The organism is Lentzea albida (genome assembly GCF_900111005.1).
GTDB classification, from domain to species: Bacteria; Actinomycetota; Actinomycetes; order Mycobacteriales; family Pseudonocardiaceae; genus Lentzea; species Lentzea albida.
Genome location: NZ_FOFV01000021.1, coordinates 115,344 through 166,105, shown reverse-complemented (window position 1 = coordinate 166,105; position 50,762 = coordinate 115,344). Strand labels below are relative to the sequence as shown.

At 71.4% G+C, this 50,762-nt stretch carries 52 protein-coding genes and 1 pseudogene (1 of these 53 only partly in view); 29 read left to right on the top strand and 24 right to left on the bottom strand.

Annotation, left to right across the window (positions count from 1 at the left end; translation table 11 throughout):
- The 3 genes from BMY74_RS37700 to BMY74_RS37690 form a co-directional block, all read right to left on the bottom strand.
- On the bottom strand, positions 1-239 hold a 239-nt coding region (locus BMY74_RS37700; RefSeq protein ID WP_143091859.1), incomplete at its 3' end, for a leucine zipper domain-containing protein.
- Between the two features lie 95 nt (positions 240-334).
- A complete protein-coding gene (locus BMY74_RS37695; RefSeq protein WP_218159875.1) occupies positions 335-1,057 on the bottom strand; it encodes a TauD/TfdA family dioxygenase in 723 nt (240 codons plus the stop codon).
- Positions 1,054-2,265: an MFS transporter gene (locus BMY74_RS37690; RefSeq protein WP_425434891.1), complete on the bottom strand. Its 1,212-nt coding sequence runs from the start codon at positions 2,263-2,265 to the stop codon at positions 1,054-1,056. Before BMY74_RS37690 ends, BMY74_RS37695 begins: the two co-directional genes overlap by 4 nt.
- Positions 2,266-2,350: 85 nt before the next feature.
- Here BMY74_RS37690 and BMY74_RS37685 point away from each other — a divergent pair, with 85 nt between their 5' ends.
- From BMY74_RS37685 to BMY74_RS37665, 5 genes are read left to right on the top strand one after another with little or no spacing between them, the layout of a single operon-like run.
- Entirely contained in the window at positions 2,351-3,328 is a 978-nt protein-coding gene (locus BMY74_RS37685; RefSeq protein WP_089924886.1) for an ABC transporter substrate-binding protein, read from the top strand.
- The gene (locus BMY74_RS37680) at positions 3,321-4,382 is read left to right on the top strand and encodes a FecCD family ABC transporter permease (RefSeq protein ID WP_245786585.1); all 1,062 of its coding nucleotides are present in this window, start codon (positions 3,321-3,323) and stop codon (positions 4,380-4,382) included. The genes BMY74_RS37685 and BMY74_RS37680 overlap by 8 nt, the downstream gene beginning before the upstream one ends.
- Positions 4,379-5,149, top strand: coding sequence for an ABC transporter ATP-binding protein (locus BMY74_RS37675; protein ID WP_089924883.1), 771 nt, complete (start codon positions 4,379-4,381; stop codon positions 5,147-5,149). Before BMY74_RS37680 ends, BMY74_RS37675 begins: the two co-directional genes overlap by 4 nt.
- A 27-nt stretch (positions 5,150-5,176) precedes the next feature.
- Complete coding sequence (locus BMY74_RS37670; protein ID WP_089924880.1) at positions 5,177-5,971, top strand: Rossmann-like domain-containing protein; 795 nt, start codon at positions 5,177-5,179, stop codon at positions 5,969-5,971.
- Between the two features lie 8 nt (positions 5,972-5,979).
- Positions 5,980-7,014 carry a pyridoxal-phosphate dependent enzyme gene (locus BMY74_RS37665; RefSeq protein ID WP_089924877.1) on the top strand — a complete coding sequence of 345 codons (1,035 nt, stop codon included), beginning with the start codon at positions 5,980-5,982 and terminating at the stop codon, positions 7,012-7,014.
- Here BMY74_RS37665 and BMY74_RS37660 read toward each other — a convergent pair.
- On the bottom strand, positions 6,986-7,162 hold the full coding sequence (locus BMY74_RS37660) for a DUF3040 domain-containing protein (protein WP_089924875.1): 177 nt from the start codon (positions 7,160-7,162) through the stop codon (positions 6,986-6,988). The genes BMY74_RS37665 and BMY74_RS37660 overlap by 29 nt on opposite strands.
- 459 nt (positions 7,163-7,621) lie before the next feature.
- Between BMY74_RS37660 and BMY74_RS37650 the strand changes: the two genes are divergently transcribed.
- Positions 7,622-10,219, top strand: a complete 2,598-nt coding sequence (locus BMY74_RS37650) for an ABC transporter substrate-binding protein (protein ID WP_089924873.1) — start codon at positions 7,622-7,624, stop codon at positions 10,217-10,219.
- Position 10,220: 1 nt separating this feature from the next.
- Here the strand turns inward: BMY74_RS37650 and tsaA are convergent, their stop codons facing one another.
- Together tsaA and BMY74_RS37640 are read right to left on the bottom strand one after the other, a co-directional pair.
- Positions 10,221-10,616: a tRNA (N6-threonylcarbamoyladenosine(37)-N6)-methyltransferase TrmO gene (tsaA, locus tag BMY74_RS37645; protein WP_089924869.1), complete on the bottom strand. Its 396-nt coding sequence runs from the start codon at positions 10,614-10,616 to the stop codon at positions 10,221-10,223.
- Complete coding sequence (locus BMY74_RS37640; RefSeq protein WP_089924866.1) at positions 10,616-12,019, bottom strand: protein adenylyltransferase SelO; 1,404 nt, start codon at positions 12,017-12,019, stop codon at positions 10,616-10,618. Before BMY74_RS37640 ends, tsaA begins: the two co-directional genes overlap by 1 nt.
- Positions 12,020-12,156: 137 nt before the next feature.
- Here BMY74_RS37640 and BMY74_RS37635 point away from each other — a divergent pair, with 137 nt between their 5' ends.
- Together BMY74_RS37635 and BMY74_RS37630 are read left to right on the top strand one after the other, a co-directional pair.
- Positions 12,157-13,098 (top strand): hypothetical protein, encoded by a 942-nt coding sequence (locus BMY74_RS37635; RefSeq protein WP_089924863.1) that lies wholly within the window; start codon positions 12,157-12,159, stop codon positions 13,096-13,098.
- 77 nt (positions 13,099-13,175) lie between these two features.
- Complete coding sequence (locus BMY74_RS37630) at positions 13,176-13,622, top strand: hypothetical protein (RefSeq protein ID WP_089924860.1); 447 nt, start codon at positions 13,176-13,178, stop codon at positions 13,620-13,622.
- 10 nt (positions 13,623-13,632) lie between these two features.
- Here the strand turns inward: BMY74_RS37630 and BMY74_RS37625 are convergent, their stop codons facing one another.
- Together BMY74_RS37625 and BMY74_RS37620 are read right to left on the bottom strand one after the other, a co-directional pair.
- Positions 13,633-14,013, bottom strand: coding sequence for an HNH endonuclease (locus BMY74_RS37625; RefSeq protein ID WP_218159874.1), 381 nt, complete (start codon positions 14,011-14,013; stop codon positions 13,633-13,635).
- An 11-nt stretch (positions 14,014-14,024) separates the two neighbouring features.
- Positions 14,025-14,804, bottom strand: coding sequence for a crotonase/enoyl-CoA hydratase family protein (locus BMY74_RS37620; protein WP_281245036.1), 780 nt, complete (start codon positions 14,802-14,804; stop codon positions 14,025-14,027).
- Between the two features lie 56 nt (positions 14,805-14,860).
- On the opposite strand from BMY74_RS37620, the gene BMY74_RS37615 reads away from it, so the two are divergent.
- The 6 genes from BMY74_RS37615 to BMY74_RS37590 all read left to right on the top strand — a co-directional run bounded on the left by BMY74_RS37615 (position 14,861) and on the right by BMY74_RS37590 (position 21,555).
- Positions 14,861-15,460: a sulfite oxidase-like oxidoreductase gene (locus tag BMY74_RS37615; protein ID WP_089924857.1), complete on the top strand. Its 600-nt coding sequence runs from the start codon at positions 14,861-14,863 to the stop codon at positions 15,458-15,460.
- Complete coding sequence (locus BMY74_RS37610; RefSeq protein ID WP_089924854.1) at positions 15,430-16,167, top strand: ferredoxin reductase; 738 nt, start codon at positions 15,430-15,432, stop codon at positions 16,165-16,167. Before BMY74_RS37615 ends, BMY74_RS37610 begins: the two co-directional genes overlap by 31 nt.
- 13 nt (positions 16,168-16,180) lie before the next feature.
- Positions 16,181-16,438: a DUF6510 family protein gene (locus BMY74_RS37605; RefSeq protein ID WP_089924851.1), complete on the top strand. Its 258-nt coding sequence runs from the start codon at positions 16,181-16,183 to the stop codon at positions 16,436-16,438.
- Positions 16,439-16,446: 8 nt separating this feature from the next.
- A complete protein-coding gene (locus BMY74_RS37600) occupies positions 16,447-17,091 on the top strand; it encodes an HAD-IA family hydrolase (RefSeq protein WP_089924848.1) in 645 nt (214 codons plus the stop codon).
- Positions 17,092-17,410: 319 nt separating this feature from the next.
- On the top strand, positions 17,411-20,503 hold the full coding sequence (locus tag BMY74_RS37595) for a PA14 domain-containing protein (protein ID WP_089924846.1): 3,093 nt from the start codon (positions 17,411-17,413) through the stop codon (positions 20,501-20,503).
- Between the two features lie 38 nt (positions 20,504-20,541).
- Entirely contained in the window at positions 20,542-21,555 is a 1,014-nt protein-coding gene (locus BMY74_RS37590) for a LacI family DNA-binding transcriptional regulator (protein WP_089924842.1), read from the top strand.
- A 76-nt stretch (positions 21,556-21,631) separates the two neighbouring features.
- On the opposite strand, the gene BMY74_RS37585 is transcribed toward BMY74_RS37590, so the two are convergent.
- Positions 21,632-22,120 carry a DUF305 domain-containing protein gene (locus tag BMY74_RS37585; protein WP_089924839.1) on the bottom strand — a complete coding sequence of 163 codons (489 nt, stop codon included), beginning with the start codon at positions 22,118-22,120 and terminating at the stop codon, positions 21,632-21,634.
- 32 nt (positions 22,121-22,152) lie between these two features.
- Positions 22,153-23,061: a DUF1996 domain-containing protein gene (locus tag BMY74_RS37580; protein ID WP_089924836.1), complete on the bottom strand. Its 909-nt coding sequence runs from the start codon at positions 23,059-23,061 to the stop codon at positions 22,153-22,155.
- 263 nt (positions 23,062-23,324) lie between these two features.
- On the opposite strand from BMY74_RS37580, the gene BMY74_RS37575 reads away from it, so the two are divergent.
- Entirely contained in the window at positions 23,325-24,686 is a 1,362-nt protein-coding gene (locus tag BMY74_RS37575) for an oxygenase MpaB family protein (RefSeq protein ID WP_089924832.1), read from the top strand.
- A gap of 113 nt (positions 24,687-24,799) precedes the next feature.
- On the opposite strand, the gene BMY74_RS37570 is transcribed toward BMY74_RS37575, so the two are convergent.
- Genes BMY74_RS37570 through BMY74_RS37560 form a run of 3 tightly spaced genes read right to left on the bottom strand, consistent with a single transcriptional unit; the run spans position 24,800 to position 27,086 of the window.
- Entirely contained in the window at positions 24,800-25,873 is a 1,074-nt protein-coding gene (locus BMY74_RS37570) for a sensor histidine kinase (protein ID WP_089924828.1), read from the bottom strand.
- Positions 25,866-26,525 carry a response regulator transcription factor gene (locus tag BMY74_RS37565; RefSeq protein ID WP_089924825.1) on the bottom strand — a complete coding sequence of 220 codons (660 nt, stop codon included), beginning with the start codon at positions 26,523-26,525 and terminating at the stop codon, positions 25,866-25,868. Before BMY74_RS37565 ends, BMY74_RS37570 begins: the two co-directional genes overlap by 8 nt.
- 9 nt (positions 26,526-26,534) lie before the next feature.
- Entirely contained in the window at positions 26,535-27,086 is a 552-nt protein-coding gene (locus BMY74_RS37560; protein ID WP_089924822.1) for a VanZ family protein, read from the bottom strand.
- A gap of 78 nt (positions 27,087-27,164) precedes the next feature.
- On the opposite strand from BMY74_RS37560, the gene BMY74_RS37555 reads away from it, so the two are divergent.
- The 5 genes and pseudogenes from BMY74_RS37555 to BMY74_RS37535 all read left to right on the top strand — a co-directional run.
- On the top strand, positions 27,165-28,181 hold the full coding sequence (locus tag BMY74_RS37555; RefSeq protein ID WP_177230117.1) for a sensor histidine kinase: 1,017 nt from the start codon (positions 27,165-27,167) through the stop codon (positions 28,179-28,181).
- Entirely contained in the window at positions 28,174-29,226 is a 1,053-nt protein-coding gene (locus BMY74_RS37550; RefSeq protein WP_089924818.1) for a hypothetical protein, read from the top strand. The genes BMY74_RS37555 and BMY74_RS37550 overlap by 8 nt, the downstream gene beginning before the upstream one ends.
- Positions 29,211-29,855 carry a response regulator gene (locus BMY74_RS37545; protein ID WP_089924815.1) on the top strand — a complete coding sequence of 215 codons (645 nt, stop codon included), beginning with the start codon at positions 29,211-29,213 and terminating at the stop codon, positions 29,853-29,855. Before BMY74_RS37550 ends, BMY74_RS37545 begins: the two co-directional genes overlap by 16 nt.
- 94 nt (positions 29,856-29,949) lie before the next feature.
- Positions 29,950-30,588, top strand: coding sequence for a hypothetical protein (locus tag BMY74_RS37540; RefSeq protein ID WP_089924810.1), 639 nt, complete (start codon positions 29,950-29,952; stop codon positions 30,586-30,588).
- 63 nt (positions 30,589-30,651) lie between these two features.
- Positions 30,652-30,840: pseudogene (locus BMY74_RS37535) on the top strand (EthD domain-containing protein); the annotation flags it as partial.
- Here BMY74_RS37535 and BMY74_RS37530 read toward each other — a convergent pair.
- Together BMY74_RS37530 and BMY74_RS37525 are read right to left on the bottom strand one after the other, a co-directional pair.
- Entirely contained in the window at positions 30,812-31,471 is a 660-nt protein-coding gene (locus BMY74_RS37530) for a response regulator (RefSeq protein ID WP_089924807.1), read from the bottom strand. The pseudogene BMY74_RS37535 and the gene BMY74_RS37530 overlap by 29 nt on opposite strands.
- Positions 31,468-32,601 (bottom strand): sensor histidine kinase, encoded by a 1,134-nt coding sequence (locus BMY74_RS37525; protein ID WP_089924804.1) that lies wholly within the window; start codon positions 32,599-32,601, stop codon positions 31,468-31,470. Before BMY74_RS37525 ends, BMY74_RS37530 begins: the two co-directional genes overlap by 4 nt.
- 136 nt (positions 32,602-32,737) lie before the next feature.
- Here BMY74_RS37525 and BMY74_RS37520 point away from each other — a divergent pair, with 136 nt between their 5' ends.
- The 4 genes from BMY74_RS37520 to BMY74_RS37505 are packed head-to-tail and all read left to right on the top strand — an operon-like array spanning position 32,738 to position 36,082.
- Positions 32,738-34,075, top strand: coding sequence for a hypothetical protein (locus BMY74_RS37520; protein WP_177230116.1), 1,338 nt, complete (start codon positions 32,738-32,740; stop codon positions 34,073-34,075).
- Positions 34,072-34,458 carry a FixH family protein gene (locus BMY74_RS37515; protein WP_177230115.1) on the top strand — a complete coding sequence of 129 codons (387 nt, stop codon included), beginning with the start codon at positions 34,072-34,074 and terminating at the stop codon, positions 34,456-34,458. Before BMY74_RS37520 ends, BMY74_RS37515 begins: the two co-directional genes overlap by 4 nt.
- Positions 34,459-34,470: 12 nt before the next feature.
- Complete coding sequence (locus BMY74_RS37510; RefSeq protein ID WP_089924794.1) at positions 34,471-35,571, top strand: hypothetical protein; 1,101 nt, start codon at positions 34,471-34,473, stop codon at positions 35,569-35,571.
- Positions 35,564-36,082 (top strand): hypothetical protein, encoded by a 519-nt coding sequence (locus BMY74_RS37505; RefSeq protein WP_089924791.1) that lies wholly within the window; start codon positions 35,564-35,566, stop codon positions 36,080-36,082. Before BMY74_RS37510 ends, BMY74_RS37505 begins: the two co-directional genes overlap by 8 nt.
- 48 nt (positions 36,083-36,130) lie before the next feature.
- Here BMY74_RS37505 and BMY74_RS37500 read toward each other — a convergent pair whose 3' ends face one another.
- Complete coding sequence (locus BMY74_RS37500) at positions 36,131-37,489, bottom strand: cytochrome P450 (RefSeq protein WP_177230114.1); 1,359 nt, start codon at positions 37,487-37,489, stop codon at positions 36,131-36,133.
- Positions 37,490-37,857: 368 nt separating this feature from the next.
- On the opposite strand from BMY74_RS37500, the gene BMY74_RS37495 reads away from it, so the two are divergent.
- Both BMY74_RS37495 and BMY74_RS37490 read left to right on the top strand, forming a co-directional pair.
- Positions 37,858-38,823, top strand: a complete 966-nt coding sequence (locus BMY74_RS37495) for a hypothetical protein (protein WP_143091857.1) — start codon at positions 37,858-37,860, stop codon at positions 38,821-38,823.
- A 9-nt stretch (positions 38,824-38,832) separates the two neighbouring features.
- Positions 38,833-39,192, top strand: a complete 360-nt coding sequence (locus BMY74_RS37490; protein ID WP_089924782.1) for a sunset domain-containing protein — start codon at positions 38,833-38,835, stop codon at positions 39,190-39,192.
- A 12-nt stretch (positions 39,193-39,204) separates the two neighbouring features.
- Here the strand turns inward: BMY74_RS37490 and BMY74_RS37485 are convergent, their stop codons facing one another.
- Positions 39,205-40,074 carry an alpha/beta fold hydrolase gene (locus BMY74_RS37485; RefSeq protein ID WP_425434889.1) on the bottom strand — a complete coding sequence of 290 codons (870 nt, stop codon included), beginning with the start codon at positions 40,072-40,074 and terminating at the stop codon, positions 39,205-39,207.
- 38 nt (positions 40,075-40,112) lie between these two features.
- On the opposite strand from BMY74_RS37485, the gene BMY74_RS37480 reads away from it, so the two are divergent.
- Positions 40,113-42,926 carry an ATP-binding protein gene (locus BMY74_RS37480; RefSeq protein WP_089924779.1) on the top strand — a complete coding sequence of 938 codons (2,814 nt, stop codon included), beginning with the start codon at positions 40,113-40,115 and terminating at the stop codon, positions 42,924-42,926.
- On the opposite strand, the gene BMY74_RS37475 is transcribed toward BMY74_RS37480, so the two are convergent.
- The gene (locus BMY74_RS37475) at positions 42,915-43,673 is read right to left on the bottom strand and encodes an SDR family NAD(P)-dependent oxidoreductase (RefSeq protein ID WP_089924776.1); all 759 of its coding nucleotides are present in this window, start codon (positions 43,671-43,673) and stop codon (positions 42,915-42,917) included. The two genes, BMY74_RS37480 and BMY74_RS37475, sit on opposite strands and share 12 nt — an antisense overlap.
- A gap of 99 nt (positions 43,674-43,772) precedes the next feature.
- On the opposite strand from BMY74_RS37475, the gene BMY74_RS37470 reads away from it, so the two are divergent.
- On the top strand, positions 43,773-44,405 hold the full coding sequence (locus BMY74_RS37470; RefSeq protein ID WP_089924773.1) for a TetR/AcrR family transcriptional regulator: 633 nt from the start codon (positions 43,773-43,775) through the stop codon (positions 44,403-44,405).
- On the opposite strand, the gene BMY74_RS37465 is transcribed toward BMY74_RS37470, so the two are convergent.
- The 5 genes from BMY74_RS37465 to BMY74_RS37445 are packed head-to-tail and all read right to left on the bottom strand — an operon-like array spanning position 44,374 to position 49,280.
- Positions 44,374-45,810 (bottom strand): acyl-CoA synthetase, encoded by a 1,437-nt coding sequence (locus tag BMY74_RS37465; protein ID WP_089924770.1) that lies wholly within the window; start codon positions 45,808-45,810, stop codon positions 44,374-44,376. The two genes, BMY74_RS37470 and BMY74_RS37465, sit on opposite strands and share 32 nt — an antisense overlap.
- Positions 45,749-47,065 carry an MFS transporter gene (locus BMY74_RS37460; RefSeq protein WP_089924768.1) on the bottom strand — a complete coding sequence of 439 codons (1,317 nt, stop codon included), beginning with the start codon at positions 47,063-47,065 and terminating at the stop codon, positions 45,749-45,751. Before BMY74_RS37460 ends, BMY74_RS37465 begins: the two co-directional genes overlap by 62 nt.
- Before the next feature lie 9 nt (positions 47,066-47,074).
- Positions 47,075-47,533, bottom strand: coding sequence for a MaoC family dehydratase (locus BMY74_RS37455; RefSeq protein WP_089924765.1), 459 nt, complete (start codon positions 47,531-47,533; stop codon positions 47,075-47,077).
- Complete coding sequence (locus BMY74_RS37450) at positions 47,530-48,405, bottom strand: amidohydrolase family protein (protein WP_089924761.1); 876 nt, start codon at positions 48,403-48,405, stop codon at positions 47,530-47,532. The genes BMY74_RS37455 and BMY74_RS37450 overlap by 4 nt, the downstream gene beginning before the upstream one ends.
- Positions 48,402-49,280, bottom strand: coding sequence for an SDR family NAD(P)-dependent oxidoreductase (locus tag BMY74_RS37445; RefSeq protein ID WP_089924757.1), 879 nt, complete (start codon positions 49,278-49,280; stop codon positions 48,402-48,404). The genes BMY74_RS37450 and BMY74_RS37445 overlap by 4 nt, the downstream gene beginning before the upstream one ends.
- 91 nt (positions 49,281-49,371) lie before the next feature.
- Here BMY74_RS37445 and BMY74_RS37440 point away from each other — a divergent pair, with 91 nt between their 5' ends.
- Positions 49,372-50,169: a PaaX family transcriptional regulator gene (locus BMY74_RS37440; RefSeq protein ID WP_245786584.1), complete on the top strand. Its 798-nt coding sequence runs from the start codon at positions 49,372-49,374 to the stop codon at positions 50,167-50,169.
- A gap of 45 nt (positions 50,170-50,214) precedes the next feature.
- On the opposite strand, the gene BMY74_RS37435 is transcribed toward BMY74_RS37440, so the two are convergent.
- On the bottom strand, positions 50,215-50,762 hold the 3' portion of the coding sequence (locus tag BMY74_RS37435; protein ID WP_089924754.1) for a LysR family transcriptional regulator. The gene runs 364 nt beyond the window's last position; the window shows 548 of its 912 coding nt (coding positions 365-912); the start codon falls outside the window, past its right edge — the gene reads right to left on this strand; its stop codon occupies positions 50,215-50,217.

The following is a 50,762-nucleotide window of genomic DNA, read 5'->3' as shown; positions in this document are numbered from 1 at the left end:
AGACTGCACACCTGGGCTTCGAGGTCGGCGGGTGTGCGGTGCGGGGTGGTGAGCGGACGACTGGAGCGGTCGGCCAGGCCGGCCTCGCCTTCGCAGCGCCAGCGACGTATCCACTTGTGGGCCGTTGCCCGGGAGATGCCCATCTCGGCGGCCACGTGGGCGACCGGCCGACCTGTCAGGACGCGAGTGATCAGAAGCCGCCTGCCATGAACGGTCAGGCGGGCGTTACGGTGGGACACGAAGGCCTCCGTGCGGTGCAGATTCGACACCTACACCACACACGGAGGCCTTCCCCATGATCAAGGCCCGTCAACAACGCTCGTGGTCAATACACCTAGGCGTCGTCGGTTCGCACCGTCTGGATGTGCACGGTCCTGGCGCCCTCGTGGGCGTCGCGGCCGTGCCAGCAGCGGTAGTTGTCGAGGACCAGCAGATCGCCCTCGGTCAGCCGGAGCCTCGGCAGGTCCCGCTGCACCCGCTCGACCTCCGCGTCGAAGCGGGACAGCATCGCGGTGACGTGCTCGGTGCGGGGATCGCGGTGCAGGGCCGCGACCCCGTCCGTGCGGCGGGTGATCCGCCTGCCGGTGCGCGTGAACTCGATGTGGCGGCCTACCCGCGGTGTCGCGGGTAGGCCGCGCGTCTGCGCCCAGCGGCCGTACAGGTCGACGTCCGCGCCCCTGAGGAAGTCCCGCAGCTCCGCGTCCAGCGAGTCGGTGAACTCGTGCGCGTCGAGCACGAACGACTCACCTCCCCGCGGGGCCTGCGAAGCCAGCAGCACCAGGACGTGGTCCTCGTCGGGGTGCCTGCGCCGCACGGCCTTCCCGCCGACGTCCACGACGACGTCGAAGCTGTCCGCGTGCAGGCCGACGACCCCGCCGTCGACGGAACGCCTGGTGCGGTGGGGGAACAGCTCCCGCAACGCCGTGCCGAACAGCAGGGACGCGGCGACCGGCAGCGAGTCCGCCGAGTTCGGCAGGCCGGTGAGGACCACGGCCCCGATCTCGGACAGGGCGGTGCGCGCGGCGGGGTCCAGGGCCGGTAGGCGGGGAACGATCACCGGCGCGGCCCGAAGTCGCGGGACGACGGCACGAGCGCGGCCAGGGCCGGTGCGGCGAAGCAGATCACCGCGCACGCGGCCAGCACGGCGGGCGCGCCGAAGGACGAGATCGCCGGGGCGATGAGCGCGAGGCCCACGGGCGCCAGGCCGTACGACATCAGGAAGTCCAAAGAGGACACGCGGGCCAGCTTGGACGGCTCGACCTCGCGCTGGGTCGCGGTGAACCACGGCACGTTGAACAGCTCGATGCCCAGTCCGGCGACGGCGTAGGCCGCGACCACGACGACCGGGTGCACCGGCAGCAGGAGGCTGAGCGGCGCGAACCCGTACAGCGCCAAACCGGCCAGCGCGGTCCAGCCCGCGTACCTCGGCCGCCAGCGTGCGATCAGCAGGGCACCGGCCAGCGCACCGAGCGTGTAGGCGGTGAGCGCTCCCGCCAGCACGGCCTCGGTGTCGTAGCGGTCGCGGCTGACCAGGGGGAGCACCACGCCGGTCGCCGAGTAGCCGGTGGCGATCACCGCGGTCAGCGCGCCGAGCCCGGCCAGGAACCACGGGTGCCTGCGGGCCTCCCGGACGCCCTCCCAGAAGTCCGCGACGAAACCGTTGCCGCCGCCGGGACTCGTGAGTCCGGTACCGGCGGGCGGCACCAGTGCGGCGACCAGCCACAGCGCGCCGATGCCGAGCAGCAGCGCCTCCGTGTTCACCACCAGCGCGAGCAACGCGGTCAGGCCCGGCGCCACCAGCGTCGTCACCCGCACCGACAACGTCATGGCGGCGTTGGCCTGCTGGCGCTGGTCGCCCTCCACCACCTCGGCCGTCAGCGCCTGGAACGCCGGCCGGCACGCACCCTGGCCCGCTCCCATCGCCGCCGCCGCGATCGCCGCGACCACCAGCGAGTCGCCCACGAACGCCGCGAGCACGGGTGCGGCGACGGCGGAGGTGAGGCCCGACCACAGGACCACCTGGCGGCGGGCGTAGCGGTCGGCCAGGACACCGCTGACCGGTACGGCGGCGAGGAAGCCCGCGGTGCGCGCGGCCAGCAGAACACCCAGCTCCACGGCGGTGATCGACCGCGAGAGCACCGCGAGGCCCAGCACGAACGGCAGCGCCCAGGTCGCGATGCCGGACGCCGTGGTGGCGGTCCAGAGACGGAGGAATGAAGTGCTGCGCAGCACCGAGGAGCTGCGGGGTGCTGTGTCGTGGACCACGCGATCGACCTTCCGGCAGGGTTGCATTGAAAATGATTGTCGTTACAGTAGCGCAAGCCGTTCGAGTGAATCTCTGGAGGATCTGATGTCTCACCCCGGCCGGATCGGCCTGGCGTTGGTCGCGGTGCTCGCCGCGGGCTGTGCCGCACCGGGAGGCGCCGAAGCGCCGGCGGCCCAGTCGGTGGTGGTGGACAGCTGCGGCAAGCAGCTCACGTTCACCGGCACGCCGCAGCGGGTGGTGACGCTCGACCAGAACTCCACGGAGACGTTGCTGGCGCTGGGTTTGCAGGACCGCATGGCTGGCACCGCGAACGTCAAGACCAAGGTCGCGCCGAAGTACGCCGAGGCCTACGCGAAGATCCCCGTGCTGTCGCCCAAGGTCCTCACCTCGGAGCCGTTGAGAGCCGCCAACCCCGACGTCGTCGTGGCGTCGTTCCAGGAGCTCTTCACCCCCGACCGCGCCGGCACCCGCGACGAGCTGGAATCCCTGGGCGTGCCCACCTTCGTGAGCGCCGTGAACTGCTCCGACGGCACGACCGCGCCGTTCGAGCGGCTGTTCCGCGACTACGAGAACTTCGGCAGGATCTTCGGCATCCAGGACAAGGCGAACCAGCTCGCCGCCGAGCAGCGCGCCGCGGTCGCCGAGGTGCAGGCCGTGAAGCGGGAGCCCGTCAAGGTCGTCTGGGTCTACTCCGTCTTCAAGGGCGTCCCGTACGTGGCGGGCCGTGACGGCATGCCCAGCCAGATGAGCAAGATCGCCGGTGCGGTGAACGTCTTCGACGACCTGGACCAGGAGTGGCCGGAGGCGTCCTGGGAGGAGGTCGCGCGCCGCGACCCCGACGTGATCGTGATCGGCGACCTGTCCGAGCGCGGCAACCCCGGCGACAAGGCCAGCGAGAAGCTCGCGATGATGAAGGAGCACCCGGCCGTCTCGCAGCTCAGGGCGGTGCGCGAGAACAGGGTGATCGAGCTGCCCGGCATCGAGATGGACCCGTCCGTGCGCACGGTCGACGCCCTGAAGGCGTTCGGCGCCGGTCTCGACGAGATCGCCGGCCGTGGCTGACGCGGCCGTCCTCGACCCCGTCGTCCAGAAGAGCCCGAAACCCGTTCAGCGCAGGAAGAACACGCTCGTCGTCGCCCTGAGCCTCGTCGTGCTCGTGGTGTCGATGGCGCTCGCCGTCCGCATCGGTGTGGGAGCGGGCTGGGCGGAGATCGGCCGTGCCGCGGGCGGACGCCTCGGACTGCCGGTGGTCCCGTTGCCGCGCCTGCTGGACTCGCTGATCTGGGACCTGAGGCTGCCCAGGGTGCTGCTCGCGGCACTCGTCGGCGGCGCGCTCGCGGTGTGCGGCGCGGTGCTGCAGAGCGTCACGCGCAACTCGCTGGCCGACCCGTACCTGCTCGGGGTGTCGTCCGGTGCCTCGACCGGCGCGGTGGTCGTGGTGGTGCTCGGGTTCGCCGGATCGCAGCTCGGCATCACCGGCGGTGCGCTGATCGGCGCGCTGGTGGCGTTCGGGTTGCTGATGGTGTTGTTGCGGCGCACCGGTTTGGACTCCTCGCGGATCGTGTTGACCGGCGTGGTCGTGGGGCAGCTGTTCGCGGCGCTGACGTCGTTGATCCTGCTGTCGTCCGGTGACGCGGACAGCATCCGTGCCGTCACCAACTGGCTGCTGGGGTCGCTGGCCTCGGCCCGGTGGACGTCCGTGGTGGTGTGCGCGGTGGTGCTGGCCGCCGGGCTGCTCGTGGTGTGGCTGTGCTCGGCCGCGCTGGACGGGTTCGCGTTCGGCACCGACACCGCGTCCTCGCTCGGCGTCGACGTTCGCACGACCCGCGCTGTGCTGCTGGTGACGACGTCGGTGCTGACCGCCGTGGCCGTCGCCGCCGTGGGCGCGGTCGGGTTCGTCGGACTGATCATCCCGCACGGTGTGCGGTTCCTCGTGGGTCCGTTGCACCGCAAGCTGTTGCCGATGTCGGCCGTGGTCGGCGCGGTGTTCCTGGTCTGGACGGACGCGCTGACCCGCGTGGTCTTCGCGCCGCTCGAGGTGCCGGTGGGCGTGTTCACCGCGCTGATCGGCGTGCCGCTCTTCCTGCTGGTCCTGCGCAAGCGGGGTGAGCTGTGAGGATCGACGTCGAGGACCTGAGCTGGGGCGTGCCCGGCAAGACGATCGTGCGGAACGTGTCGCTGGCGGTGGAGCCGGGGCAGACCGTCGGGCTGATCGGCCCGAACGGCTCCGGCAAGTCGTCGCTGCTGCGCTGCGTCGCCGGTTTGCGCACCCCGACCGGCGGGCGCGTGCTCTACGACGGCGCCGGGATCGGGTCGTGGTCCGCCCGCGACCGGGCGCGCAAGCTCGCGTTCGTCGAGCAGACCGCCGACACCGAGAGCGACCTGCGGGTGGCCGAGGTGGTCATGCTCGGCCGCACGCCACACCGGTCGCGGTGGCGCGGCCCGGACGCCGCCGACCACGAGATCGTCGCCGCCGCGTTGCGGAGGCTCGACCTCACGGCGCTGGCGGACCGGCCGTGGAAGCAGCTGTCGGGCGGTGAACGCCAGCGCACCCACCTGGCGCGGGCGCTCGCGCAACGCACGGCCGGCCTGCTGCTGGACGAGCCGACGAACCACCTGGACGTGCGCCACCAGCTCGAACTGATGGAACTCGCCGGCAGCACGCCGCAGACCGTCGTGGTGGCGCTGCACGACCTCGCGCTGGCCGCCCGGTACTGCGACCGGCTGGTCCTGATGCACCGCGGTGAGGTCGTCGCCGACGGCCGGGCCGTGGACGTGCTGACGGCGCCGTTGCTGCGCGAGGTGTTCGACGTGGAAGCCGAGATCGGCCGCGACGACCTGGGCCACCTGGCCGTCGGGTACCGCGAGCCGGTCCGCCGATGAACCGATCTGCCGAGTCGAGGGGGAGTCATGTCCACTGTGGATGATCTGATAGCGGAAGTGCTGGAGGGGCGGCACGGTCCCGATCCGCGGGAGATACCGGCCACCAGCGTGTTCTGGGTCCACCACGGCACGCGGCTGGCGGGTGGCGACACCACCTACCGCAACCAGTACGTGCTGGCGCGCATCGGAAGCGCGTTCGGCGCCTGTGCGTTCGCGGAAGGCGACGCCGACCCGGCGGTGTGCGCGAACTACTCCGGCGCTCCCGTCGCGTCACTGCTCACCGAGGCCCCGGCGCCGGTGCGCGTGGCGGCACTGGACGCCTACCTCGGCAGCGTCCGTCCACATCGGACCTCGGACGCCGAGCGGGTCGTGCTCCCGGCCGGCACGCCGGAGGAACGGGCACGCGCCCGCGACGCCGCGGTGGCCGGCCTGCTCGACGTCGAGCCGGGCGCCAAGGTCGCGTTGATCGGCGTGGTGAACCCGCTGGTGGCGGCGATCCGTGAACGCGGGGCCGAGTGCCTGCCGTGTGACCTCTCGTTGCGCACGACCCAGTGGGGCGACCCGGTGACCCCGGACATGCGGGACGTCCTCGGCGTCGCGGACGCCGTCGTGGCGACGGGCATGACGATCGGCAACGGCACGTTCGACGAGATCCTGCGGGTGTGCCGCTCGCGCGAGATCCCGCTGATCGTCTACGCCCAGACCGCGAGCGCCGTCGCCCGCCACTTCCTCGGTTCCGGCGTCACCGCCGTGTCCGCGGAACCGTTCCCTTTCTCGCAGTTCAGCGCCGACGAGACAGCGCTGTACCGCTACCGAGCCTGAGAGAAGACGTGGACCACCACATCGCTGACGCGCTCAGCCGCCCCGCCCTGGTACGCCTCGACTCCCGAACCCTCTGCCTGCGCTTCGAGACCATGAAGGTCGCCTCGGCCCTCGAAGCCGTCCGCCACCTCCTCGAACGCGGCGCCATCGCCGCCGGCGACACGCTGGTCGACAGCTCCAGCGGCATCTACGCGCACGCCCTCGCCCTGGCCTGCCACCGCTACGGCCTGCACTGCCACATCGTCGCCTCCACGACCGTGGACAAGACGTTGCACACCCAGCTCGAGATCCTCGGCGCGACGGTGGAACCCATGCCGCCGTCCGCGAGCCTCAAGCTGGACCAGAGCAGGCGCGTCGCACGGGTGCGGGAGATCCTGCGCGACCACCCGCGCCACCACTGGATGCGCCAGTACCACGACGACGTCCACTACCGCGGCTACCGGCCGATCGCGGACCTCATCCGCGAGCACGCCGACTGCTCCCGGTTGTCCGTGGTCGGCGGCGTGGGCACCGGCGCGTCCACGGGCGCGCTGGCGACGTTCCTGCGCGAGACGTCACCCTCCGTCGAACTCGTGGGCGTGCAGCCGTTCGACAGCGTCACGTTCGGCAGCGAGCACGTGCACGACCCGGAGATCATCATCGCCGGCATCGGCAGCTCGATCCCGTTCGGCAACGTCGACCACACGCTCTACGACACCGTGCACTGGTTCGGCTTCGACGCGGCCCTGTCCGGCAGCGTGGCCCTGCTGCGCGAGCACGCGATCTTCGCGGGCCTGTCGGCGGGCGCCGCGTACCTGGCGGCGAGGTGGGAGCAGCGCCTCGACCCGGACCGGCACGTGGTGGTGCTGGCCCCGGACACCGGCCACCGCTACGTCGACGCGGCGTACTCCCGCCACGCCACGGCGCCGGCACCGGAAGACCTGAGCCCGCGCCAGATCAGCGCGCTGGGCGACATGGACCTGCCGTGGTCGCGGATGCACTGGAACCGCGCGGAGGCACCACCGAACGCGGTGGTCAGCCGCGCGATCCCGGTCGCTTCCTGAAGGCCGCCGCCAGAGCGGCCGCCGCGCGCTGACGCAGGGTCCGTTGTGAGGCCGGGCCCTCGCTGAGCGCGCGGGCCAGGTCGGGGTCGGTGACACGGAGGCGGCCCTCGATGTCGATGAGCCGCTGGTGTTCCTCTCGACTGAGCATCGGCGCTCCAGAGTCGGTCCGGCAGTGGCACGAGGTCTGTACCCAGGGGTTTCGGGGTTCAAACGTGGCACTGCCGGACCGGGTCCGGCTCTGGCCGCGGTGGAGCGGGCGGGGGCGGTGGAGCGGCTCGCGCGGTCCCGCGTCAGAGCGGCCTGGGCTCCGGTGGCAGCGGGTCGGGGTCCGGACCGGGCGGGCGCAGCGGGTCCGGGTCGGGGCCAGGCGGCTGGGGCTGGTCGGGTCCTGTGGGGCGCGGCTGGTCCGGTCCCGGAGTGGTCGGCACGGGCTCCGCCGGCGGTACTGGTTGGCTCATGGTCCCGGGGTACCCGCCGGTCAAACCCTCCCGCCACGTTTCCGGCGCGCATTCTCGGCCGCCGCGAATTAAGTCCGTTCCCGCTAATACGTCGAGCGCCGTACCCGACAATCCGTCCAGATCCTGTTTGGGTCCGGCAGAACGGGGGCGTGATGCGGGGGAGAGCGGCGGCACAGGGGTGGTTCGACGGTTCGGAGCAGACGAGGGGACTCAGGTTCAGCGGTGCGGTCGAGCTGCTCCGGCTACTCGACCACCTGACCACCCGGCCGCGCTGGCCCGCGCGCGACGTGCCGCTGCCGATCGTGCGGTTGCGCAGGCCACCGGGCACGGAACGGCCGCTGGACGCGCTGGTGAACCGGCCTGCCAACGCACGGGGGCGCCGGGTCCCGTACGCGCTCGCCGACGGCGAGGCTCCGTCGCGGCGCAAGCTGCTCGACGACGTGGTGGGGCAGCTCGCGAGTGAGGTGCGAGGCGTGCCGGTGCTGCGGTTCCCGCGGTTCGCGCTCGTCGAGTGGCTGCTCGACCTGACGTTGCCCGAGGACGTCAAGCCGGAGAACGAGGAACGCGAGATCGCCCGCGAGTTCCGCGCGCACCTCAAGGGCCGTTCGCGGGTGACCCGGGACGGTGTGCAGGACCTCGCGCAGGACTTCCCCTGGTGGATCAGGCTGGCCATCGGGCTCGTGCCGCGGATCGGTCTCGCGCTGATGGCCCTGCTGTGGCGCCCGGCCACGTGGGTGGGCGAGCAGCGGCTGGGCGGGCGGTCGCGCGGCGGGTTCTACCGGCTCGCCCGGGCCGTCGTGAAGGAACGCCTGGCGGTGCGGCACCAGGACGAGGTCGACGCCCTGCTCGTCCGTGCGTTGCTGGAGGACCTGCGGCGCTCGCACCGGCGCTGGACGCTGTGGGGGACCGGCCGGCGGCGCACGGGGTGCCCGTGGCTGCTGCTGGACGACCACGGCGCGGACAGCGCGGGGCGGTGGCTGACCGGTGCGATCGGCGACGCCCGCAACGCGGTCCGGAGTGGACGGTCGTGGCGCGGCAACCCGTTGAACCGACCGGATCCGCTGCTCGTGGTCGTCGCCGTGGAGTCCGGCGGACCGCCCGGGACGCACGCGGCGGACGCGCTGGCGGAGTACGGCGACTGGCTCGGCCAGCTGTCGTCGAGCTCGCGGACATGGGTGCTGGAACTCGACACCGATCCGTCGGAACCCGCGCGCGGGATCACCGGCGCGCTGTCGGAGTTCCCGCCCTTGCGCCTGCGCCGGGCCGCGGCGGCGCCGCTCGTGCTCCTGCTGCTGGCCGGGTCGCTGGTCGCCGTGCCGTTCCTCAACCACGCCAGGTGCGACGAGTGGTGGTCGCCGTCCCCGCGCTCTCCGCTGGAACGCGTCGGCGACGAGTGCATCGGGGTGTCGGCGGACCCGTTGCGGCACTTCGTCCCCGACTCGGTGCCCGCCGACATCCGGCCCGCCCTGGAGGACGCCTACAGCAGGATCGTGGCGGAGAACCGCCGGGCGGCGCTGCGGCCGGACGCGATCACCGTCGTGTTCCTCAGCGTGCTGACCCCGAGCACCGCCAACAGCTTCCACGCCCTGGTCGAGGAGCTGCGCGGCGTGTGGGTGGCGCAGAAGAACAGCGACGTGCCGATGAAGGTGCTGCTGGCCAACGGCGGCGAGGGACCCGGTGGGCGCGGGCTCGCCTCCGGTGACGTGGCCGCGGACAAGATCGTCGAACTGGCGGCCCGCGACCGCAGCGTCGTCGCGGTGACCGGGCTGTCGATCAGCACGGACACCGCCAAGTCCGTGGTGAAACGGCTGGGCAGCAACGCCTTGCCCGTCATCGGCACGCTGACCTCGGCCGACGACATGGCGACGATCAACGAGTACTACTACCAGATCGGGCCCAACAACCTGCGCGAGTCGAAGGTCGCCGCCTACTACGCGCAGAGCCGCCTGAACGTCACGGACGTGGCGATCTTCTTCTCCGGTGACCCCGGCGACCGCTACAGCCAGAACCTCGCCGAGGACGCCCGGCTCTCGTTCGCCGAGCGCGGGATCGCGGTCAGCCAGTACAGGTCGTACCGGGTCGCGAACGACGACGAGGGCCTCGCGCCCGCGAGCCTCGGGCAGGGCGCGTGCCCGGCGCAGGCCAAGCCCGGTTACGCGGTCTTCTACGCCGGCCGGGCCCAGTACCTGGCGGAGTTCCTGCGCGGCATGAACAGCAGGTGCCAGGGCACCACACCGCCGGTGCTCGCGAGCGACTCGTCCACGCGGTTCATCCTCGAGGGCACGATGGCCCAGTTCCCCAACGTGCGCCTGGACTACCTGTCGTTCGCGAGCCCCGCCGCGTGGGCCGACTGCGCGAAGGTGCCGTTCTACAAGAACTACCTCGACGTGTTCCGCAGGACCTGCCAGACGCTGGGGGACGGTCGTTCGGCCGCCGCCTACGACGCGATGCAGGTGCTGGCCGAAGGGGTGCGGCAGGTGCGGCGGACCGACCCCGGCGCGCGCGTGCGGGAGGGGCTGCTGGCCGGGATCGGCAGCATCCGGCCGGACAACGCCATCCAGGGCGCCACCGGCAGGATCGGGTTCGGGGCGAGCACGCGGCTGCCGGCGGACAAGGCCGTGCTCGTGTTGCAGGGCAACACGGACACGACCTCGACGCCCAGGTTGTTGTGCGGCGAGCTGCCGTTCGGCGAGGAGCTGGCGCAGGGGCTGGCCCCGGACGCCGGGTGCCCGCGCGATCCGCAGTAGGTCAGCGCTCGGCGCCCAGCACCGGCTTCACGTCGACGATCGGCGTGCCGTCGACGGCCTCCAGGTGCGCGACCCGCAGCTTGAGGCCGTCGACCGCGGTGATCCGCACGTGGTGCAGGCCGATGGGGTTCGGCCGGTCCGGCGACCGGGTGGAGAACACGCCCGTCTCGGGCCTCGCCGGGTCGCTGCGGGGGTGCACCGCCAGCACCGACCTGTCGGCGCGATCGAGCCAGGTGAGGACCAGGACGTCCTGGCCCTCGCGCAGTTCCCTCATCGCCCGCGCGTACTCCGGGGCGAACACGAGCAGGGCCTCCGGGGCGCCCTCGTCGGCCTGCTTGGGCGCGGCGGAGCGGTCGGTGAGAGGCGATTCGACGTGGCCGATCGGCTGCAGCTTCATCAAGTCCCGCAGTAGGTCCGGTAGGTGGCACTGAAGTCCTGCGGCGCAGGAGCCGCGAAGTATTCCAGGCCGGGTCGTTCGCCGAACGGGGAGGTAACCGCTTTCAGAAGTCGCTCGAACGGGCCCATGTCACCGTCGGCCCCCGCGGCCAGCGCCTCCTCTACGAGGTGGTTGCGCGGGACGTAGACGGGATTGACCTTCTCCATCACATCCGCGTCCGGCCCGAGCTCGCGCCACCGCGCGATCCAGGCGTCGATCGCGGCGAGGTCCAGGAACAGGGAACGGGCGGGCTCCGCGTCACCGCGCGCCGCCTTGCCGAGCAGGTGGAAGAACGACGTGAAGTCGACGTGGTTCTCCTGCATCAACGCCAGCAGGTCCTTGAGCAGCGGCTTCACGTCACCCGACACACCGAGCTTCGCCGCCATGCCGCCGATCCACGCCTCCTCGAAGCGGGAGTCGAACGTCCGCAGCGTCGCCAGGGCCAGTCGCACGGCCTCGTCCTGGTCCTCGGCGAACAACGGCAGCAGCGCCTCGGCGAGCCGGGCGAGGTTCCACTCGGCGACGATCGGCTGGTTGCCGTAGGCGTACCGGCCCTGGTGGTCGATGGAGCTGTACTTCGTCGTCGGGTCGTAGGCCTCCATGAACGCGCACGGCCCGTAATCGATCGTCTCGCCGGAGATCGTCATGTTGTCGGTGTTCATCACGCCGTGGATGAAGCCGACGAGCATCCACTGCGCCACGAGCGACGCCTGAGCGGCCACGACGTGCCCGAAGAGCTCCAGCGGGGTGCTGCCCGGGTGATGACGGGCGATCGCGTGGTCGGCGAGGCGGCGCAGCAGGTCCACGTCACCGGTGTTGCGCGCGTACTGGAAGCTGCCGACCCGCAGGTGCGACGCGGCGACCCTGGCCAGCACCGCGCCGGCCAGCGGTTCCTCGCGCTGCACGACGTGCCCGGTGGAGACGACGGCCAGCGCGCGGGTCGTGGGGATGCCGAGCGCGTGCATCGCCTCGCTGACGACGTATTCGCGCAGCATCGGGCCGACCGCGGCGAGCCCGTCGCCCCCGCGGGCGAACGGCGTGCGGCCGGAGCCCTTCAGGTGCAGGTCCCGCAGACGGCCCTCGGCGTCGGTCAGCTCGCCGAGGAGCAACGCGCGGCCGTCGCCCAGCCGGGGGGAGTAGCCGCCGAACTGGTGACCGGCGTACGCCTGGGCGAATCCGGGTGCGGTATTTCCGGTGAGGAAGGGCAGGCCGTCCGCGGCCAGCCAGGCCGGGTCCAGCCCGATTTCCCTCGCCAGGGGCTCGTTGAGGACGAGGAGTTCCGGTTCCTCGACCGGGACGGCCTCCCACGAGACCGCCATCTCGGGGACCGCGGTCGCGAAATCGCTGCTCAGGCTGATGTTCACGCGGTCAACGGTACCCGTTGCTCCCGCGAAGGCGTGTGACCGCGGTCTCAAGTTCGAACCCGTTGAACCGTTCCCAGGGCGTGCACGTGTCAGTGGTGAACAGGTTGATCAGTCCACTCAGGAATGAGAAGAAACCAATGCGTCGCAATCAAGTTGGGCTCGTTGCTGCCCTTTTCACGGTCGGTGCCCTCGCGTTGACGGCCTGCGGCCAGGGTGCCGCCACGTCCGGCTCCGCCGCTCCCTCCCCGGACCAGGCCCAGTCGCAGGACGTGGCGCAGGACGCGTCGGCGAACGAGGTCGAGACCGATGGACTGTCCGGAGTGGACTTGTTGCGCGGCACCGCGAACTCCAACAAGGCGGACCAGAACTCCGGTGACCGCGCCCCGGAGAGCGCGCCCACCGAGGTGAAGCAGAAGTGGGTCGAGCTGCGCGCCGGCAACGCCGGTGGACTCGAACCCGCTGTGGTGAACGGAAAAGGCCTCTCCGTCTACTGGTTCAGCGACGACCCGGTGAACGGCGGTGTGTCCAACTGCAACGGTGACTGCGCCAAGACGTGGCCCGCGATCACGGTGACCAAGGGCACGCGGTTGTTCTTCCCCGGCATCCGCAGGGAGAACATCGGCTTCATCAAGCGGCAGGACGGCCAGCTGCAGGTGACGATCGGCGGTCGCCCGATCTACCTGTTCAGCAAGGACAAGAAGGCCGGTGACATCCTCGGCCAGAACGTCGGCGGCAAGTGGTTCGTGATCAACCCCGAGGGCAAGCGCGCGGTGCCGAAGGCCGAGGCCCCGAACCCGGCGCAGCCGGCCCCCGGCACCAAGCCCGCGAACTCCGTCACCTTCTTCAGCGAGAAGAACCTCAAGGACTTCGGCGACAGCTTCGCGGTCGGCGTCAAGGTCTCCGACAAGTGCGCCGACCTCCGCGGCGGCTTCCAGTCGCTGTCCCCGGACGGCGCCGTGAAGATCTGGTCCGAGCCGGGCTGCAAGGGCAAGTCGGCCGTCGTCAGCGGCCCCGTCAACGACACGTCCGCCGCTCCGATCGGCTTCCCGGCCGGCGTGAAGTCCTACATCCGGGCATGAACCTGATCGGGTGAACGACGAAGGCCGCCGGAGCACCCCAGCTCAGGCGGCCTTTTCGCCTCGCTACGCTGCTGCCCGTGCGCTACTCCGCCATTGCGCTGGCCTTCCTCCTGCTCGGGTGCGGCACCGGGACCTCGTCCCTGCCCACCATCACCCCGGGCGCCCCGTCCGCCACGGGCTCGCCGCTGCCCGACCTGCAGCCCAGGCTGGACGCGATCGGCGTCCTGCTCACGGAGTGCGCCGCCCGCCTGCGCGGCGAACCCGTGGCCCCGGCCGACAACTGCGCGCACGTCATGCCCGACGTGACGGGCGTGATCGACGAGGTCGAGAAGCAGTCCGCGAAGCTGCCGCCGGCCGGTCAGGCGGCGGTCACGGACGTGCGCCGGCAGCTCGCCGAGATCGCGCCCTGCGAGCCGTGGTTCGCGGCGGGCGGGGTGAGCCCGGACGGGCAGCTGGACGCGCGGTGCAAGAAGGCGTGGGACGCGCTCTACAGCGGGTACAGCGCGGTGCGCAACTCGGCTTAGGCGATCACCGTCACGCCACCGGAGTGGCGTCATCGGCCGGTGGGGTGAAGCGGGCGGTCAGCTCGGTGGAGATCTCGTAGAGGCGCACGAGGAACGTGCGTTCGTCGAGCTTCTTGCGACGCAGCCAGCCCGTCACCTCGGCGTTGCACTTGCTGGCGTTGCAGGAACCGCACGCGGGCACGACGTTGGCCAGCGTGTACCGGCCGCCGCGCGAGATCGCCTGCACGCAGTCCTTCTGCAACGAACCGGAAGGCGTTGCGCAGTAGGCACAACCGCCCCACGCGAGCTTGATCGCGTCCCACTGCGCGTCGGTCAGGTCGTTGACGACGCGGGCCATGCGCTTCTTGCGCTTGCGCGCGGCGCGAACCTGTTTGCTACCACCGGTGGGCACGGTCGCTGAGCCTAACGGTCCTCCCCGAACTCGCCGTGCCGACCGGCCCCGCCCGCGAACCGCGCCGCCCCCGCCACCCCTTCGCGGGCCACGATCGGGACGCCCGCCGCCCCCTCGGCCCGCAACGCCTCAGCCACCCCCAGGTCGAGCCCGGCGTACGTCGAAGCCCGGTCCGCCAGCACGCACTCGAACGGGAAACCGGCGATCTGCTCCGCCAGCTCCACGGCCACCGCCAGCGCCCGGCCCGGCTCCACCACCCGGTTCGCCAGCCCGATCGCCAGCGCCTCGTCCGCCGCCACGGGCCGTCCGGTGAGGATCAGGTCGAGCGCCCGCCCGAGCCCCACGACCCGGGGCAGCCGCACGGTCCCACCGTCGATCAACGGCACGCCCCACCGCCGGCAGAACACCCCGAACACCGCGTCGCTCTCCACCACCCGCAGGTCCGCCAGCAGCGCGAGCTCCAGCCCACCGGCGACCGCGTACCCGCTGACGGCGGCGATCAACGGCTTGCTCAGCGCCAGCCGGGTCGGCCCCATCGGCCCGGCACCCCCGCCGGTGGGGTCCAGCGCGTTGCGCCGGGCCGGGTCGCCGACGGAGGTCAGGTCCGCGCCCGCGCAGAACGTCCCGCCCTCGCCCGTGAGCACCGCGACCCGTTGCGCAGGGTCTTCCTCGAACGCCACGAAGGCTTCCAGCAGCTCAGCCGCCATCGGCCCGTCGACCGCGTTGCGCCGGTCCGGGCGGTTCATCCGGATCACCGTCACCACGCCGAGGGTCTCGACAAGCACGTCCACTGTGACCTCCGTGATCACCAGTGGCGTTCGGGCCGCCACTGTCGTCTACTGACACGATGCCAATCGTCTCTCCCGGTTTCACCGGGCGACGCCAGTCACCGGACGTGCAGCTGCCGCCCGGTCAGTACCTGGCAGAGGACTTCCCGGTCCTCACGGCGGGCCCGACGCCGCGCGTGACGACCGACCGGTGGCAGTTCACGATCAACACCGAGGCCGGTCAGCGCTACGACTGGTCGTGGCAGCAGCTGATCGAGCTGCCCGCGGAGAAGATCACGACGGACATCCACTGCGTCACCAAGTGGTCGAAGCTCGGCACGCGCTGGAAGGGCGTCTCGCTGGACGTCCTGCTGGAGGACGTCGAGACCGCGGCCGACTTTGCGCTCGTGCAGTCCTACGGCAGCTACACCACGAACCTGCCGCTCGAGGACCTGGTCGACGGCCAGGCGTGGATCGCGTACCGCTACGACGGCGAGGAGCTCACCCCCGAGCACGGCGGTCCGGCGCGGTTGCTGGTGCCGCACCTGTACTTCTGGAAGTCGGCGAAGTGGGTCCGCGGGATCCAGTTGCTGCTGGAGGACGAACCCGGCTTCTGGGAGAGCGCGGGCTACCACGACTACGGAGACCCATGGCGCGAGCAGCGGTATCAGGGCGACTGACCTGGCGGGTGGCCGAACTGGCCGAGGCCACCGACATCACGTCGAGCGCGCGCAGCCTGGTGTTCGACGTGCCCGGCTGGCCGGGCCACCTGCCCGGCCAGCACGTCGACGTGCGGCTCACCGCCGAGGACGGCTACTCGGTGCAGCGCAGCTACTCGATCTCCTCCGCACCGGACGGGGAGCGGTTCGAGCTGAGCGTGCAGCGGGTCGCCGACGGCGAGGTGTCGCCGTACCTGTGCGACGTCCTCGAACCAGGGCAGCAGGTCGAGCTGCGCGGACCCGTCGGCGGCTGGTTCGTCTGGCGCGCGGCCGATCAGGCGCCGGTGACGCTAGTCGCGGGCGGCTCGGGCATCGCGCCGCTGATGGCGATGATCCGCACGCGCGCCGCCGAGGGCAGCCGCGTGCCGTTCCGGCTGATCTACTCGGTGCGCACGCCCGAGGACGTCTACTACGCCGACGAGCTGCGCCGCCGCGCCCGCGAGGACAACGGGCTCGACGTGCATCTCGTGCACACCCGTGAGGCCCCGGAGGGCGCACCTCCACCGGGACGACTGGGCCTCGCCACCCTCAACACCCACGCGTGGCCAGCCGACTTCGCGCCGAACGTGTTCGTGTGCGGACCGACCGGCTTCGTCGAGACGGTGTCCGACATCCTCGTGGCGCTGGGCCACGACCCCCGCCGCGTCCGCACGGAACGCTTCGGCTGACAGGAGAGCACCGATGAGCCACGTGGACGGCAACGCGCTGGCGGGCGACCTGCGCGAGATCTTCGCGGTCGACCTGACCGCCGCGACCGGGCAGTGCTCGGGCTGCGGGTACAAAGGGTCGGTGGCGAGCCTGCGCGTCTACCAGAACGCCCCGGGGGTCGTCGCGCGCTGCCCGCACTGCGAGGAGGTCGTGCTGCGGCTGGTGCGCGGTCGCGACCGGGCGTGGCTGGACCTGCGCGGCACGGTGAGCCTGGAGATCCCGCTGCCTTGAGGAGAACGATGAACCTGGCCTGCCAGGCGGTGCTGTTCGACATGGACGGCGTGCTGACCGACTCGACCGTCGCCGCCGAACACGCGTGGACGCAGTGGGCGCACGAGTACGACGTCGACCCGGAGCAGGTCCTGCGGGGCCTGCACGGCCGCCGCGCCACGGACACGGTCCGCATGTACGTGCCCGATTCGGTGCACGCCGAGGCGCTGCGCCGGATCAACGCCATCGAGGTCGCCGACGCCGGCTCCACCACCGCGATCCCCGGAGCCCGCGAGCTGGTCGACTCCCTGCCGGGCAACTGGGCCCTGGTCACGTCCGCCCCGCCCGAGCTGCTCACCGTGCGACTGGCCGCGGTGGGGATCCCGTTGCCGGCGGTGGTCATCAACGGCGACGAGGTGACGCGCGGCAAGCCCGACCCCGAGGGCTACCTCCGGGCGGCGGAGAAGCTCGGCGTGCCGATCGGGGAGTGCGTGGTGTTCGAGGACAGCGGCAACGGGGTGGCGGCGGGTCTTGCCGCCGAGGCCGGCACCGTGGTGGGGGTCGGCGAGGGTGCGCTGGAGACGCCTGCGCCGGTTGTCGTGCGGGATCTGCGGTCGGCCCGGTGGACCGGTGGTGGCATCGAGGTGTCCGGGGAGCTCCGCCGGCCTTCCTGAACCGGGGCGTCCTCGAGCGGATCCTGGGCGGCGTTGCGGAGGGGCGCACTTGCCGCACTGTGGACGGTCGTGTCGAGGACGAGAACTGGCGGGCCTCGTCCTCGGTTGACCCCGAACGCCCGCTCCTCCCCAGACCCGTTTGATCCCACCGCTTCTGGACCACCTCCACTTCTCCCGACCCGAGAACGTCATTTCCCGGAAACTTGTCCGGTTTGACATGCCGGATACCTCCGAACGGCCGTAGCCCCGTTGTTGATTCGTGTGCGTTGATGTGGGGGAGCGCACTTACAACGTTGTAAAACGAAGGGGATCTTCGCCGATGAAGAAAACCGCCCCCGTACTCGTCGCGCTGCTGATGGCGTTGGGCATAGCGCCCAGCGCGCCGTCGGCAGTCGCCGCCGAGCCCGTGCACGGCCTGAAGGGCGAGTACTTCAGCATGTCGGCACCGGGCGCGCGGGACTTCGCGAACCTGGGCGGCACCGTGCTCGACGCCGACATCAACCAGGGTGACCTGACCGGTGTCTTCGGCTTCCTGAACGGTCGCACCGAACACACGACCGCGCGGTGGACCGGCCAGATCGCGGTTCCGCAGACCGGCGACTACACGTTCCACGCCATCGGCGACAACGGGTTCCGCCTGCTGATCGACGACAAGTCCGTGATCGACCACTGGGTGCCCGACTGGGACCGCGAGCAGACCAGCGCGCCCGTCACGCTCACCGCCGGCAAGCAGTACGCCTTCAAGCTGGAGATGTTCCAGGACGTCGGCGGCGCCAACATGTTCCTGCGCTGGTCCAGCGCGAACACGCCCAAGCAGCTCGTCCCGAGCTCGGCGTTCACGCCGCCGGCGGACTTCAAGGCCGTGCCGCGCGCGGCGGAGGTCTCCAAGGACGGTCGCACCCTCACCGCGGACTTCGGCGGTCGCATCACCGGTGCGAACGACCTGAAGGACCACCTGCGCGTCGAGGTCGACGCCACCCCGTTCCCGATCTCGTTCATCACCACCAGCCGCAACCGCGCCACGATCGGGCTGGGCGAGCGGGTCCTGAAGGGCCAGCGGGTCCGGATCTACTACGACGGCGCGGGCGCGCTCGCGGTCGACGGCCAGAAGATCGGGAAGACCGCCCGCACGACCGGCAACGTCTCGACCGAACGGCTCCGCACGCCGTGGGGCGAGAAGGTCGACACGCGCAACCCGCTGCCGGAGTACCCGAGGCCGCAGCTGGAACGCGACAAGTGGCTCAACCTGAACGGCCCGTGGGAGTTCGCGGCCGCGAAGGCCGGCGAGCAGCCCGCGTTCGGCAAGAAGCTGCGCGAGAAGGTCATCGTCCCGTACCCGATCGAGTCGCAGCTCTCCGGTCTCGAACGGCACGAGGACCACATGTTCTACCGCAGGACCGTGTCGGTGCCGCACGACTGGAAGATCGGCAACGGCCAGCGGTTGAAGCTCAACTTCGGCGCGGTGGACTACGAGGCCAAGGTCTGGGTGAACGGCAAGCTCGTGGCCGAGCACACCGGCGGCTACACGGCGTTCAGCGCGGACATCACCGACGTGCTCAAGCGCGGTGAGCAGGAGATCGTCGTCGGCGTCACCGACACCACCGGCCCGAACCAGCCCAAGGGCAAGCAGTCGCCCAACCCCAGCGGCATCTTCTACACGCCGTCGTCGGGCATCTGGCAGACGGTGTGGCTGGAGCCGGTGGCGGACAAGGGCATCGACGAGATCAAGACGACCCCGGACCTCGCTTCCAGCTCGCTCACGGTCAACGTCAAGTCCGCCGGGACCGCGAACGTCACCGCGGTCGCCCGCGACGCCAAGGGCAAGCAGGTCGGCACGGTCACCGGACCGGCGAACTCGAACCTCAAGCTGCCGGTGCCGAACGCGCACCTGTGGACGCCGGACGACCCGTACCTCTACAAGCTCGACATCACGCTCGGCAAGGACAAGGTCAAGAGCTACTTCGGCATGCGCTCCACCGGCATCGCGAACGTCGGCGGCACGCCCAAGCTCACGCTCAACGGCCAGCCGATCTTCAACCTGATGCAGCTCGACCAGGGCTTCTACCCCGACGGCCTGAACACGGCGCCGAGCGACGAGGCGCTGGTGTTCGACCTGCAGGCGCAGAAGGACCTCGGCTTCAACGCGGTCCGCAAGCACATCAAGGCCGAACCCGCCCGCTGGTACTACCACGCGGACCGGCTCGGACTGCTGGTGTGGCAGGACTTCGTGGCCCTCGAAGACGGCAACAACCCGCTCTCGCAGGAGCGGTTCGTCAAGGAGGGCAAGGAGCTGATGCACCAGCTCCAGAACTACCCGTCCATCTACGCCTGGATCGTGTTCAACGAGGGCTGGGGCGAGTGGGACCGCACCGTGACCGGTCAGATCACCGACGAGGTCAAGGCGCTCGACCCGACGCGGGTCGTCAGCGCGCACAGCGGTGTGAACTGCTGCGCCTCCAAGGGTGACAGCGGCAAGGGCGACGTCATCGACCACCACGACTACAACAACACCGACCCGGCCCGTCCGGACGGCAAGCGCGTCGTGATGGACGGCGAGCACGGCGGCTTCACGCTGCGCACGCCGGGCCACCAGTGGCCGGGTGCGCCGATCGCGATCTACAGCGGTGTGGCGGACAAGGCGGCGCTGACGGCGAAGTACGTCGACAACACCCGCACGTTCTACCTCGGCCAGGCCCGCGCGGAGATGTCCGCGTCGGTCTACACGCAGGTCACCGACCTGGAAGGCGAGCTGAACGGGCTCTGGACCTACGACCGCAAGCGCATCAAGGTCGATCCGGGTCCCGTCCGCGAGATCAACCGGCGCGTGATCGAGGCCGGGGCGAACGCGGGCAAGCCGTACCCGTACGCGGGCAGCGGCGAGTGGAAGCTCGACGAGACCAAGGGCGCCACGGCGAAGGACTCGACGGGCAAGAACCCGCTGACGCTCAGCCCGACCGGGGCCACCTGGAAGGACGGGGCGCTCGAGTTCCGCAACGGCTCGGCGGAGACCTACGGTCCGGTCGTCGACACGACCAAGGACTACTCCGTGTCCGCGAAGGTGCGCCTGGACGAACTGCCCGGCAACTACGCCACGGCGGTGAGCCAGGACGGCCGCCAGGCGGAGAACCCGTTCTACCTGCAGTACGGCCAGGGCGCGTTCGCGTTCAGCACGCCGGGCGGCAACCGCGCCCGGTTCGAGATCACCCCGGAGATCGGCCGCTGGTACGAGATCAAGGGTGAGCGCAAGGGCGGCGAGATCCGCCTTTACGTCGACGGGGCGCTGGTCGCCACGGCGGCGGCCGGACCGGCCATCGAGAGCACCGGTGCTCTCGCGGTCGGACGTGCCAAGTACAACGGCCAGAACGTCGACTTCTGGCGGGGTGCCGTGAAGGACGTGCGCGTCACCTCCTGATCACGGGAGAACGCTCTCCGGCGTGGTACAACCGTGGCATGAGCAAGGTTGCGCCCACGCTGGAGGACGTCGCGCGAGTCGCGGGAGTGTCTCGCGCGACGGTCTCCCGTGTCGTGAACGGCACGCGGAACGTCGATCCCGACATCCAGGAGACGGTGCGCAACGCGATCGAGCAGACCGGGTACTCGCCCAACCGGGCGGCCCGGTCTCTCGTCACCCGCCGCACCGGCACGGTCGCCCTGGTGATCTCGGGCGCCGGCGGGGGATCGGACGTCTTCACCGACCCGTTCTTCGGGCGCGTCACGGCGGGCGTGGTCGACCACCTGCGCGGCCACAGCGTCCACCCCGTGCTCATGCTCGCCGACTCCGACCCGGCGCGGACCGAGGTCGTCGACTTCCTCAGACAGGGCAGCGCCGACGGCGCGCTGCTGGTCTCCACCCACCCCGACGACCCGCTGCCCGCCAGGCTGGTGGACGCGGGCGTCCCCTCTGTCCTCTACGCGCGGCCCGGCCGGCCGATGCCGATCAGCTACGTCGACATGGACCACCGCGCGGGCGGCAGGATGGCGGCCGACCACCTCGTGGCCTCGGGCCGCTACAACATCACCACGATCTCCGGCCCGATGGACGTCCTCGCGAGCCAGGACAGGCACGCCGGTTTCCGCGACGCCATGGCCCGCCACGGTTTCCCGTACGTGCCGACCGCGGAGGGCGGCTTCACCGCGGAGAGCGGCGCGGCCGCGATGCACCGGCTGCTCACCGAGTGCCCCGACCTCGACGCCGTGTTCGCCGCCAACGACCTGATGGCGCAGGCGGCCGTGGACGTGTTGCTGGAACACGGACTGCGCGTCCCCGACGCCGTGGCCGTGGTCGGGTTCGACGACAGCGCACCCGCCCTGGCCTGCCGCCCGCAGCTCACCACGATCCGGCAGCCCGTCGAGAAGATGGCCGCGCAGATGGCCGACCTGCTGCTCTCCGACCTGGAGAAGCCGGGGCAGCGGCCGAGATCGGTCATCTTCGAACCGGAACTCGTCGTCCGGGCCTCCGCCTGATCGACCTGCCGCCACCGTCGTCAACGGCACGGGCAGGTGTGGCGGACCTGGCGAACCAGGTCCGCCACGCCGTGGACTACCCCTGACCCAGCCTGCCGAGCTGCTCCCTGCGGGACGACTCGACGGACGCCGCGAACTCCTTGGTCGCGGCGTCCGTTCCGTTCTCCAGTTCGCTGCGGGCGAGCTTGGCCGTCTGGTCCAGGTGCTCGTGCAGCTTCCCGGCCAGGGCCGACGGATCCGCGCGGATGACCAGCAGATCGGCCTCGGAGACCAGGCCGGGCATCTGGTGACCCGCGTGCAGGTTGGTTTTCGGCAGCCCCGCCCGGTCCCGCAACTGTCGCAGGTGGACCAGCTCGTTCTCGTGCGAGGCCCTCAGTTCCGCGGCGAACCCGGACAGCGCGGGCGGGGCGACCTCCAGCGCGGGCAGCAGCTGCTCGTTCATCGGGATCATCAGCTGGACCCACGCCGTGTCCGTGGCGTTGAAGGGCGAGACCTGCTGCGGCGGCGGGGGAGCGGGCGCGGCGCACGCCGTCAGCAGCACCAGGGCGGAAACACCCCAGGGCACGCGCCGCCCTGGGGTGCATGAGGCGGGGAACCTCACCGCGGCAACCGGTAGTCCGGTCCGAGTGCGGCGCCCCGGTGGGGCTTGTACAGGTCGTACCCGCGCGGGTCGCACTGCAGCCCGCCGTTGATGCAGTGCCGGACGAGCGCGGCCTGGGTGGGTGCGTCCCAGGCGTTCATGAAGTCGTAGTGCCAGGTGTACCCGCGGCCGCTGGCGAGTCGTACGCGGGACATGTCGCCGGACACCGGGAACGCCATCTTGAACTCGATCATCGGCACCGCCACGGGGTGGCTGGGCGGGCAGACGAGGGTCGCGCGGTCCGGGTAGGCCATGTGCGACTTGTGGTCCGCCGAGTCGAGGTCACGGCCGTTCCAGCAGCTCGGCGCCTGGTACCGGACGTTGAGCTGGCTGCCCGGCACGCAGTACTGGGGGATGTCCCAGTTGTGGAAGCTGTCGCCGCACTCCCAGCCCTCGACCGCGCCCGGAGCCGTGCGGAACTCCTCCTGCGTCGCCGTCGGGCTGCCGACCACGAACCGCATGCCCGGCGGGAACGGCACGACGTCCTGGTACCGCAGGATGCCGGACTTGTAGTAGATGACCTGCGGGAAGTTCGGCGGCACGATCTGGTCGCCGTTGTAGACCGACGGGAACCAGTACGCCGACTTGTCGTCCGGCGTCTTGCAGTTGGTCTCGGCCGCCTTGAGCGAGTCGTTGGTGCTGCGGGCGTTCGTCGACGGGTTGCCGAGGAACGTGTGCATGTGGGACGCGCCCGCGAGCCCCGGGAAGACGATGGGGTCGTCCGGGAGGTGCGTCGTGACCGAGCAGTTGGCCTGGAACTCGTGGTGCGTGACGAGGTCGTCGGCCTGCGCCGACTGCGTCGCCACCACGACCACGGCCGCCACCAGGGCAGCCGTCGATAGCAGTGCGATGAGTTTTCGGGACACCTGTGTCCTCCTGCCGAGTGGGGAAACCGGCTTGGAGAGCGCTCTCCCAATTAGCGTCCCGCCAGTCCGTGCGAGGTGTCAAGCCCGGTTCTTTGACACTTCGGGCGCCGGGTCGTACCGTTCGGCGGCAGGGTTGTGAGAGCGCTCTCCCTCGCGCATCCCGCTGCAACACGTGATCGAGTTCCGGCAAGCGGGTGCATTCCGCCACCGGATGAGGTGAACGACGTTCACGGGAGCCCCGGCCCCTGACTAGCTTCGGCGCCATGACCGTCGACGTGGCGCTGGGACCGGGTTCGAGCACGTGGGAACGCCTGGGCCAGTGGCGTTTCCTGCTGGTGATGCACCGGGCGTTGGTACTGCAGGCCGCACATCCGGCCGTAGGTGCCGCCGTGGCCGAGTTCTCCGTGTACAACGCACGGCCGTGGCGAAGGCTGTTCCGCACGATCGAAAGCCTGCACACCTACGTCTACGGCACCCCGGCCGAACAACGCCGTGAGCTCGCACGGCTGGAACGACTCCACCGCCGCATGCAGGGCAAGGACGGCTACGGCAGGGCGTTCGACGCCGGCGACACCGCGGCCAGGGCCTGGGTGCACCTGACCCTGTTCGAGGCCGTGCTGACCATGCAGAGGCTGGGCGGCGACCCCCTGTCCGCGGAGGAGACCGGTCGCTTCTACGACGAGTGGCGGCGGGTCGGGCACAGGTTCGGCCTCGGGCAGGACGACCTGCCCGCGACACCGGACGAGTTCCGCGGCTACTTCGACCGCGTCGTCGCCGAGGTGCTGGAGGACAACGCGACCGTCAGGGACCTGCTGTCCGGCAGCATCTACCGCATCCCACCGCCGTCCGGCCTGCCCGTTCCGGGCGTGGTGTGGGCCCCGCTGCGCTTCGCGGTGGTCACCGCCGCCGTCCAGGCCACCACCGCCACCCTGCCCGCCGCCTACCGCGAACGCCTGCGGCTCGCCGTGGTCCCGGGCACCGACCTCGTGGTCGGCGGCCTGCACCAGGCCGTCCGGGTGCTCGCCGGCCTGCTGCCGAAACCCTGGCGCTACCTACCGCTCGCCGCCGCGTCGATCAGGGCCGCCGAGACCCCGGCACGGGTGCTGGTCCCCGAGTCGTTCTTCGGCACGGTCCTCGACCAGAGCGGCGACGGCGTGCTGAGGTGGAGCGACTTCCTCGCGATGGCGCGCGAGATCAGCACGCACCTCGACCTCGACGAGAAGGACGAGGACGCCGTCCACGACGCGTTCCACTCCTGGTGGGAGCAGCTCTGCACGGCCACCGGCACACCCGCGGACGGCTCGGTGACGGCCGCCGCGTACGCCGTGGCCCTGGCCGACCGCACCTACCCCGGGCCGGCCGGCCGGGAACGCGGCTACGGCGCTGTCGCCGCGGTGGTGCGGGGCTTGATCGACCGCGACGGCAACGGGGAGGTGCGGCAGGACGAGTACACGCGGCTGCTCGACCACAGTCCGCGGCGCCACGAGCTCATCGCGGCCATGCGGGAGCTCGACCACGACGGGGACGGCACCATTCGGGGGGACGAGTTGGAGTTGGCGCTGCGGGAGTTCCTGGTGGGGGAGCGGGACTTCGAGGCGGCCCGGCACCTGCTGGGGCGGGTGTAGGGGAGCACGGGCGGAGTGGTTGGGTTCGGCCGCCCCACGCCGCAGGCCTGCCTGCCACCGCCCGTCACAGGCCGCTGCCCGCTGCTTGCAGCTGCCCGCTGTCTGCCGCGCCCCTACACCCCAGGCAGCCGGATCGTCACCCGCAGCCCGCCACCCGGACGCGCCGCCACGTCGAGCGCCCCGTCGTGCGCGCGCACGACGCTGTGCACGATCGCCAGCCCGAGCCCGACCCCCGCGTGGTCCTCGGACCGCACGCGGTCCCCACCCCGCTGGAACGGCTCGACGAGCGTCGGCACCAGGTGTGGCGGCAGCGGGCGCCCGGTGTTTTCCACCCGCACCACGCACGCCTGGTGCTGCGGTTCGATGTGGACGGTGACCGTGCCGCCCGGCACGTTGTGCACGACGGCGTTCTGCACGAGGTTCGTGACCATCCGCAGCAGCAGTTCCGGGGAGCCCGTGGTGGTGGCCGGCACGCCGGTGACGTCGAGGGTGATGCCGCGCTTCTCCGCTTGCGGCAGCAGGGTTTCGGCGGCCTCCTCGGCGACCAGCGACAGGTCGACGGGCTCGCGCGTGAACGTGCCGCGCTCGCCCCGGCTCAGGAGCAGCAGGGCCTCGGTCAGGTCGATCGCGCGGCGGCTCGCGGTGTGCAGGCGGTCGATCAGGTCCGCGTTGACGCTAAACGGGTCCTGGCGGGCCACGTCGAGCAGCGACTGGGAGATCGCGAGCGGGGTGCGGAGTTCGTGTGAGGCGTTGGCGGCGAACCGGCGTTGCTCGGCCACGTGGGACTCGAGCTTCTCCAGCATGGTGTCGAAGACGTCGGAGAGTTCGCGGAACTCGTCGGACCTGCCGGGCAGGCGGATCCGGTGCGACAGGGAGCCCTGGGCGGCGAGGCGGGCCGCGTCCGCGATCTTGTCGAGCGGGGCGAGCATCCTGCCCGCCAGCAACCAGCCGCCGAGCAGGCCGAACGCCACCAGGCCCGCCATGGCGACGGCGGCCGCGCGGCCGAAGATGCGGGAGAGCAGGTAGCGGTTGGGGCTGACGAACAACAGGCCCTTGTCGTTGTCGGGCAGGTAGCGCAGCAGGTACCACCACGCCACGGCCAGCAGCACCGCGCCCGCCACCACGACGATGCCCGCGTAGCTGAGCGTGAGCTTCAGGCGGGCGCTGAGCCCGGGCTGCCTAGGCATCGATGCGGTAGCCGACGCCCGGCACGGTCGCGATGAGCCACGGCTCGCCGAGCCGCTTGCGCAGCGCCGAGACCGTGATGCGCACGGCATTGGTGAACGGGTCGGCGTTCTCGTCCCACGCCCGTTCCAGCAGCTCCTCGGCGCTCACGACCCCGCCCTGCGCGCCGACCAGCACCTCCAGCACCGCGAACTGCTTGCGGGTCAGCGCCACGTACCGCCCGTCGCGGAACACCTCGCGCCGGAACGGGTCGAGCCGCAGCCCGCCGATCTCGCTCACGGGCGGTCGCGCGTACGCGCGGCGGCGGGCCAGCGCGCGCAGGCGCAGCACCAGTTCCCGCAGCTCGAACGGTTTGGTGAGGTAGTCGTCGGCGCCGAGGCCGAACCCGGACGCCTTGTCGTCGATCCGGTCGGCGGCGGTGAGCATCAGGATCGGCATGCCGCTGCCGGACGCGACGATCCGCCGCGCCACCTCGTCCCCGGACGGGCCGGGGATGTCGCGGTCGAGCACCGCGATGTCGTAGGCGTTGACGCTCAGCATCTCCAGCGCGGTGTCGCCGTCGCCGGCGATGTCCGCGGCGATCGCCTCGAGCCGCAGCCCGTCCCGCACGGCCTCCGCCAGGTGGAGCTCGTCCTCCACGATCAGCACGCGCATACCGCCACCCTAGGCCGTGACCAGCCGGCGCTCCGGTGCCACGACGGGCTTCACCCGCCACCACCGCCACGACAGGAGCGAGGCCAGCGCCGCACCGGCGGCGTTGAGCAGCACGTCGTCCACAGAGGACACGCGGTGCAGCGCGGTGAACTGCGCGACCTCGATGAGCACCGAGCACGCCCCGGCGACCAGCAGCACCCGCCACACCGACCGCAGCGCCGCGAACCGCAGCGGGCCGAAGAACCCGAGTGCCGCGAACACCAGCAGGTTGCCGACGATCTGGCCGAGGTCGCGCTGCGCGAGGAGGTCGGCGATGTCCGCGAACGGCACCAGGCTCAGCTCGGACGACGAGCCCGGCAGCAGCAGGAGCCACACCCACGGCAGCGTTCCGTAGACCAGCCCCACGTCGACCAGAGCGGTCCGCCACGGGCCCGGGCGCTGCCCGAGTTTCCGGTGGAGCCCCAGGAGCAGCACCACCAGCAGGGCCACCGGTATCCCCAGCACGCCCCCGATGACGACCCCTGTCTCCGTTCCGACCCACTCCTGCCAGGTGTTGAGCACGCGTCCACTGAAGACGAACGGACGTTGCGGGGACGTACGCGTTTTCCGATACGCGGACGATATGTGCAGAATGCACCTGTGCTGGAGGCGAGGCTGCTTGCGACGGTGTCCCGTCTCGCGGGTCCCGTCCGCGGCGCCGGCGTCGTCCTGATCAGCCTCTTCGGCGCCTTCTCGCTGAACTCACCCCTCGGCTGGAGCCTGTTCGCGGTGGTCGCCGTGAGCACCGTCGCCGACTTCCGGCTGCCGGGAGTGGCGCTGCCGGTGGCGTTCCTGCGGGTCGTGGTGCTGTCGGTGCTGCTGGGCGCCGACGCCGACCAGTGGGTGCTGACGGTCCTCACCACGACGTTGATCACCTGGCAGTGGCAGTGGCCGCTCAAGGTCTCCGTGCCCGCGACGGCCGCGCTGCTCGCGGTGCAGGTCGTGACGACCGGGCCCGGCGTGCTGGTGAGGGCGGTGCTGGAGTCGGTGCTCGCGCGGCTCGCCTACGAGCTGCTGCGCCGGTCGAGCCGCCGGGTCGACCGGCTGCGGGAACGCGCCGCCGAACGGAGCCGGGCGGCGGCCGTCACCCTGGACCAGGGCAGACGGGAACGGGAGTACCTCGCCCTGCTGCACGACACGGCCGCCGCGACGTTCCTGATGGCCGCGCACGGCGGCGATCCGGCGGAGGTGGCCGCGCAGGCGCGCCGCGACCTGGTGGTGCTGGCCGAACGGGGCGACGAGCAGGGGACCGTCGACCTGGGGGCCGCGCTCACGGCGGTGGCGCGCGACAGCGCCGTGGACGTGCGGGTGGAGGCCGAGGTCGTCCGCGTGCCCGCCGGGGTCGCGCTGCAGTTCGTGCGGGCGGCCCGTGAGCTGCTCGCCAACGTCGAACGCCACTCGGGCACCTCGCGGGCCGAGCTCACGGTGCGGCGCGGAGCCGTGGTCGTGGTCAGCGACGACGGCAGGGGGTTCGTGCCGGAGGAGGTGCCCGGGCACCGGCGCGGGCTGCGCGGATCGGTGGTCGAACGCATCGAGGCCGTCGGTGGCTCCGCCGTGGTCGAGTCGGCACGGGGACGCGGCACCACCGCGCGTCTGGTGTGGCCCGCCGATGACTGACCACGCCGTCTCCACCACCACCCGGCAGGTGCTGCTGGTCGTCGTCTTCGCCGTCCAGCTCGTGCTCATGCTGCCCTCGCTGGTCGCGCACCCGCACGGTCCGGCGGCGTGGTTCGCGTACTGCCTGCTCACCGCGGTGCTCGGGATCGTGGCGGGACACGTCGCGACCGGCACGCCGACCCCACCCCTGCTGGCCGTCGTGCCGCTCGCCGCGTCGGTGCTGGTGACGACCGCGCTGCCCGCGGGAGCGTCGTTGGACGATCCCGACTGGGGGTTCGGGCTGGTCGGCTGGTACCTGCTGCTCGTGCTGGTGGAGAGGCCGAAAGCGCTGGTGGTGGCGCTGGGCGTGCACATCTGCCTGAGCATCGCGTGGTTCGCGCACGCCGGGAACGGGGACGTGGGCACCGCCGGTGTCGTCATCCTGAGCGGCACGAGCTTCCAGGTCGGCGTCCTGGTGATCACCCGCGTGCTGCACCGGGACGCGAGGCTCGCCGCGGAGGCCGCCGCCGAGCACGACGCCGCCCGCACCCGTGAAGAGCTGGCGCGCCAACGGGAACAGGACCTCAAGGCGGGCTTCGAGGGGCAGCTGGGCGCGTTGCTGCCGCTGCTCGCCGACCTGGCCGACGAGCAGGTGAGCGTGGCCGACCCGACGACCAGGCTGCGCTGCTCGGTCGCGGCCGTGCAGCTGCGCAGGCTGTTCGCGGAGAACGACGACGTGCCCGACCCGTTGCTGCACGAACTGACCGCCTGCGTGGACGTCGCCGAACGACGTGGTGTCGTCGTCTCGCTCGCCGTCAGCGGCACGGCCACCCCCGTGCCGACGGAGGTGCGCCGCGAACTGGTCGCGCCCATGGCCCAGGCCCTCGCCGTCGCGCACGGACGTGCGAAGGTGAGCCTGCTGCGCACGGCCGACGAGGTGCGCGTCGCCGTGGTGGCGGACGCGCCGGAAACCCTTCCGGCACCGGGAAGACCGGTGGCGGTCACGGTCGAGACGAGTGTCCACGGCGGACTGGTGAGGAGCGAGGCGCGATGGCGGACGGCGTGACGGCGGTCCTGGTCGACGACCACCCCGTGGTGCGCGCGGGAGTCGCGCACTGGCTGTCCACAGCGGACGTCCACCTGGTGGCGAGCGGTGAGGACCCGGAGGTCGCCTGGACCGGTCCCGGTGCCGCGGCGGACGTCGTCGTGCTCGACCTGCACCTGAACAGCGTCACCCCCGCCACGGCCGAGCTGCGCAGGCTCGTGGAGGACGGCCGCAGGGTCATCGTGTACTCGATGCGGTCCGACGACGAGATCGCGTTGCAGTGCCTGGAGATCGGCGCGCTGAGCTACCTGACCAAGGCCGAGGGGGCCGACCACCTCGTGCAGGCGGTGAAGGCGGCGGCGCGGGGCCAGTCGTACACCCCGCCCGCGCTCGCGGGCGCGCTGGCGGGCGACAGGTCGGAGACGCGGCCCGCGCTGTCGCCGCGCGAGACCGAGGTCCTGGTCGAGTGGTTCCAGTCGGAGTCGAAGGAGTTCGTGGCGCAACGCCTGAACATCACGCTCAGCACGGTGAACTCCCACCTCGAGCGGATCAGGGTCAAGTACGCGGCGATCGGCCGGCAGGCGCCCACGAAGGCCGCGCTCGTCGCGAGGGCGATCCAGGACGGACTGATCGGCCTCGACGACCTCTGAGCGCCCGTGTGGTGTGAACGACCGATACCGCGGCTCCTGCATCCGGCCTAACGTGCTGGGCACCCCCAGGTTCCGCAGTCCGAGGAGTTCCGCAGTGACGCACGCCCGTGGCCCCCTGTTCATCGCCTCGATCGCGACCGCGGGGCTGCTCCTGTCGGCGTGCGGCTCGCAGACCGGTGGCCAGGCCGTCCCCGCCGCGGACCCGACGAGCGAGACCACCAGCACCGCCACCAGCACGAAGGAGACCTCGGCGTCGAAGTCCGCGCCGGTCGTCCCCGCCGGTGGCGACATCACCGCTCCCGGCTCGAAGCTCAAGGTCGGCGAACGCGCGGTCATCCCCATCACCGTCGGCGACAAGAGCGGCACCATCGGCGTCACCGTCACGGCCATCGAGGCGGGGCCGAAGGAGGACCTGGCGAAGTTCGGCGACAAGGCCAAGAACATCACGCCGTTCTACCTGCGGGCCAAGGTCGAGAACCTCAGCGGCACCGACCTCAGCTTCACCTCGATCGGCCTGCGCGGCCTCGGCGAGGACGGCAAGGGCACCGGCGTGATCATCTCCGGCGACACCCCGAAGTGCGACTCCACCAGCGCGCCCAGGACGTTCAAGGCCGCCGGCGAGACCTACGAGACGTGCGTGCTGAGCGCGGCGCAGGACGGGTCGAAGGTCGCGGGCGCCGAGTACAACCGCGGCGACGACTACGTGAAGACGCCGCTGGTCTGGCAGAGCTGAGCCGAGGGGTCTTCGCGGCTCCGCTTCCGCTCGTCCTCGGCACCAGGGTCGCCGGGGACCAGCAGGGACGAGTTCGTCGACCACTACGAGAACCACCACGTCCCGCTGGTCCAGAGCATCGCGTCCGGCCCGTTCTACTACGCGCGCAACTACCTGCCGCCCACCGACGAGGCTCGTGTCCTCGACCGCTCGCGGACGCGGTCCTGGATCGTCGACGAACGGCTCAGCGGCGAGGTTGCACCAGGCCGTTGATGTGCGCGTACGCCACGGCGTGCACCCGGTCCCGCAGCCCCAGCTTCGCCAGCACCCGCGAGACGTGCGTTTTCACCGTCTCGTCCCCGACGTGCAGCCGCGCGGCGATCTCGGCGTTGCTGTACGCCGCCGCGACGAGCTGCAGCACCTCCCGTTCGCGCGCGGTCAGCAGGTCGAGCTCCGGCGGCGTCGGGGGAGGCGCGAGGCTGACGGCGAACCGCGCGATCAGGCGTTGCGTGACGGACGGGTCGATCAACGCGTCCCCGCGCGCCGCCACGCGCACCGCGGAGATCAGTTCCTCGGGCGGCAGCGACTTCAGCAGGAACCCGCTGGCACCCGCCTTGAGCGCCCGGTAGACGTACTCGTCGGTGTCGTAGGTGGTGAGCAGCAGGACCTTCGTGCGGTTCGCGGGGTCGGCGAGGATCATCTCCGTCGCGCCGAGCCCGTCGAGCTTGGGCATGCGGATGTCGAGCACGGCCACGTCCGGCCGCAGCCGCGCCACCTCCGCCACCGCGGCCCTGCCGTCCGCGACCTCCGCGACGCACCGGAGGTCTTCCTGCGTGTCGAAGATCGCGCGCATGCCGGAGCGCAGCATCGCGTGGTCGTCGGCGAGCAGCACCGACAACGTCATGACGCCTCCAGGGGGAACGTGACGGTGGTCCGCCAGGTGCGGCCGTCGGGGTCGAGCCCGGAACGCGTCCTGCCGTCGAACATGCCGGCGCGGTTGCGGATGCCGACGAGGCCGCGGCGCACCGATCCCGAGTCGTCGCCGGAGCCCGCCGTGTTCTCCGACGCGACGGTCAGCGAGTCCGGCGCGTAGTCCAGCGTCACCGTCACCCCGGACGCGTCGCCGTGCCGCAGGGCGTTGGTCAGCATCTCCTGGATGATCCGGTAGACCGTGACGTCCAACGACTCCGGCAGGTCGCGGTGCTGCCCGCGCACCTCCAGCCGGGCGGGGATGCCCGCCGCGCGCACGCCGTCGAGCAGTTCGTCGAGGTTGCCGAGACCCGGTTGCCGCGCTCCCTCCGGCTTTTCGCCGTGCAGCAGGTCGAGCAGGTGCCGCAGGTCCACCATGGCCGCGCGGCTGGAGGTCTCGACCGCGCGCAACGAGTTCGTCAGCTTCGGGTCGCCGTGGGGGTTGCCGAGCCGGGCGGCGCCGGCGTGCAGGTTGATCGCGCTGACGTGGTGGATGATCACGTCGTGCAGGTCGCGGGCTATCGCGCCGCGCTCCTCGGTGATCGCCTTCGTCACCGCCGCCTTCGCGTCCTTCTCCGCCATCGCCGACCGCTTCTCCAGCTCGGCGAGGTACGCGCGCCGCGCCGTGGTGTAGCGGCCGACGAGCCACGGCAGCAGCGCGCCCTTGCCCGCCACCAGCACCGCGTACAGCACGTCGTAGTCGTAGAGGATCATGCTCGTGACGAGACTGGCGGAGAGCAGCCCGAGTGCCGCGTACGCCGGTCCGCCGCGCAGCCACGCCCCCGCCCGGTAGCCCGCGATCAGCAGGCCGGCGTCGTTGGAGTCGATCCCGTTGCCGATCGTGACGAGGACGAGCACCGGGACCGCCGCCTGCGCCGCCGCCACCCACAGCGACAGCCGGGCGGGACCGGCGAGCATCGCGTCCACGGCCAGCGTCAGGAAGAGCACGACCAGCGTCTGCGGGAGCGGTTCGCGGTCGAGCAGCACGAACCCGCCGTCGACGACCATGCACACGACGGCGACCAGGGCCGACTGGTGCTTGAGGGGGACCTTGACCGAATCCATCGGGTCGAATCTTGCCGCACGGCCCACCCCGGGGTCCTCCCGCAGGACAGGGGTCGCGGGTCCCCCGCGCGGGGGACGGGGTTTCAGACTTCGCAGTGACGCGGCGGACCCGGCCTGATCGCTACCTTCGGTCGCGATGAAACGACGTGTTGTGACCTTGTTGCTGGTGCTGGGGGCGGTCCTGGGGATCGGTGCCCCCGCACTGGCCGACGGCGCCCAGTCCGGCGCCGACATCCACGTCGCGCAGAGCCTCGGCGACCGCGACCTGACGGTGATCATCCGGCGGGTCGCGGAGGTGCCGGGGCCTGTGCACGTCGACGTGGTGACGCACGCCGGGACGGCGCCGGGTGAGCTGACGCTGACCCTGCGCGCGGCGGGTGCGCCGAGCAGCACGACGAAGGTGGTCCTCGGTGCCACACCGGGGTTCCACGCCGGGCAGCTGCACGTCGACCGGCCCGGCCCGTGGGAGCTCGCGGTCGACGAGGCCACCATCCCGTTCGTCGTGCCCGCGCTCGTGCCGTCGCCGTGGGAGAACGCGACCTACGGCGGGTTCATCGCGGCGGGCCTGTTGCTGCTGGCGGCCTTGGTGCTGGCCGTGTTCGGCAAGCCCGTGCTGGCGCTCGTTCCTACGGCGGGTGTGGTCGCCGCCGTGGCGGTCGGGGTGACGGCGGCGTTGCTCTCGCCGAGCATCCCGCCGGTCGCGGCACCCGGCACGCAGCTCGACCCGACGTTCGACAACGTCACGAACCCCTACGAGCGAACGTCCATCACGGATTTCTCGCGGCCACCGGTGAACATGGTGCCCCGCATGGAGGACGGGGACCTCGTGCTGAGCCTGACCGACGGCTCGTCCGGGCGGCCGGTGGACGACCTGCTGGTGCACGACAGCGCGTTCGTCCACCTCGTCGTGGTGTCGCCGTCCGGGCACCTCCGCCACCTGCACCCGGTCCGCACGGCACCGGGTGAGTACCGCGCCCGGCTGCGCGATCCCGAGCGGGGCGTGCACGCGGTCGCCGCCGAGATCGCCCGGCGCGGCGGGGGAGTGCAGCTGTTGCGGTCCGGTGTGGACGTTGCCGGATCCGCTGTCGCCGTGCCGCACGACGGGAAGGCCGAGACGGCGGTGGAGATCCGCGAGGCGGGAAGGCCGAGCACGATCACCGCGAAGTTCGGTGAGCGCGACCTGCAACCGTGGCTCGGCATGCTCGGGCACATGATCGTCGTCGGCCCGATGACCGGAAGTGCCGCCGAGGCACCGATCTGGGCGCACGTGCACTCGATGATCCCGCCGGTGCCGGGGATGCCCGACAAGCCCGACGAGAGCGTCGCCGCGTACGGGCCGGACGTGCCGTTCACCTACTCGTTCCCGTTGCCGGGCCGCTACCTCGTGTGGATCCAGGTCGAACGGGACTACTCGGTCGTCACCGTGCCGCAGGTGGTCGACGTGCCCGCCGCGAAGGGGGTGGCTTCGAAGTGAAGCGTTCCGCCGTGGCCGTGGTGGCCGGGGTGCTCGCCGTCCTGGCGGCCGTCGTCGTGCTGTGGCCGCGCGGGGTCGAGGCCCGGCCGCACCTCGCCGAGAGCGGCGGGCTCCGGTTCGAGCTCACGCCCACCAGCACGAGGTCCGGCAGCAACGAGTTCGACCTGCGGATCACCGACCGCTCCGGCAACGCCGCCGACGGCGACGTGACGGTCGAACCGGCGATGCCGCAGATGGGCCACGCGCTCGCCCCGATCACCGCGGCGCCGCAGGCCCCCGGCCGGTACAGGGTCATGGGCGTCGACCTGTTCATGGCCGGTCAATGGGAAATCACCGTGTCACTGCGCAGCGAGCGGGTCGTGATCCCGCTGCTGCTCACCTGAGAAGGGGGAGGAATGACTGTGAACATCACGGCGGCGGCGACGCCGTCGGTGGGGACGGTCCCGAGGGGGCTGGTCCCGGCGGGCGTCGTGCTCGGCGGCACCCTGATCTCGTTGATCGGGCTGACCTGGGACATCCAGTGGCACTCCGACGTCGGGCCGGACACGTTCTTCACGCTGCCGCACCTGTTCCTGTACGCGGGCAGCGCGATCTCCGGCCTGGCGAGCCTCGCCGTGGTGCTGCTCACCACCGCGAACGCCAAGCGCGACAAGGCCGTCGACCCGCTGGTCGGCGGGCGCGCGGTCGGCGTCTTCGGCCGCACGTTCTCCGCTCCCGTCGGCTACCTGGTCTCCGGCATCGGCGCGGCGCTGTTCCTGGTCTACGGGCTGTGGGACCAGTGGTGGCACGGCCTCTACGGCTTCGACGCCGTGATCGACTCGCCGCCGCACATCGGCCTGCTGCTGTCGATCTCCATCACCATGGTCGGCGCGGTGATGGTCTTCGCGGTCGCCCGCGACCAGAGCTGGGGCACCTACGGCGTCGCCGTGGCCGCGGGCACGCTGCTGGCGTTCAGCATGGTGACCGTGCTCGGCCTGAGCGCACTGCCCGGCGGGCCCGTCAACACGGTCAACGCCGGCAGCGCGTTCTTCTCGGTGATGATCCTGTTCATGGGCGCGTACGTGCTGAACCGGCGCGGCGGCGCTCTCGCCGTCGGAGTCGTCGTCGCCTTCCTGCAGGCCCTGTTCTGGTGGTTCTCGCCGTGGGCCACCGAGGTCTACGCGGACGCGACCGGCCTGCCGCTGCGCGACTACGTCGACGGAATCCCCGGTCTGCCCAACATGATCCCGATGAGCCTGCTCCTCGTCGCCGTCGCCGTCGAACTGCTGCGCGGCCTGCCCGCGTGGGTGGCGGGCGCGCTCGGCGGCGTGATCATCACGGCCCTCGCACCCCTGCAGCGGATGCTCACCTACGGCAGCAACTTCCCGGCGCTCCAGCGCTACGTGGCCACCGTCGTGGCGGGCGCGGTGCTCGGCGCCCTCGCCGGGATGCTCGGCAGGCGGTTCGGCCAGATGCTCCGCCACCTCGCACCAGCAAAGGAAGACCGCCATGCGTAAGACGCTGCTGGCACTCGCGGGCACGGCCGCCCTGCTGCTCGGCCTCACGGCCCCCGCCCTGGCCTTCGAACCGGTGAACGTCGTGCACACCGAGAAGGTGCAGGCGGGACCGTACGACCTGACGATCGGCTTCAGCACGTGGCCGGTGAAGGCCATGCAGTCGCTCGACTTCACCTTCGCGCCGGAGAACGGCATCGAGGGCAAGAAGGGCACGCTCACCCTGTACCGCGAGGGCGTGGAGGCCGACGACAGCCCGCTCGCGCGGCACCCGCGCAAGCGCGAGGTGTGGGGTCTCGACATCTTCGCGCTGCCCGAGCAGGGCACGTGGACGATGAAGTTCGACGTCGAGGGACCCGAGGGCACCGGGACCGGTGAACTGAAGAACCTCGCCGTGATGGAGCAGCCGGGGCCGCCGATGGGGTTGTCGTGGGCGATCAGCACGATCCCGCTGTTCGGGTTGATCGCGTTGATCGTGATCGCGTGGCGGCGGACGCGGGCGACGGTCGACTAGCCCGAAGCCCTTGGTCGGTCGTCTTCCCCGTCCGCGGAGAAGGGTCGATCAACCAAGGGCTTCACGTCGGTGCAGGGTGACCGCGAGACCGGTGGGGAACGCGGTGAACCCCATGCGTTCCCGGACCGGGCCGTCGGCGTCGTGCGCCCTGATGGTGACGGCGCGGCACAGGGTCGCGATGAGCAGGGTCGCCTCGAGCAGGGCCAGGTTGCGGCCGGGGCAGAAGCGCGGGCCCGCGCCGAACGGCGCGTAGGGCAGCTCCGCGGGGGCGGACGACTCGTCGAGCCAGCGTTCCGGGCGGAACTCGTCGTGGTCGGCGAACCGGCTCCGGTCGCGGCGTGATCCGTACGTCAGCAGCGTGAACACCGGAGTGCCCTGCTTCAGCCGGAGAGACCCCTCGGCGGTGTCCACGGTGATGTCGTGGTTCGGCTGCACGACGATGAACGGTGTCACCGGGTTGAGCCGCATGGCTTCGTCGATGACCGCCCGCGCGTAGGTCAGCCTCCCGACCGCGGCCGGGTCCGCGAGACCGTCGGCCAGGACCGCCTCGGCCTCTGCCGCCACCCGTTCCTGCACCTCGGGGTGCGCACTGAGGCGGTGCACGGCCCAGGCCGGCGTGGAGGAGGTGGTGTCCTCACCGGCGAGCAGCATCGTCACGACGTTGCCCAAGACCTCGTCGTCCGAGGCCGCTGGCTCGTCCTCCAACGGTCGGACCAGCGCTTCCAGGAAGTTCGTGGGCTCCGCGCCGCCTGCCATCCGCTCACGGGCCTTGACGAACTGGAAGCGTACGAGAGCCGCCAGTTCCTCGACGGTCGCATCCAGACGCCGGTCCTGCGGCAACTTGACGTGGCGCCAGTACGGGAAGGGAGCGTTGATCCGCCGGGCGAACGCGGGGAACAACTCGACCAGGCGGCTGAGCAGGCTGTCGTCGTTGCCGTCCACCGAGTTGAGGTCGTGGCCCGTGGCCAGCCAGGTGGTGACGTCGAGGGTGTACCGCTGCATGTCGGCGAGGACGTCGACCGACGCGCCCGCGTCCGCCGCACTCACCCACGAGTTCCGCATCCGGGCGGTCACCTCGGCGATCGTGGAGAAGTACTGCCGCAGGTACGAGCTGTTGAGGCTCTGCGTCGCGATCTTCCGCAGCCGCCGCCACTCGGCGCCCTCCGCGGTGAACACGCCGTGCCCGCCGATCTCGTCGATGACCTCCGACATGATGCTCGGCCGCCGGAACGCGTCAGGTCGTTGGCGCAGCACGGTGTCCACCAGCACCGGATCGGCGGTCACCACCGCGGGTGTTCCTCCCAGCCGGACCCGGTAGGTCGGCCCGAAGCGGTCGCACCACCGTTCGAGCACCTGGTTCATGGCCTCGCCGCGGGCCAGTTCGGGCAGGTTTCCCAGCAGCGGCACCCCTCGTGGCCCGTTCAGGTCTTCGAGCGCCCGCGTGGTGCGTTCAGCTGTGTTGTCGGCGGGGCGACCGGTTCTGACTTCCTCAGCGGATTTTCCTCAGGTGTCGCGCGGAGTCGGTGATCAAGGTCACGCGGCCGCCCCGGCGCGGGATCCGCTGCTCGGTCGAGCTCGTCGTCACGATCTTCAACGTACGCCGATTCGTCGGGATCGGAGCTCCCCGTCCAGCCCAGGTCCGCCGGCTCGCGTGGTCCGGGGTGCCGTGACCCGTGGTGGCAGCGGACTGCACCCGGCCACCTGACCGGGTGAAGTCCGACCCGAAAGGCTGGAGCGGCTGGATTTCGAGTGGCGAGGTTCGGTACCCCTGCGCCGTGCGTTTGCCTCACGCGGTTTGGATCGGCGGGCTGTTGGTGCCCGCGTTGCTCGCCGCCACCGGCGTGGTCGTCCACGGCGGTGGCATCGAACGGACGCTGCACGCGGACGTGCGGACAGCGCTCGGCAAGGCCGGTTACCACGGTGTCGTGTCGGTCGACGGCCGCACGGTCGTGGTCACCGAGGTCGCGCCCCGCTCGGTGGACGCGGTGCGCGCCGTGGTGTCGGACGTGTCCGGTGTCGGCACCGCCGACGTGCGCGCGGCGGAACCCGAGCAGTTGCTCGTGGCGTTGCGCGGTGGCGAGATCCTGGTGTCCGGCGCGGTCGCCGACGACGCGGAACGCCGTGCGCTCATCGAGGCCGTGCAGGCCGACGGCCACCGCGTCACGGCCGCCCTGCGCCAGGGCGGTCTGCTGCCGATCCCGCCGGCCGTGATCGGCCGCGTGGTCACCGCCGCGCTGTCCGCCAAGGTGTCGGACGTGACCACGACCATCCACAACGGACAGGTCGTGGTCGCCGCCCGCGTGCCGGACGAGGTGAGGGCCACCGCGGTCCGCGACGCCGTCAAGCAGGCCGCGAACGGCCTGCAGGTCACCGACCGCATCGAGATCGGCCCGTCCACGACGGCGGGCGATCTCAACGTCGAGGCGCTGCACGACTCGATCTCCCGCCTGGTCAACGGCAACGGCGCCATCCGGTTCGTGCAGGGCACCACCGCCTACGAGGGCCACGGCCCGGTGCTCATCCAGCGCGTCGGCCGCATGCTGCTCGTGGCTCCCCGAGCCTCGATCACCCTGGTGGCCCACGGCACCGACCAGGCGATGGCGGTGAAGCGCGGCGAAATGGTCCGCGACGTCCTCGTCGGCCAGGGCGTGGCACCCGCGTTGATCGCCATCGAGACCCGTCCCGCCCCCGGCGGCGAGTACGACCCGGCCACGCGCCAGGTCGACGTCGTAGTCCGTTAGGAGTTCGCTGTGCTCTGGTTGTTCTCGCAGATGTTCCTGCTCTGCCTGGCGTCGTTCGCCGTGGGCGTGCTGGTGACGTGGCTGTCGGTTCGCGGCCGCCTCCAGCCCGAACGCCCCAAGGCCCGCCTGGCGCTGCCCGCGCCCCGCTCCACCACCGAGCAGGTGGTGATCTCCGAGCAGCCGCCCGCCGCGCCGAAGCCGGTCAAGGAACCGTTGCCGGTCAAGGGGAACTCGAAGACCATGGTCTACCACACGCCGGACTCGCCGTACTACCGGCGGACGAAGGGCGACATGACGTTCGGGTCGGAGGCGGAGGCCCAGTCGGCGGGGTACCGGATGTGGACGACCAAGGGCCGCGTCAGGGCCTGACGGGGGCCGGGATCAGCGCTTCAGCAGGTCGCGGATCGCCGCCGTGACCACGTCCGGCGCCTCCTCGGCCATGAAGTGTCCGCAGGAGACCGTGCGGTGGTCGAGATCGGGCGCCCAGGCCTCCCACAGCCGCCGCGCGTCGAAGCCGAGAGCGGCACCCCAGTCCTGCTGCAGCACGGTGACCGGCATCTTCAACCGCGTGCCCGCGTCCCGGTCGGCGGTGTCGTGCTCGACGTCGATCGTGGCCGACGCCCGGTAGTCCGCGACGATCGACGTCACGGCCTCCCGCGAGGCGCGCAGGTACTCGGCGCGGACGTCGCCGGGGAACGGTTTCTGGCTCCAGATGTCGAGGAAGTGGCCGAAGAACGCGTCCGGGACCGCGCTGATCATCTGCTCGGCGAGACCGGGTGGCTGGGCCATCAGGAACAGGTGGAACCCGACGGCGGCCGACGTCCCGCGCATCACGTCCCACATGTCGAGCGTCGGCAGCACGTCGAGGGACGCGAGGTGCGTGACGTGCTCCGGGTGGTCGAGGCCCGTGCGGAACGCCACGAGCGCGCCCCGGTCGTGCCCCGCCAGGGCGAACGTGTCGTGGCCGAGCCGCCGCGCGACCTCGACCACGTCGGCGGCCATGGTGCGCTTGGCGTAGGTCGAGCCGGTGTCGGCGGGCTTGTCGCTGTCGCCGTAGCCGCGCAGGTCGGGCATGATCACGGTGTGGTCGGACGCCAGGCCGGCGGCGACGTGCCGCCACATGAGGTGGGTCTGCGGGAAGCCGTGCAGGAGCACGACGGGGCTTCCGCCGCCGGTCGTGGCCACGTTCAGCTCGATGCCGCCGGAGACCTGAACGCGCTGGTAGTCGAATGCGGTGTGGTTCACGAGCACACTGTGGCGCCGCCCGATCAGCAACGGATCAGCGCCGGATGAGGTTCGGGGTGCTGGGCCCCCTGACCGCCGGGTCGGCCCGGCTCGGCGGCCCGCGGCAACGCGCCGTGCTGGCCCGCCTGCTGGTCGCGCGCCGCCGGGTGGTGCCCGTGCGCACGCTCGTCGCCGACCTGTGGGAGGACCCGCCGGACGGCGCGCTCGGCACGGTGCAGACGTTCGTCGGGGCGTTGCGCAAGGCCCTCGAACCCGGCCGTCCACCCCGGACTCCGTCGACGCTGCTGGTCACCGAGGGCGCGGGCTACGCGTTGCTGGCGGAGGACGTGGACGCCTGGCGGTTCGAGGAGATGCTCGGCGGCGACCTGTCCGTGCTGGACAGCGCCTTGAGCCTGTGGCGGGGTCCCGCCTACGCCGAGTTCGCCGACGAGCACTGGGCGCGCGCGGAGATCGACCGGCTGGAGGAACTGCGGCTGGTGGCGGTCGAACGCCGTGCCGAGGCCGCGCTGGCCGTCGGACGGGCGGCCGGGGTCGTCGCCGACCTGCGAGCACACCTGGCCGACCACCCGTGGCGGGAGAAGGCGTGGAGCCTGCTCGCGCTCGCCCTGTACCGCGAAGGCCGTCAGGGAGACGCGCTGGAGGCGGTGCGTTCCGCCCGTCTCGCCCTCGTCGAGAACCTGGGCGTGGACCCCGGGCCCGAGCTCCGCGCGCTGGAGTCGGACATCCTCGCCCAGTCGCCCCGCCTGACGCCCGCACCCCGGTCTCCGCTGGTGGGACGGTCTTCGGAACTGGCGGCCCTGGAATCAGCGACACCTGCTGCCGGGCTCGGCATCGCGGTGGTGACCGGCGAGGCCGGTGTCGGCAAGACGGCGCTGGCCGAGGCGTTCAGCGCCGTGCTCGGCGCGAAGGGCTGGCGGACGGTGTGGGCGCGCTGCCCCGAGGACGCGCCGGTGGCGTGGCCGTGGCAGCAGGTCGTGGAGGCGCTGGGTTCGGCACTCCCGGTGGCCGACCGGTTCCACCTGCGCCGCGCCGTGGTGTCCACAGTGGAGTCCGCGGCGCCGGTCCTGGTGGTGCTGGACGACCTGCACCAGGCCGACGAGGAGACACTGGCGGTGCTGGCCGCCTTCACGACGGCCCGGTTGTCGGGCAGGGTGCTGATCGTGGTGACCTCGCGCACCGCAGTGCCGTTGGAAGCGCTGGCTCGTGCCGAACCGGTCAGGGTGGAGCTCCGCGGACTCGACGAGGAGGCGGTCGCCGCGCTGGTGGGATCGCTGGACGCGCGGGCGATCCACGAACGCAGCGGAGGCAATCCGTTCTACGTCAAGGAACTCGTGCGGCTGGTCGAGTCCGGCGGTGACCTCGGCGCGGTCCCGGCCGGTGTGCGGGACGTCCTGCGCCACCGGCTCTCGGGGTTGCCGGCCGAAGCGCGGACCGTGTTGCACCAGGCCTCCGTGCTCGGCCGGGACGTCGACGTCGATCTGCTGGCCGCACTGGCGGGTCACGACGTGCTCGACGCGCTGGACGCCGCGATCGCCGCGGGGTTCGTGGTGGAGGTGGCGCCCGGCCACGCCCGGTTCGCGCACGTGCTGGTGCGCGACACCCTGTACGAGGACGTGTCGCTGACCAGACGCGCCCGCTGGCACGCGGTGGTGGCGGAGGCGCTCGGCTCTGGTGACGTGCGGACGCTTGCGCACCACTACGCCCTCGCGGGGACTCGAAGTCCGGCTGCGGTGCACGCGCTGGCCGAGGCCGCGGAGGGGACGCGCTCGCCTCGTGAGGCGGTGCGGTGGTGGAGGGCGGCGATCGCGGCCGGGACGGAGCGTGCTGACCTGGTGATCGGGCTGGCCAGGGCGCTGGCGGTGAGCGGGGACCTGGAGGAGGCGCGGAGGCAGCGGTCGGTGGCGCTGCGGCTCGCCGGCGGTGCGCGGGAGGTGGCCGAGGCGATCGGGTCGTTCGACGTCCCCGGCATCTGGACCACCAACGACGACCCGGCCCACTCCGCCGAACTCGTCGCCGCCGCCGAACGCGTCCTGCCCGCGTTCCCCGGCCCGACCGCCACCCGTGCCCGCCTGCTCGCCACCATCGCGATGGAGGACCGCGGCACCGGCGCCCGCCTGCCCGAAGCGCGGGAGGCCGAGGCCATCGCGAACGACCTCGGCGAACCCGAACTGCGCGCGTTCGCGCTGAACGCCCGCTTCATGCACACCTTCCACCGCACGGGCCTCGCCCGCGAACGAGCCGAGATCGGGCGCGAACTCGTCGAGGTGGCAGACGGCCTGGTCACCCACGAGGTCCTGGGACACCTGATCCTCGTGCAGGCCTCGTCCGCGCTCGCCGACTTCGCCACCGCCGACCGGCACGCGGCCGCCGCCGACGAACTGGCCCACGAACACGACCTGCCGCTCGTCAGCGTCTTCACGGAGTGGTACACCGCGCTCAAACTCGCGGCGGCGGGCAGGAAGGCCGAAGCCGACCGCGCCTATCGGGCCGCGGCCGAGCGCGTCAGGGGAACCGGCATGTGGGGCATGGAACGCGGACTCCTGCCGCTCGCCCTGCTCAGCCTGCACGGGCCGTCCACAGTGGACCTGGACGACGACTGGGGCCCGCACCTCGACTGGGTCAGGCCGCTGGCCTTGCCGCCGGACGAAGCGCTCGCAGCCGCACGGGCACTTCCCGACGGACCGGCCGACCTCCTGACGGAGGTCCGCGCCTGCCTGCTGGCGATGGCGGCGATCAGGTTGAACGACTACGAACTGCGTGAGCGCGCACACAGACTTCTGTTGCCCGCCAAGGGAGAACTGGTGGCGGGCACCGGGCTGTTCACGTTCGGCCCGGTGGAGGAGTACCTACGCGGCTAGTGCCGGTCCGAGCAGCAGACCGCCGTCCAGCACGAACTCCGCCCCGGTCGCGAACGCCCCGTCGTCCGAGGCGAGGTGCAGGACGAGCGCGGTGACCTCCTGCGGCGTCCCGAGTCGCGGCACGGCGAACGGGGCGGGGGAGTAGAGGTCGCCGATGGCTGGCTGCCCGTCCGCCACGGGTTCGGTGATGAACGGCGTCGCCACCACACCGGGGTGCACCGAGTTCACCCGGATCCCGTCGCGGCCGAGTTCGAGCGCCGCCGTGCGGGTCAGTCCGCGCAACGCCCACTTGCTCGCCACGTAAGGCGCGTAGTAGGCCTGACCGACGTTGCCCATGGTCGAGGCGATGTTCACGATCGATCCTCCACCGGCCTGTCGCAACGACGCCGCGGCGTGCTTGATCCCCAGGAACTGCCCGGTCAGGTTCACCGCGAGCGTCCGCTCCCAGACCTGCAGCGCGGTGTCCTCGATCAGCGCGGCGGGGTGCTGGGCGCCCGCGTTGTTGACCAGCACCGAGATCGGCCCGGCGGCCTCCAGTGCGGCGGTCCAGTCCGCCTCGGACGTCACGTCGAGGCGCACGGCGACCGCCCGCGAGCCCAGTTCCGCGGCGAACGCCTCGCCTGCCGCCAGGTCCCGCGCGCCGATCACGACCCGCGCCCCTTCGGCGTGGAAGCCCCGCACGTGGCTCGCACCCATCCCGCTCGTCGCGCCGGTGACGAGCACCGTCCGTCCGTCGAAGCGTCCCATCGTCCATTCCTCCAGTGGTGAGTTGAGTGACTCACCTCGGAACGGTAGACATGACACCGATGGTGAGTCAAGTGACTCACCTCGTGGCATACTGGGGGCGTGCCGACCTACCACGAGCGTCTGGCGGAGCAGAAGCGGACGGCGATCGTCGACGCCGCGACGACGCTGTTCCTGGAGTCCGGCTACGACAAGACGTCACTCGCGCGCATCGCCGACGCGGCCGGGGTCTCGAAGGCGACGCTGTTCAAGCAGTTCCCGACGAAGGCCGAGCTGTTCGACGCGATCGTCACCGACTACTGGCGCACGGAGGAGGGCGCGCTCACGCCGCCGCCGGGCGACCCCGCGAAGGGGCTCAAAGTGCTCGGCGACCGGTACGTGGCGCTGCTGACGCGGCCGGGCATGGTCGCGCTGTTCCGCATCGTCATCGCTGAGGCGCCACGCTTCCCCGAGCTCGGCCAGACGCAGTTCAAGCTCGGCAAGCAGCCGTTCTTCGACTCCGTCCGCGACTACCTGGTGGCCGAGCGCGACGCCGGCACGCTGGTGGTCGACGACCCGGTCGGCACGGCGACGCAGTTCCTCGGCATGATCTCGAACTTCGCGTTCTGGCCGCGGATGCTGCTGGTGAACTGGGCGCCCACCGAGAAGGCCTTGGCCCACTCGGTGGACGAGGCGGTCCAGACGCTCCTGTGTCGTCACGCGGTCACAACGGCACCCGGCGCAGCGCGGGCTTGAGGACCTTCCCGGACCCCGTGCGCGGCAGTTCGGCGACCACCTCGACGTGCACGGGGATCTTGTACTTCGCCAGGCGCGGCACCAGGAACTCCCGCAACCCGGCGGCGTCCACGACGGCGCCGTCGCGCGGGCGCACGAACGCGCGTCCCACCTCGCCCCAGCGCTGGTCCGGCACCCCGACGACCGCCACCTCGGCGACGTCCGGGTGTGAGGTGATCGCGTTCTCGACCTCGGCCGGGTAGACGTTCTCGCCGCCGGAGATGTACATGTCCTTGAGGCGGTCGAGGACGTACAGGTGGCCGTCGTCGAGCCGGCCGAGGTCGCCGGTGCGGAACCAGCCGTCCTCGGTGAACGCCGCCGCGGTGGCGACCGGGTCGTTCCAGTAGCCCGGGGTCACGTTCGGGCCCTGCACCTCGACCTCACCGACGTCCGAGAGCCTCAGATCGCCGAAGAACACGCACGGACCGGCCGAACCCGCGCGCTGAACGCTGTCGGAAGCCTCCAGGAACGTGGCGCCCGGCGCGGTCTCGGTGAGGCCGTAGCCCTGGCAGAACACCAGGCCGCGGTCCTGGTAGGCGCGGATCACCGCGTCCGGCACCGCCGCCCCGCCGCACAGCAGCACCCGCAACGACGACAGGTCCGCCGTGTGCCACAACGACGACGACGCCAGGTCCGCGAACATGGTCGACACGCCGAACATCGACGTCACGCCGTGCTCTTCGATCAACGACACGCACGCCGTGACGTCCCAGCCCGAGGTGATGACGCAGTGCCCACCCTTCACGAAGGTGGGCAGCAACGTCTGGGCCAGCGCGGCGACGTGGAACAGCGGCGCGGTGACCAGCGCGACCTCGTCGGAGGCGAGGTCGACGCCGATCATCAGGTTGAAGGTGTTCCACAGCAGGTTGGCGTGGGTCAGCACCGCGCCCTTGGGCCTGCCGGTCGTGCCCGAGGTGTAGAGGATCAGCGCGGGTTCGCCGATGTCGACGGGCTCGTCGACCGGTTCGTCGGAGCCGCCCAGCAGCCAGTCCTCGTACTCCGCGAGCGACACGGCGCGCGGGTGCTCGGCGGCGTGGGAAGGCGCGTGCACGAGGACGTGCGCGCCGCAGTCGGCCAGCTGGTAGTTCACCTCCGCGGGCGTGAGGCGGAAGTTCAGCGGCACGAAGATCGCGCCCAGCTGGTGCGCGGCGAACATGGTCTCGGCGAACGACGGGTGGTTCGGGCCGAGGTACGCGACCCGGTCGCCGTGCCGCACGCCGAGCTCCCGCAACCGCCACGCGAGGCGGGTCGTGCGGACGGCCAGCTCGTCGTACGTCGTCGAGACCCCGTTGTAGGTGAACGCCTTACGCTTCGGCGCCATGCGTGCGCGGCGGTGCGGCCAGCTGCCCAGTCCCGAGTTCCGCATCCCTGTCTCCTGTCAGGCTGGTCCGGCTGGTCTCCCGGAGGACCACCGTGCACACGACGGTGAGCAGGCAGAAGGCCGCGAGGATGAACGGGATCGCGCCCGTGCCCGACGACTTCTGCACCTGCGCGAAGATCAGCGGCGCGAACCCGGCGCCGAGACCCGCGAGCTGGTAACCGAGCGAGGCGCCGGTGTAGCGGCTGCCGGTGGTGAACAGCTCGCTGTACAGCGCGGCGAGCGGCCCGTACATCATCGGGTGGATCACGGCCTGGCCGAGCACCAGTGCGATGACGACGTACCCGTTGTCCACCAGCGGGAACAGCGCGAAGCCGAACGCCGCCATGAGCACGGCGCCCGCGAGGACGACCGGCCTGCGCCCGAACCTGTCCGACGCCGCCGACCAGCCGATGATGCCGAGCACCGCGAGCGCCGAGGAGAGCGTCAGCGCGTTGAGGATCATCTGCCTGCTTTCCCCCGCCTGCACTCCGTACGCCAGCACGAACGTCGTCAGGGTCGACTGCGCGACGAACGCGGCGAGACCGACGCCGATGCCGAGCGCCAGCGTGCGCGGGTGGTTGCGCAGCACGTCGAGCAACGGCATGGAGCCCGGCCTGCGCCCGGCCCGGAAGACCGGGGTCTCCTCGACCTTCAACCGCACGAACAGACCGATGCCGAGCAGCACGACGCTGAGCAGGAACGGCACCCGCCAGCCCCACTCGAGGAACGCCTGCTCGCCGACGAGCGCGGCGGTTCCGGTCAGGGCGGCGGTCGAGAGCACCATGCCGCACGGCGCGCCGGCGTTGGTGAAGCTCGCCCACAGCCCGCGCCGCGAGGTGGCGTGCTCGGCCGACATCAGCACGGCTCCGCCCCACTCACCGCCGACGGAGATGCCCTGCAGCACCCGCAGCAGGATCAGGCCGGCGGGAGCGAGCCAGCCGACCTGGGCGTAGGTGGGCAGCAGGCCGATCAGGAAGCTCGCCACGCCCATCAGGCTCATGGTGAGCACGAGCATCTTCTTGCGTCCCAGCAGGTCCCCGTAGTGTCCGAACAGGACACCGCCGAGCGGGCGGGCGAGGTAGCCGGTGGCGAAGGTGCCGAAGCTCGCGATCGTGCCGACCAGCGGGTCCAGCGAGGAGAAGAAGACCTTGTTGAACACGATCGCGGACGCGGTGGCGTAGAGCAGGAAGTCGTAGTACTCGATCACACTGCCGAGGAAGCTGGACGTAACGGCACGGCGTAACTGCGTTGTTGGCGCCATGGCTTCACCTCATGTGTAGTGGCGGTAGACGGCACGTGCGACGCAAGCGGGCTTCGCGGAGCCCTCGATCTCGACCGTGAAGTCGACGGTGAGCTGCACGCCGTCGCCCGGCACGTCCTCGACGGACGCGACGGTTCCGCGGAGCCGGATCTTGGCGCCGACCGGCACGGGCGCGGGGAACCGCACCTTGTCCAGCCCGTAGTTGAGGCTCATCCGCACGCCGGAGACCTCCAGCAGTTCGGTCATCAGCGGGATGAGCAGCGCCAGCGTCAGGTAGCCGTGGGCGATCGTGCCGCCGAACGGCCCGGCGGCGGCGCGTTCCGGGTCGACGTGGATCCACTGGTGGTCGTCGGTGGCGGAGGCGAACGTGTCGACCCGGTCCTGGTCGACCTGGAGCCAGTCGGTGTGCCCGAGATCCCTGCCCGCCAGGGCCCTCAGCTCTGCGATTCCGTTCACGGTGGTGGTCACGCGTCCTCCTTCACGAGTCCGAGCAGACGGGCGGCGTTGTGCTTGAGGATCTTCGGGCGGACCTCGTCGGAGATGTCGAGCTTCGCGAAGTCCGCCAGCCAGCGGTCCGGGGTGATCACGGGGTGGTCCGAGCCGAACAGCACCTTGTCCTGCAACAGGGTGTTGGCGTAGCGGACGAGGTTCGGCGGGAAGTACTTCGGCGACCAGCCGGACAGGTCGATGTGCACGAACGGTTTGTGCGTCGCCACCGCGAGCGCCTCGTCCTGCCAGGGGAACGAGGGGTGGGCGAGCACGATCTTCAGGTGCGGGAAGTCGACGGCGACGTCGTCCACGAGCATGGGGTTGGAGTGCTTGAGCCGGATGCCGCCGCCTCCGGGGACGCCCGCGCCGATCCCGGTCTGTCCACTGTGGAAGAGGGCGGGGACGCCGAGCTCCTCGATCACCTCGTACAGCGGGTACGCCATCCGGTCGTTCGGCGAGAAGTCCTGCAGGCTCGGGTGGAACTTGAAGCCCCGCACGCCGTGCTCCTCGACGAGCTTCCGCGCCTCCCTCAGAGCCGCCCTGCCCTTCCAGGGGTCGACGCTCGCGAACGGGATCAGCACGTCGGCGTGCTCGGCGCAGGACGCGGCCACCTCCTCGTTGGAGATGCGCGGGTGACCGGTCGCGTGCTCGGCGTCGACCGTGAAGATCACCGCGGCCATCCTCCGCTCGCGGTAGAGCGCGGCGGTCTCGGCGATCGTCGGCTGCCGGTGGGCCGCCTTGAAGTACTTGGCCGACGCCTCGAGCAACGCGGGGCTCAGCGAACTGTGCCCGTCGCGCGAGATCTCGGCGTGGGTGTGGACGTCGATGGCCACGATCTCGTCGACGTTCACGGCGCCACCGGCTGCGGGATCCCGTAGGTCTCGGGCTCGAACTCGGCGAACCGCTCGGCGATCTGGCCGGCCTTCCAACCGCCATCCGAGAACTCGACCTGCTTCTCGGCGGGGTGCGACCAGAGCGCGAGCCGGTCGCCACCGATGCCGATCGCCTGCCCCGTCACGCCTTTCGCCGCGTCCGACGCCAGGTAGACGATCAGTTCGGCCACGTCCTCGACCGTGCCGAGGCCCTCGTCGTGCCGCACCCACGACGGCAGCGGCGCGCCGGTCCGTTCCGACTCCTCGATCAACGGCGCGAAGACGGGGATCGTCCGCGTCATCTCGGTGGCCGCGACCGGGACGACCGCGTTGACCGCGATGCCGGACCTGGCGAGCTCCAGCGCCCAGGTCCGCGCCATGGCCGCGATCCCGGCCTTGGCGGCGGAGTAGTTGGTCTGTCCGAAGTTGCCGCGCTGCCCGGCGGGGGACGAGACCAGCACGAGACTGCCACCGGTGCCCTGCTCGCGCAGCCGCACCGCCGCCGCGCGGGCGCAGGTGAACGTGCCGCGCAGGTGCACGTCGATCACGGCGTCGAAGTCGTCGTCGCTCATCTTCCACAGCACGCGGTCGCGCAGGATGCCCGCGTTGGTGACCAGCACGTCGAGCCGCCCGAACTCCTCGACGGCCGCGGAGACGAGCAGGTCGGCGGTCTCGGCGGACCCGACCGGCGCGATCACCGCCCGGCCGCCGATGCCCGCCGCGACCTCCTCGGCGGAGTCGTCCACGTCGTTGACGACGACCCGGGCCCCGTTGCGCGCCAGCGCTTCCGCGTACGCCCGTCCCAGTCCGCGGCCGGCGCCGGTGACGATCGCGACCTTTCCCGACAGCTCCATCAGGCGAGTCCTCTCGGTGGGGGCTCGCCACCAAAGTAGGGCACATTCATGACGCTCGTCTAGATGCTGCCCAACATGTATCGTGGTGCCGGTGACACCCCAGTCCTTGATGCTCAACTTCCTGGGCCTGTACGTGTTCGACCGCGGCATCGCGGTCTACTCGGGCAGCTTCATCGACGTGTTCGGGCGCGTGGACGTCTCGGAGGAGGCGGTGCGCTCGACGCTGACTCGCATGACCTCGCGCGGGCTGCTCACCAAGCACCGCAACGGCCGCAAGGTCTACTTCGGACTCACGCCGCGCGCGACGGACGTGCTGCGCGACGGTGAACGCCGGATCTGGCAGCGCGGCGCCGTGAACAGGGACTGGGACGGCACGTGGACCCTCGTCGGCTTCTCGCTGCCGGAGGGCCGCCGCGGCGAACGGCACGACCTGCGCTCGCAACTGCAGTGGGCGGGCTTCGGCCCGGTGCAGAACGGGCTCTGGATCGCGCCCGGCACCCGTGACGTCACCGAGGTGGTCGAGAGCCTCGGTCTCGCCGGCAACGTCACGGTGTTCACCGCGCAGCACGCGAAGCCGACGGAGGCGGCGGACCTGGCGCGGCGTGCGTTCGACACGGCGGCCATCGCCGCGCGCTACCAGGACTTCCTGGCGCGCTGGCGGGAGCCGGACGACGGGTTGCCCGACGACCTGGCCCGCCAGCTGGTGCTGCACGCCGACTGGCTCGACCTCGTGCGGCAGGACCCGCACCTTCCGGCCGAGTTGCTCGACCGCGACTGGCCCGCGATCGAGGCGGAGCAGGTGTTCCAGTCCCTCGCCACGCGCTACGTGAAGACGGCGGCCCCGCTCGCGGCCGCCGCCATCGAGTCCGTCGAGGTGGTCGGCACCTGAACGCCCATCAGCGCGGGCCGGTCACACCACGAGCGCGGAACCAGGTCAGGGCTTGGTCTGGTACTCGCGGGCGACGTCGACCACGAGCTGGTGCAGGGCGAGTTCGGCCGGTGCGCGGAGCCGGTCCTGGCGGTGTGCCAGCAGAACGCGGCGGGCCGGCACGTCCGTGCCGAGCGCGAGCACGCGGACGTCCGGGTGCGGGTTGCGCACCGCGGTCCTGGGCGCCAACGCGATTCCCACTCCGACGCTGACCATGGCCTGCGCCTCCTGGTAGTCGTTGGCCTCGAACGCGATCTTCGGGGTGAACCCGGCCGCGCGGCAGCTGCGTTCGAGGACCTCGGCCACCGGGTGCTCGTGGGCGCGGACGATCCAGTCCTCGTGGGCGAGGTCGGACATGGTGGTGAACCGCTTGCGGGCCAGGCGGTGGTCGGCGGCGACGATGAGCACGGTCGGGTCGTCCAGCAGCGGGGTGAGGGAGATGTCGGGCACGTCGACGCGGTTCCACGCGTAGTCCCACAGCAGGGCGATGCCGACGGTGCCGTCCTCCAGCAGCTCGACGAGTTCGTCGAAGCGGGTGCTGCGCACGTCCAGGC

What these genes read in the sequence shown, in the direction of transcription:
- BMY74_RS37600 (WP_089924848.1), top strand. Translation starts at nt 16,447, where the DNA reads ATGAACCTGGCCTGCCAGGCGGTGCTGTTCGACATGGACGGCGTGCTG.
- BMY74_RS37575 (WP_089924832.1), top strand. Translation starts at nt 23,325, where the DNA reads ATGACCGTCGACGTGGCGCTGGGACCGGGTTCGAGCACGTGGGAACGC.
- BMY74_RS37530 (WP_089924807.1), bottom strand. Translation starts at nt 31,471, where the DNA reads ATGACGTTGTCGGTGCTGCTCGCCGACGACCACGCGATGCTGCGCTCC.
- BMY74_RS37510 (WP_089924794.1), top strand. Translation starts at nt 34,471, where the DNA reads ATGACTGTGAACATCACGGCGGCGGCGACGCCGTCGGTGGGGACGGTC.
- BMY74_RS37445 (WP_089924757.1), bottom strand. Translation starts at nt 49,280, where the DNA reads ATGGAGCTGTCGGGAAAGGTCGCGATCGTCACCGGCGCCGGCCGCGGA.
- BMY74_RS37635 (WP_089924863.1), top strand. Translation starts at nt 12,157, where the DNA reads ATGCGTCGCAATCAAGTTGGGCTCGTTGCTGCCCTTTTCACGGTCGGT.
- BMY74_RS37460 (WP_089924768.1), bottom strand. Translation starts at nt 47,065, where the DNA reads ATGGCGCCAACAACGCAGTTACGCCGTGCCGTTACGTCCAGCTTCCTC.
- BMY74_RS37565 (WP_089924825.1), bottom strand. Translation starts at nt 26,525, where the DNA reads ATGCGCGTGCTGATCGTGGAGGACGAGCTCCACCTGGCGGAGGCCGTG.
- BMY74_RS37610 (WP_089924854.1), top strand. Translation starts at nt 15,430, where the DNA reads ATGGCGCGAGCAGCGGTATCAGGGCGACTGACCTGGCGGGTGGCCGAA.
- BMY74_RS37615 (WP_089924857.1), top strand. Translation starts at nt 14,861, where the DNA reads ATGCCAATCGTCTCTCCCGGTTTCACCGGGCGACGCCAGTCACCGGAC.
- BMY74_RS37475 (WP_089924776.1), bottom strand. Translation starts at nt 43,673, where the DNA reads ATGGGACGCTTCGACGGACGGACGGTGCTCGTCACCGGCGCGACGAGC.
- BMY74_RS37550 (WP_089924818.1), top strand. Translation starts at nt 28,174, where the DNA reads ATGACTGACCACGCCGTCTCCACCACCACCCGGCAGGTGCTGCTGGTC.
- BMY74_RS37525 (WP_089924804.1), bottom strand. Translation starts at nt 32,601, where the DNA reads ATGGATTCGGTCAAGGTCCCCCTCAAGCACCAGTCGGCCCTGGTCGCC.
- BMY74_RS37480 (WP_089924779.1), top strand. Translation starts at nt 40,113, where the DNA reads ATGAGGTTCGGGGTGCTGGGCCCCCTGACCGCCGGGTCGGCCCGGCTC.
- BMY74_RS37685 (WP_089924886.1), top strand. Translation starts at nt 2,351, where the DNA reads ATGTCTCACCCCGGCCGGATCGGCCTGGCGTTGGTCGCGGTGCTCGCC.
- BMY74_RS37545 (WP_089924815.1), top strand. Translation starts at nt 29,211, where the DNA reads ATGGCGGACGGCGTGACGGCGGTCCTGGTCGACGACCACCCCGTGGTG.
- BMY74_RS37570 (WP_089924828.1), bottom strand. Translation starts at nt 25,873, where the DNA reads ATGCCTAGGCAGCCCGGGCTCAGCGCCCGCCTGAAGCTCACGCTCAGC.
- tsaA (WP_089924869.1), bottom strand. Translation starts at nt 10,616, where the DNA reads ATGAAGCTGCAGCCGATCGGCCACGTCGAATCGCCTCTCACCGACCGC.
- BMY74_RS37595 (WP_089924846.1), top strand. Translation starts at nt 17,411, where the DNA reads ATGAAGAAAACCGCCCCCGTACTCGTCGCGCTGCTGATGGCGTTGGGC.
- BMY74_RS37520 (WP_177230116.1), top strand. Translation starts at nt 32,738, where the DNA reads ATGAAACGACGTGTTGTGACCTTGTTGCTGGTGCTGGGGGCGGTCCTG.
- BMY74_RS37670 (WP_089924880.1), top strand. Translation starts at nt 5,177, where the DNA reads ATGTCCACTGTGGATGATCTGATAGCGGAAGTGCTGGAGGGGCGGCAC.
- BMY74_RS37465 (WP_089924770.1), bottom strand. Translation starts at nt 45,810, where the DNA reads ATGCGGAACTCGGGACTGGGCAGCTGGCCGCACCGCCGCGCACGCATG.
- BMY74_RS37605 (WP_089924851.1), top strand. Translation starts at nt 16,181, where the DNA reads ATGAGCCACGTGGACGGCAACGCGCTGGCGGGCGACCTGCGCGAGATC.
- BMY74_RS37590 (WP_089924842.1), top strand. Translation starts at nt 20,542, where the DNA reads ATGAGCAAGGTTGCGCCCACGCTGGAGGACGTCGCGCGAGTCGCGGGA.
- BMY74_RS37505 (WP_089924791.1), top strand. Translation starts at nt 35,564, where the DNA reads ATGCGTAAGACGCTGCTGGCACTCGCGGGCACGGCCGCCCTGCTGCTC.
- BMY74_RS37660 (WP_089924875.1), bottom strand. Translation starts at nt 7,162, where the DNA reads ATGCTCAGTCGAGAGGAACACCAGCGGCTCATCGACATCGAGGGCCGC.